General features: G+C 53.8%; 49 protein-coding genes. 30 read left to right on the forward strand and 19 right to left on the reverse strand.

What is annotated here, in order from left to right:
• From NP596_RS05700 to cutA, 5 genes are all read right to left on the reverse strand, one after another.
• The coding region (locus NP596_RS05700; protein WP_504129789.1) for a DUF8684 domain-containing protein at positions 1-144 on the reverse strand (144 nt) is incomplete at its 3' end.
• Complete coding sequence (aroQ, locus tag NP596_RS05705) at positions 134-595, reverse strand: type II 3-dehydroquinate dehydratase (protein ID WP_256614315.1); 462 nt, start codon at positions 593-595, stop codon at positions 134-136. The genes NP596_RS05700 and aroQ, both read right to left, overlap by 11 nt.
• 79 nt (positions 596-674) lie before the next feature.
• Positions 675-1,223 (reverse strand): TlpA family protein disulfide reductase, encoded by a 549-nt coding sequence (locus NP596_RS05710; RefSeq protein ID WP_256614316.1) that lies wholly within the window; start codon positions 1,221-1,223, stop codon positions 675-677.
• On the reverse strand, positions 1,220-3,439 hold the full coding sequence (locus NP596_RS05715; protein ID WP_256614317.1) for a protein-disulfide reductase DsbD: 2,220 nt from the start codon (positions 3,437-3,439) through the stop codon (positions 1,220-1,222). Before NP596_RS05715 ends, NP596_RS05710 begins: the two co-directional genes overlap by 4 nt.
• Positions 3,421-3,738, reverse strand: a complete 318-nt coding sequence (gene cutA / locus NP596_RS05720) for a divalent-cation tolerance protein CutA (RefSeq protein ID WP_256614318.1) — start codon at positions 3,736-3,738, stop codon at positions 3,421-3,423. The genes NP596_RS05715 and cutA overlap by 19 nt, the downstream gene beginning before the upstream one ends.
• A 137-nt stretch (positions 3,739-3,875) precedes the next feature.
• Between cutA and NP596_RS05725 the strand changes: the two genes are divergently transcribed.
• Positions 3,876-4,325, forward strand: coding sequence for an FxsA family protein (locus tag NP596_RS05725; protein ID WP_256614319.1), 450 nt, complete (start codon positions 3,876-3,878; stop codon positions 4,323-4,325).
• A gap of 49 nt (positions 4,326-4,374) precedes the next feature.
• On the opposite strand, the gene NP596_RS05730 is transcribed toward NP596_RS05725, so the two are convergent.
• Positions 4,375-4,650, reverse strand: coding sequence for a YgaP family membrane protein (locus tag NP596_RS05730; protein ID WP_256614320.1), 276 nt, complete (start codon positions 4,648-4,650; stop codon positions 4,375-4,377).
• Positions 4,651-4,755: 105 nt separating this feature from the next.
• Between NP596_RS05730 and uvrD the strand changes: the two genes are divergently transcribed.
• From uvrD to NP596_RS05745, 3 genes are all read left to right on the forward strand, one after another.
• A complete protein-coding gene (gene uvrD / locus NP596_RS05735) occupies positions 4,756-6,924 on the forward strand; it encodes a DNA helicase II (RefSeq protein WP_256614321.1) in 2,169 nt (722 codons plus the stop codon).
• A 582-nt stretch (positions 6,925-7,506) separates the two neighbouring features.
• Entirely contained in the window at positions 7,507-8,220 is a 714-nt protein-coding gene (locus tag NP596_RS05740; protein ID WP_256614322.1) for a DUF5765 domain-containing protein, read from the forward strand.
• Between the two features lie 8 nt (positions 8,221-8,228).
• Positions 8,229-8,708, forward strand: a complete 480-nt coding sequence (locus NP596_RS05745) for a glutathione peroxidase (RefSeq protein ID WP_256614323.1) — start codon at positions 8,229-8,231, stop codon at positions 8,706-8,708.
• Positions 8,709-8,826: 118 nt separating this feature from the next.
• Here the strand turns inward: NP596_RS05745 and NP596_RS05750 are convergent, their stop codons facing one another.
• The 9 genes from NP596_RS05750 to nifH form a co-directional block, all read right to left on the reverse strand.
• Entirely contained in the window at positions 8,827-9,213 is a 387-nt protein-coding gene (locus NP596_RS05750) for a hypothetical protein (protein WP_256614324.1), read from the reverse strand.
• A 221-nt stretch (positions 9,214-9,434) separates the two neighbouring features.
• Positions 9,435-10,397, reverse strand: coding sequence for a hypothetical protein (locus NP596_RS05755; protein WP_256614325.1), 963 nt, complete (start codon positions 10,395-10,397; stop codon positions 9,435-9,437).
• Positions 10,390-11,157, reverse strand: a complete 768-nt coding sequence (locus NP596_RS05760) for a 4Fe4S-binding leucine-rich repeat protein (RefSeq protein WP_256614326.1) — start codon at positions 11,155-11,157, stop codon at positions 10,390-10,392. The genes NP596_RS05755 and NP596_RS05760 overlap by 8 nt, the downstream gene beginning before the upstream one ends.
• Before the next feature lie 8 nt (positions 11,158-11,165).
• Complete coding sequence (locus tag NP596_RS05765) at positions 11,166-11,432, reverse strand: DUF6129 family protein (RefSeq protein WP_256614327.1); 267 nt, start codon at positions 11,430-11,432, stop codon at positions 11,166-11,168.
• A gap of 73 nt (positions 11,433-11,505) precedes the next feature.
• Positions 11,506-11,706 carry a 4Fe-4S binding protein gene (locus NP596_RS05770; protein ID WP_215582520.1) on the reverse strand — a complete coding sequence of 67 codons (201 nt, stop codon included), beginning with the start codon at positions 11,704-11,706 and terminating at the stop codon, positions 11,506-11,508.
• A 5-nt stretch (positions 11,707-11,711) separates the two neighbouring features.
• On the reverse strand, positions 11,712-11,933 hold the full coding sequence (gene nifT, locus NP596_RS05775) for a putative nitrogen fixation protein NifT (protein WP_256614328.1): 222 nt from the start codon (positions 11,931-11,933) through the stop codon (positions 11,712-11,714).
• A gap of 118 nt (positions 11,934-12,051) precedes the next feature.
• A complete protein-coding gene (gene nifK, locus NP596_RS05780) occupies positions 12,052-13,623 on the reverse strand; it encodes a nitrogenase molybdenum-iron protein subunit beta (protein WP_256614329.1) in 1,572 nt (523 codons plus the stop codon).
• A 151-nt stretch (positions 13,624-13,774) separates the two neighbouring features.
• Positions 13,775-15,256, reverse strand: a complete 1,482-nt coding sequence (nifD, locus tag NP596_RS05785) for a nitrogenase molybdenum-iron protein alpha chain (RefSeq protein ID WP_256614330.1) — start codon at positions 15,254-15,256, stop codon at positions 13,775-13,777.
• A gap of 169 nt (positions 15,257-15,425) precedes the next feature.
• On the reverse strand, positions 15,426-16,310 hold the full coding sequence (gene nifH, locus NP596_RS05790) for a nitrogenase iron protein (protein ID WP_256614331.1): 885 nt from the start codon (positions 16,308-16,310) through the stop codon (positions 15,426-15,428).
• Positions 16,311-16,792: 482 nt separating this feature from the next.
• Between nifH and NP596_RS05795 the strand changes: the two genes are divergently transcribed.
• From NP596_RS05795 to NP596_RS05810, 4 genes are all read left to right on the forward strand, one after another.
• A complete protein-coding gene (locus NP596_RS05795; RefSeq protein ID WP_256614332.1) occupies positions 16,793-17,218 on the forward strand; it encodes an REP-associated tyrosine transposase in 426 nt (141 codons plus the stop codon).
• Positions 17,219-17,339: 121 nt separating this feature from the next.
• A complete protein-coding gene (locus NP596_RS05800) occupies positions 17,340-18,125 on the forward strand; it encodes a PhzF family phenazine biosynthesis protein (RefSeq protein ID WP_256614333.1) in 786 nt (261 codons plus the stop codon).
• Between the two features lie 404 nt (positions 18,126-18,529).
• Positions 18,530-18,940, forward strand: a complete 411-nt coding sequence (locus NP596_RS05805) for a DUF805 domain-containing protein (protein ID WP_256614334.1) — start codon at positions 18,530-18,532, stop codon at positions 18,938-18,940.
• Positions 18,941-18,984: 44 nt separating this feature from the next.
• Positions 18,985-19,644 carry a pyridoxamine 5'-phosphate oxidase family protein gene (locus NP596_RS05810; RefSeq protein ID WP_256614335.1) on the forward strand — a complete coding sequence of 220 codons (660 nt, stop codon included), beginning with the start codon at positions 18,985-18,987 and terminating at the stop codon, positions 19,642-19,644.
• 234 nt (positions 19,645-19,878) lie between these two features.
• Here NP596_RS05810 and NP596_RS05815 read toward each other — a convergent pair whose 3' ends face one another.
• Positions 19,879-20,805, reverse strand: coding sequence for a PilZ domain-containing protein (locus NP596_RS05815; protein ID WP_256614336.1), 927 nt, complete (start codon positions 20,803-20,805; stop codon positions 19,879-19,881).
• Positions 20,806-20,966: 161 nt separating this feature from the next.
• Positions 20,967-21,812 (reverse strand): aldo/keto reductase family protein, encoded by an 846-nt coding sequence (locus NP596_RS05820; RefSeq protein WP_256614337.1) that lies wholly within the window; start codon positions 21,810-21,812, stop codon positions 20,967-20,969.
• A 214-nt stretch (positions 21,813-22,026) separates the two neighbouring features.
• Between NP596_RS05820 and nifE the strand changes: the two genes are divergently transcribed.
• From nifE to NP596_RS05880, 12 genes are all read left to right on the forward strand, one after another.
• Complete coding sequence (gene nifE / locus NP596_RS05825) at positions 22,027-23,466, forward strand: nitrogenase iron-molybdenum cofactor biosynthesis protein NifE (RefSeq protein ID WP_256614338.1); 1,440 nt, start codon at positions 22,027-22,029, stop codon at positions 23,464-23,466.
• Between the two features lies 1 nt (position 23,467).
• Complete coding sequence (gene nifN / locus NP596_RS05830) at positions 23,468-24,865, forward strand: nitrogenase iron-molybdenum cofactor biosynthesis protein NifN (RefSeq protein WP_256614339.1); 1,398 nt, start codon at positions 23,468-23,470, stop codon at positions 24,863-24,865.
• A complete protein-coding gene (nifX, locus tag NP596_RS05835; protein ID WP_256614340.1) occupies positions 24,856-25,341 on the forward strand; it encodes a nitrogen fixation protein NifX in 486 nt (161 codons plus the stop codon). The genes nifN and nifX overlap by 10 nt, the downstream gene beginning before the upstream one ends.
• Before the next feature lie 71 nt (positions 25,342-25,412).
• Entirely contained in the window at positions 25,413-25,886 is a 474-nt protein-coding gene (locus NP596_RS05840) for a NifX-associated nitrogen fixation protein (RefSeq protein WP_256614341.1), read from the forward strand.
• 11 nt (positions 25,887-25,897) lie between these two features.
• Positions 25,898-26,113, forward strand: a complete 216-nt coding sequence (locus NP596_RS05845; protein WP_256614342.1) for a CCE_0567 family metalloprotein — start codon at positions 25,898-25,900, stop codon at positions 26,111-26,113.
• 10 nt (positions 26,114-26,123) lie between these two features.
• Positions 26,124-26,441, forward strand: coding sequence for a ferredoxin III, nif-specific (fdxB, locus tag NP596_RS05850; RefSeq protein ID WP_256614343.1), 318 nt, complete (start codon positions 26,124-26,126; stop codon positions 26,439-26,441).
• Between the two features lie 640 nt (positions 26,442-27,081).
• A complete protein-coding gene (locus tag NP596_RS05855; protein WP_256614344.1) occupies positions 27,082-27,405 on the forward strand; it encodes a (2Fe-2S) ferredoxin domain-containing protein in 324 nt (107 codons plus the stop codon).
• A gap of 3 nt (positions 27,406-27,408) precedes the next feature.
• Positions 27,409-27,915 carry a hypothetical protein gene (locus NP596_RS05860; RefSeq protein WP_256614345.1) on the forward strand — a complete coding sequence of 169 codons (507 nt, stop codon included), beginning with the start codon at positions 27,409-27,411 and terminating at the stop codon, positions 27,913-27,915.
• Positions 27,912-28,289, forward strand: a complete 378-nt coding sequence (locus NP596_RS05865) for a hypothetical protein (RefSeq protein ID WP_256614346.1) — start codon at positions 27,912-27,914, stop codon at positions 28,287-28,289. Before NP596_RS05860 ends, NP596_RS05865 begins: the two co-directional genes overlap by 4 nt.
• A gap of 8 nt (positions 28,290-28,297) precedes the next feature.
• Positions 28,298-29,272 (forward strand): DUF364 domain-containing protein, encoded by a 975-nt coding sequence (locus NP596_RS05870; RefSeq protein ID WP_256614347.1) that lies wholly within the window; start codon positions 28,298-28,300, stop codon positions 29,270-29,272.
• Positions 29,273-29,276: 4 nt separating this feature from the next.
• Entirely contained in the window at positions 29,277-29,720 is a 444-nt protein-coding gene (locus NP596_RS05875) for a hypothetical protein (RefSeq protein ID WP_256614348.1), read from the forward strand.
• Between the two features lies 1 nt (position 29,721).
• Positions 29,722-30,984, forward strand: a complete 1,263-nt coding sequence (locus NP596_RS05880) for a (Fe-S)-binding protein (protein ID WP_256614349.1) — start codon at positions 29,722-29,724, stop codon at positions 30,982-30,984.
• A gap of 57 nt (positions 30,985-31,041) precedes the next feature.
• Here NP596_RS05880 and NP596_RS05885 read toward each other — a convergent pair whose 3' ends face one another.
• Entirely contained in the window at positions 31,042-31,338 is a 297-nt protein-coding gene (locus tag NP596_RS05885) for a hypothetical protein (protein ID WP_256614350.1), read from the reverse strand.
• Between the two features lie 502 nt (positions 31,339-31,840).
• Between NP596_RS05885 and NP596_RS05890 the strand changes: the two genes are divergently transcribed.
• From NP596_RS05890 to NP596_RS05905, 4 genes are all read left to right on the forward strand, one after another.
• Positions 31,841-34,246, forward strand: coding sequence for an EAL domain-containing protein (locus tag NP596_RS05890; RefSeq protein ID WP_256614351.1), 2,406 nt, complete (start codon positions 31,841-31,843; stop codon positions 34,244-34,246).
• Between the two features lie 353 nt (positions 34,247-34,599).
• Complete coding sequence (locus NP596_RS05895; protein ID WP_256614352.1) at positions 34,600-37,590, forward strand: bifunctional diguanylate cyclase/phosphodiesterase; 2,991 nt, start codon at positions 34,600-34,602, stop codon at positions 37,588-37,590.
• 39 nt (positions 37,591-37,629) lie between these two features.
• On the forward strand, positions 37,630-38,250 hold the full coding sequence (locus NP596_RS05900; RefSeq protein ID WP_256614353.1) for an HD-GYP domain-containing protein: 621 nt from the start codon (positions 37,630-37,632) through the stop codon (positions 38,248-38,250).
• 150 nt (positions 38,251-38,400) lie between these two features.
• Entirely contained in the window at positions 38,401-39,645 is a 1,245-nt protein-coding gene (locus NP596_RS05905) for a DUF4062 domain-containing protein (RefSeq protein WP_256614354.1), read from the forward strand.
• Positions 39,646-39,842: 197 nt separating this feature from the next.
• Here NP596_RS05905 and NP596_RS05910 read toward each other — a convergent pair whose 3' ends face one another.
• Complete coding sequence (locus tag NP596_RS05910; protein ID WP_256614355.1) at positions 39,843-40,025, reverse strand: hypothetical protein; 183 nt, start codon at positions 40,023-40,025, stop codon at positions 39,843-39,845.
• Between the two features lie 465 nt (positions 40,026-40,490).
• On the opposite strand from NP596_RS05910, the gene hsdR reads away from it, so the two are divergent.
• The 6 genes from hsdR to NP596_RS05940 all read left to right on the forward strand — a co-directional run.
• A complete protein-coding gene (gene hsdR / locus NP596_RS05915; protein ID WP_256614356.1) occupies positions 40,491-43,871 on the forward strand; it encodes a type I restriction-modification system endonuclease in 3,381 nt (1,126 codons plus the stop codon).
• 58 nt (positions 43,872-43,929) lie between these two features.
• Positions 43,930-44,175 carry an AbrB/MazE/SpoVT family DNA-binding domain-containing protein gene (locus NP596_RS05920; RefSeq protein ID WP_256614357.1) on the forward strand — a complete coding sequence of 82 codons (246 nt, stop codon included), beginning with the start codon at positions 43,930-43,932 and terminating at the stop codon, positions 44,173-44,175.
• Positions 44,172-44,606, forward strand: coding sequence for a putative toxin-antitoxin system toxin component, PIN family (locus NP596_RS05925; RefSeq protein ID WP_256614358.1), 435 nt, complete (start codon positions 44,172-44,174; stop codon positions 44,604-44,606). Before NP596_RS05920 ends, NP596_RS05925 begins: the two co-directional genes overlap by 4 nt.
• Positions 44,603-46,039 carry a class I SAM-dependent DNA methyltransferase gene (locus NP596_RS05930; RefSeq protein WP_256614359.1) on the forward strand — a complete coding sequence of 479 codons (1,437 nt, stop codon included), beginning with the start codon at positions 44,603-44,605 and terminating at the stop codon, positions 46,037-46,039. The genes NP596_RS05925 and NP596_RS05930 overlap by 4 nt, the downstream gene beginning before the upstream one ends.
• Positions 46,036-46,509 carry an endonuclease domain-containing protein gene (locus NP596_RS05935; RefSeq protein WP_256614360.1) on the forward strand — a complete coding sequence of 158 codons (474 nt, stop codon included), beginning with the start codon at positions 46,036-46,038 and terminating at the stop codon, positions 46,507-46,509. Before NP596_RS05930 ends, NP596_RS05935 begins: the two co-directional genes overlap by 4 nt.
• Positions 46,506-47,102, forward strand: a 597-nt coding sequence (locus NP596_RS05940; protein ID WP_256614361.1) for a restriction endonuclease subunit S, incomplete at its 3' end; no start/stop codon positions are given. The genes NP596_RS05935 and NP596_RS05940, both read left to right, overlap by 4 nt.

Below are 47,102 nucleotides of genomic sequence, written 5' to 3' on the forward strand. Positions count from 1 at the left end.
GGCGACAGGCGCGGCATATTGAACTGGCGCCGCGGCTGAATAACGGCTGATTCTGACCGACTCCTCTCCCTCGCTAATTTCAATCTCAGCAATATCGGATTCCTCGATAAGATCGATGAGTTTTTTTATTTTTCTAATATCCATTGTTCTGAGTTCTCTCTTGTAATATCTGATGAGCGGCTTGTAAAGCCAGTTCGTAACCGCGGGCTCCCAGGCCACAGATAACGCCTACGGCGATATCCGAGAAATAAGAATGTCGCCTGAAAGCTTCGCGGGCATGCACATTGGACAAATGTACTTCAATGAATGCAATCTTGGTGGCCAGCAGGGCATCGCGTATCGCCACGCTGGTATGCGTAAATGCCGCCGGATTGATAAGGATGAAATCGACACCTCGGCCATAGGCCAAGTGGATTTGCTCGATGATCTCGAACTCGGCATTGCTTTGAAAAAACTCCAAATCATGGCCGAGTGTCGCGGCTAGCTGTTCGAGACTGTTTTGAATATCCCGCAAGGTTTTATTGCCGTATAAACCCGGCTCCCGCACGCCTAACAGATTCAAATTGGGGCCGTTGAGAACGGTAATAGTCGCCATGCAATTATTAAACGGTCAAGAATTTTGAAGGGGGGAATTCTGCCTAATTTGTAGGTTTTTGTCCAGATAAACCCGCATTTTATAGCGATTTATCGGCTATTTGGTTTTCGGCCGCCAACAGCGGCTCCACGGCGCGCAAAAACTGCTCCTTGGTCAGTTCGCCCGGCTGGCGATGCACGATTCGGCCTTGTCGATCGACGATAACGGTAAACGGGACCGCGTTAATAATATTACCCAGTTGATGCGCCAAAGCGCCGCCCTCATCGCCGGCGATCAGGATCGGATAATTGACGGCAATGCGTTGCAAGTATTCGGCAACGGACGCTTGATCGTCCAGGGCGATACCGACAAACTGCAGGTTTTTAGTCCGATACGTATCTTGCCATTGGATAAATTCCGGAATTTCCTTTAAACAAGGCGGGCACCAAGTGGCCCAAAAATTGACGACCAAAATTTTGCCCCGCCATTGGGCCGCGTCTTGCTCCTGCCCATTCGTATCCGGAAAACGGAATTGCAGCGCCGGACTCGCCGCTTCGGCGGCAACCTCCGGTCGAGTTTGCCGGTGCGATAAAATACCGGCGGCCAAACACAGCGCCGCCACCAGCACAATCATTATCGTGGTTTTCATAATTGCTTTAAGGTGTTGACGAAAGTAGCGGCATCCTGATAACCGATCACCCGTTTATTGCCGCGTTCCTGCCCGGCGGGGTCGAAAAACACGATGCCGGGCGGACCGACCAGATTAAAGCGTTGCAGCAAGGCTTTATCGTCGGCGTTGTTTTCGGTGACGTTGGCCTGAATCAGCACGAAATCCTTCAGCTGTTGTTTAACTTGCGCATCGGTGAAAGTATAGGCCTCCATTTCCTTGCAGGACACGCACCAGTCGGCATAAAAATCCAGCATCACCCACTGCTGCTTGGCTTTTGCTTGTTGCAAGGTTTGCTCCAACTCGGCGATGCTGCGTACCCGTTGAAAACGAATACCGGTTTTAGCCGGCGTTTCGCCGCCGACCGCCAAACCCGCCAAGGGCTGCAAGGGGTTGGTGTTGCCCGCGCTCAAACCGATCAACTGCATCGCGCCGAACAGCAACATCATCAAGCCCAGACCTTTCCATAATTTCTTCCAACCGGAAGCCGGCCGCGGCAACGGCTCGACGGCGTTTAAATAAATCGACGGAACGATCAGCAGCATCGCCGACAACAGCATGGTGACGGCCGCAGGCAAAATCCGCGACAGCATCCACACCGCCACTGCCAGCATGATGACGCCGAACACCGCCTTGGTGGCGTTCATCCATTCGCCGGCCCTGGGCAGCAACTTGCCGGCGGAAGCGCCGACCAGCAACAGCGGCAGCCCCATGCCCAGCCCCATGGCGAATAGCGCCGAACCGCCCAACACCACATCGCCGGTCTGGCCGATATAAATCAAGGCCGCCGCCAACGGCGCCGCCACGCAAGGCCCGACGATCAAGGACGATAATGCACCCATGATGCCGGCTCCCCAATAGGAGCCGTCCCGGTGCCGGTCGCTGGAACGATGCAGCTTCGATTGCAACGCCGAAGGCAACTGCAACTCGTAGAAACCGAACATCGACAACGACAGCAACACAAACAGCCCGGCAAAAGTAGCCACCACCCAGGGTTCCTGAAAAGCGGCCTGCAAATTACTGCCGAACAAGGCCGCCAGGATACCGAAGACGGTGTACATCAAAGCCGACGCCAATACAAAACAGGCGGACAGCAGAAAGGCCTTGCGGGTGCCGATTTGGTGGCCGTGGCCGACGATGATGCCCGACAAAATCGGAATCATCGGGAATACGCACGGCGTCAGCGACAATAACAGCCCAAAGCCGAAGAAACTGATCAAGGTCAAGGCCAGACTGTCGCTTTTCAAGGCATCGACGATCCGGTCCTGCTCCGATAGCGTGTCATTCGATTCGGCGATGGAAAGCGGGGCTAATGTTTGAGCGGCCGGCAACTGCAAAACCACTTTGCCGGTCATCGGCGGATAACACACCCCCCTGTCCGCGCAACCTTGAAATTTTGCGGTCAATTCCACGCTTTCCGCCGCCAGCGATTGCCGTTGCAACGGCACATCCAGGCTCAATTCATTGCGATAAATTTCGACTTGGCCGAATTCTTCGTCCAGATGGGTTTCGCCCGCCGGCAACGGCAACTTGGCCAATTGGCTCCGGCTCGGCGCGTCCAGCTGCAGGCCCAGCTTGTGCTTATACAGATAATAGCCGTCCGCGATCAACCAGCTGACATGCACGGTATGCGCGTCCTTAACGGTAGCGAAAAATTGAAACGCCTGCTCGGGCGGCAACAATTCGTCCGTTGACAAGCTGGAAGTGAGTTTTTTCAAACCGCCGAAAAATTGATTGACCGCATTGGCCGGCTCGGCCGCCATGGCGGCCGGCAACGCCACGCCGATGCGTTTCTTTTGCGGCGGATAACACACCCCGATGTCCGCGCAGCCCTGATATTTCACCGACAATTCAACCCTCGGCAGATTATTGGGATTGACGATAGGCACGGTCAGTTTGAGACGGTCGCGGTAAACGCTGGTGTCGCCGAAAACCGCATCGTGTTCCAGGGCGCCTTCCGGCATTTGCAGAGCGCCTATTCGAATCTCCGCTGATTCGGATTCGACTTTGGTCTTGTCGCGGTACAGGTGATAACCCGGCTCGATTTGCCATTCCAGCTCAAGCTGTTGCCGGGACTGTCCAACAGCCGTTAATTTAAAAACCTGGTCGGGCGGTAAAATATCCTCGCTGTTTAACGCCCGGGCCGGCTGGAACACCAGCGATAACAAGCAAAACAAAATCAGTTGGTAGGCAGGCATGAGTCTATCCATTTCAAATACTCGGCGGAGCCGCGTTCAATCGCGACCGCAATGATTTCAGGGAGTTGATAAGGGTGTAGGGTTTTAATGGCGGCTTCGATGGCATCGTAACGGGCCGGTGGACTTTTGATCAGCAGCAAATGTTCCTGCGCGATTTCGATTTGCCCCTGCCATTCGTAAACGGAAAGCACGCCCGGCAAAATATTCACGCAGGCGGCCAATTTTTCGGCGATTAAACGTCCGGCAATGCTTTCGGCGGTTTCCCTGTCCGGACAGGTACAATAAATCAAATGATGCATGTTGCTATTATCCCTCAAAACCCTGGGAATATTTAAGCGAAGCGGCCGGCCCTATCGCTTAACAGGCGTAAACGAAGATGACATGCCTATAAATCGGTTAAACTGTCGGCTTAAGATACCCATTTAGCCATCCATTCATGAAAGCCATACGCATACTGTTTCTGTTTTTTTTGGTCGTTCCCTTCGTGGAAATTTACCTACTTTTGCAAGTTGGCGGCCTGATCGGCGCGTTTCCGACTATTTTCCTGGTGGTATTTACCGCCGCGTTGGGCGCCTGGCTGTTGCGCCGCCAAGGTTTCGCCACCTGGCAGCGTTTTCAGAACAATCTGGCCCAAGGCGCGATTCCCGCGTACGAAATGATAGAAGGCCCGATTTTACTGGTCGGAGGCGCCTTGCTGCTGACGCCGGGATTTTTTACCGACGCGCTGGGCTTTGCCTGCCTGATTCCGGCCCTGCGCCGTAAATTTGCCCAATACGTCATAGAAAATCATTTATTGGTTACCGGAGCCGGCGGCATATTCACGCAACCCGGCCGCCCCGCCGCGGACGTCATTGAAGGGGAATACAGAAAAGAAGATAGCGATTAAAATTCGGCCATCCGGATTGCTCATATAAAAATCCGGACGGCCGAACGGTTTATTGAGCGTCGTTTTCGGATTCGGTCTCGGCCGCCGCTGGGGCCTCGGCCGCTACCTCGCCGGCTTCCAGGCTATTTTTACCGAAGCCGGAATAAGCAGGGCACCAGCCGAAATAACTGGTGGCCACCAACACCAAGCCGACCAGCAGCAATATGACGCTGGCGGTAAATAAAGACACGGCCAACAACGCCACGCCCGCATACAAGCGAATTTTCTTATCTTTTGCGCCGACGTTGTGTTCAAACTTAATCATGCGTTTATAATCGAAACTCATTTCCAACCCTCTCTGTGTACTATTGTTTTTATTATCCTGACTTAAGGCTTTCCTTTATATAGAGCCCGCAAATATACACAGCTGATTGAAATCTGCAAACAAAAAATGGATGTCTCCTCAATTATTGCCCCATTAAACGACGCTCAGCGTCTGGCCGTTTCCGCCCCGGAACAAGCCATGCTGGTGCTGGCCGGGGCCGGCAGCGGCAAGACCCGGGTACTGGTGCACCGCATCGCCTGGCACATTAAAATCAATCATTTATCGCCTCAACATATTCTGGCGGTGACATTCACCAACAAGGCCGCCAACGAAATGCGCGGCCGGGTGGAAGAGTTATTGAATATTTCCGCGCGCTCCATGTGGATAGGCACCTTTCACGGCCTGGCCCACCGCTTGCTGCGCCAGCACGCCAAGCAAGCCAAGCTGCCGGATAACTTTCAGGTCATGGACAGCGACGACCAACTGCGCATCGTCAAACGCTTGTTGAAAGCCATGAACATCGACGACGGCAAATGGCCGCCCAAGCAGGTGCAATGGTTCATCAATGCGCAAAAGGAAGAAGGCATCCGCGCCCGCCACATGGCCGAAAGCGGCGATTTCTATCAGCGGCAAATGCTGGCGGCGTACAAAGCCTACGAAGAACTCTGCGACCGCTCCGGCTTAGTGGATTTTGCCGAACTCCTACTGCGCGCTCATGAATTGCTGCGCGACAACGCCGATTTGCTGAGCTTTTACCGGCAGCGTTTTCAACAAGTGCATGTCGACGAGTTTCAGGACACCAACACCATTCAATACGCTTGGCTGCGGCTGTTGACCGAGGGCAACAACAATCTGTTCGTGGTCGGCGACGACGACCAATCGATTTACGGCTGGCGCGGCGCCAAAATCGAAAATATCTTTGCCTTCCAAAAACATTATCCCGGCCACCAAGTGGTGCGGTTGGAGCAAAATTACCGTTCCACCGGGCATATTTTAAAGGCCGCCAACACCCTGATCGCCAACAACGACGCCCGCATGGGCAAGGAGCTCTGGACCGAGTCCGGCGAAGGCCACATGATTTCTTTGTATTCGGCCTTCAACGAGCAGGACGAAGCCTACTTCGTGGTGGAAAAAATCCGCCAATGGATCAAGGACGGCGGTTTGCGTAGCGACGCGGCGATTTTGTACCGTTCCAACGCCCAGTCCCGCCAATTCGAAGAACGTTTAATGACCACCGGCACCCCGTACCGGGTATACGGCGGCCTGCGTTTTTTCGAACGCATGGAAATCAAAAACGCCCTCGCCTATCTGCGCCTGGCCAGCCATCACGATGACGACGCTTCCTTCGAGCGGGTGGTCAACACCCCGACGCGCGGCATCGGTGCCAAAACACTGGACGACATGCGACTGCTGGCGCGCGAGCAAAGCCTGTCCTTGTGGCAAGCCTCGGAAAAAATGCTGGCGGAAAATCGTTTGCCGCCGCGTGCCGGCACGGCTTTGAATGCTTTCATGCAATTGATCCTGCAACTCGGCGCGGATACGCAGGATTTGGCCTTGTACGAAACCGTCAAACGGGTCGTGGAAAAAAGCGGCCTGATCGAGCTGTATAAAAAGGAAAAACAGGACAAGGGCGAAACCCGGGTGGAAAACCTGGAGGAACTGGTCAACGCTGCCCGTTTATTCGATTACGACAACCAAAACGACGAAAACCTTAGCGAGCTGGATATGTTCCTGACCCACGCCGCGCTGGAAGCCGGCGACATGCAGGCCGATGCGGATGAAGACTGCGTACAGCTGATGACCCTGCATTCGGCCAAGGGCCTGGAATTCAAATTGGTGTTCATGGTGGGCATGGAAGAAGGCTTGTTCCCTTCTCAACAAGCCACCGACGACGCCGGCCGCCTGCAGGAAGAACGCCGCCTGTGTTATGTCGGCATCACCCGCGCCAGGGAACAGCTTTACCTGACCCACGCCGAATCGCGCCGACTGTACGGCAAGGACAACTACCCCAGCCCATCGCGGTTTTTGCGGGAAATTCCGCCGGAAACCCTGCAGGAAATCCGCATGCGCGCCAATATCAGCCGCCCGGTTGCCGGCAGCGGCGCCAGCCTGGGCAGCTTGAATGCAAAATCCGGCAAGTACCGCATGGGGCAATCCGTTCGGCATGAAAAATTCGGCGAAGGCGTGGTACTGCAAACCGAAGGCGACGGCGACCAGGAACGCGTGCAAATCAATTTCCGCAACGCCGGCATCAAATGGCTGATGCTGGCTTATGCAAAGTTGGAGATTGTTTAGAGCTTGCGAGCGCCGACTGGGTTTGACCAATCGGCGCTAGTGAATCCCGCCGCTATGTGCGGGCGGACTCCTTGACAGCGAGGCTTCACCGGCACCGCATTCTTTGGCGCCGGACTACCGGGCGATGGCAAACGTGCGGTGACGTCCGTAAAAGAGGGTACGCAGTGCGTAGCCTACGACTGCCCGGAAACGCTGCCGGCATCAATGGCGTCAATTACCGATCGACAAACCCATTTCCAGCGCTTGCTCCCGGTCGGCGAAAATGGCCACGGTTGTCATGCGCGTAAAACCCCAGCGGGCGGTAACAGGCTTTGCTGCCGGCCGACGCATATAAAATGATTTTTCCGCGCCCTTGGGGAAACGCTATCCATGTGCTAACGATGGCTTTGCCGATAGCCGGCTTAAAATCCCACATTAATCCGCTGCGTTTTGTGCCGGGCCCGCGGATAGTTTGTTAGAATCCCCACTGTAATAAACCGTCGACTCAGGCTGTACCTCGGTTTTTAGAGATTCTGTTCAACCCGGCGGCGCGGTTTTCATCAGGTTTTATCGGCGCGCCGCCATTAGCCATACGGATAAGCTATGTGTTTTAGTGCAAACATGTCCTTGGGACTCGGTATCATCGGCCTTGCCGCTTCCAGCGTCACTTTTCTGGATAAAGACGAAGCATTCTGGGTGCGGGCCGCGCGCGCCTATGCCATTTTTCATTTTTCGTTGATGGAACTGATTCAATATTTTGCCTACCCGGTGGCCGACCAGTGCGGCTACGGCGCCAATTTATTCCTCAGCGAACTCTCCACCTACCATATCGCCCTGCAGGCTTTTGCCATCATGCCGGCGCTGGCTACCTATTCCAGCGACAAATATGCCCTTAAAAAAGCCACTACGCTGGGCATCGGCATGAGTTCGTTTTTTCTGGTTTGTACCTTTCTGCCTAAGGAATGGCAGTTGTTCGGCCTGCGGCCCAATTTTATCGGCGATATGGTGGCCTGCTTGTACATGGGCATTTATCACATCGGCTACGCCATACCCGCCGCCTTCGGCACCCTGGTCACGCACGGTTCGTTATTTGCGCTGGCATTCAGCGGTTTTCTGTGGAAAAACAACCGCAGAATTGCCTCTTACCATTGCTTCATGGCCTTGATGACCTTGTTTATGCCGCAATGGCTGTTGGGCGTTTCCACCGGCGAAGCGGCGGCGATTTACTGTTTTTACTCGATTCCCATTACCGCCAGTTTCATGCCTTACTTCAAGAACTTTTTCCGCACCCCGATCGACGAAGCGCAAACCGCTTAAGGCTTAGTATGGACAGCATATATTCTTTCCAAGCCAGGCTTATCGACGGTGAAAGCATATCCCTGGACACCTTCAAGGGCCAATTATTGTTGATCGTCAATACCGCCAGCCGTTGCGGCTTTACCCCGCAATATCAGGGCTTGGAGAGTTTGTATCAGACATTCAAGGACCAAGATTTTACGGTGCTGGGCTTCCCCTGCAACCAATTCGGCCAGCAGGAACCCGGCGACGGCGCGGAAATCTCGGACTTTTGCGCAACCAACTTCGGCGTCGGCTTTCCGTTGTTCGAAAAAATAGAGGTCAACGGCCAACATGCCCATCCCTTGTTTCAGTATCTAAAAGCCGCCGCGCCCGGCGTGCTGAGCACTAAAGCCGTCAAATGGAATTTCACCAAATTTCTGGTCGGCCGCGACGGCAAAGTGATCAAACGCTATCCGCCCATGGCTACGCCGGAATCGATCCGCAAGGACATACAGCGCTATTTGTGAATGGCGGCAACGGTTTTTATGAGCGAACAGGTTTCGCCGTAGTGATACGGGCTAACTATTTTTCAGTTTAGCGACGCTCGGAATGCCGAAGGTATCGCCCCCGGCATTCCCGGCTATTTCATTTATCCGTCAGCGGCAGTACATTCACCTCGCCTTTAGCCTGATGCCGGTCATAACTATGGATAGCCTGGCCGTAAGCGGTGTCGACATACTCGACATTCCATGGCACAACCGTTTCATTACCGGCATGGGCATAACTATGAATGGCCGGTCCATAAGCCTGACTGACATAGATCAGTTCCGGTTTAACGGACACTTTTCCGGTTATGCTGCTTTCGTAACTGTAAATACTGGGACCGGCCGCCCGGGATTGGTAAATCAGGTTCGCGTTTTGCCCTTGGCTGGTTTTTTCGGCCGCTCCGGCATTAACCGGGGCAAAACCAACAATTATCGCGACCGCGGCAATGGATAAATATGCCGATGTTTTTATGTTTTGCGTGTTCATCGCAACTCTCCTCTTGGTCTTGTTATATGCGCTAATTAAGATTAACCGCATATAATAAAGTTCAAGAAAAAGGCGATATTCGATAGAGGCGCACTGCCGCATGGCGGCGCTCAACTCTGTTGCGCAAATATTTCGGACGGGGACCGATACGCTCCCAGGGCCGGTATGAGCAAGGCTGCCTTGCTGCGCACATGCAAACAAACCGGCTCGGCCGAGTTGGCTTAAACGTTATACGGACTGGCGATCCAGTCCCTTAACACCGCCTCGTCGCGCTGCCCCAAGTAGGCGAAGTCGCCGGCGATATCTCGATAGACCGCTTCGGCGCAATGGGTGGAGACATGCTTGCCTTTGAGCATGTAAAAAAACCAGGCGAAAGGATAACCCGCCTGCCGATCGAAGCGGTTAAGCAAATTGCTGAGCGCACTGCCCTTTTTGCCGGAAAAATCTTCCAGGTGCGGCAAAATGTAATGCTGGGTGTTAATGATTTCCACGTTGACGATCTGCTCGCCGAAGCGGCCGGTATGCTGATAGGGGCGAATGATCCATTCGTCGGACAAGCGTTTTTTCAGGCCGGCGCTGCTTCTGTTCCAGTCGTCCATGAAGCGCTGCACCGGGTGTTCGCCGCGGTGGCGTTCGTTGATGACTTCCATGAACAGTTTGACGTCGGTTTTGCGCCGATAGGTGTAGCGCGAATGGCCGAAGCCGAAACTTTCGATGCAAAACGGCTGCAAGGGGTCGATAAACTCTTCCAAATCTTCCGGCGGCTGCATGGCGTTTACCAGCATGCGATCGGACACTTCGTGGGTTTTGTCGATTTCGATCAAAGTAAACTCTTCCGCCCGATCGCCGGTTTGCACCACGAAATACAGGGTTTTGCCGGTTTGCTTGGTGGCGATCAGTTGTTGTTCGACGGTGTAATCGATCAAGGTTTGCAGATTTTGCCCGCATTCCAGATAGGTGCGCTCCACCCATTCGATCAGATCGTTGGCAATCCGCTTGCCGTCCATACCGACTACCCCGCCCAGGCGATACCATTCTTCGCCGGTCAGGGCCAGTTGGATGGGGTAATCGGGCACCAGGCTTTGCAGTTGGCGCAACAATAAATCTTCGGTTTGGCCGGGAATGATTTTTTTACAGCATTCGGTAATGTCTTGTCCGGCAAGCACTAAACGAGATTCAGTCATGTTCGGAATCCGGGGCGTTGGTTGAATGAAGAAGACGCCGCTGCACCACTTCGCGCACGTCGGGTTCGGGATCGTCGATTAATACGGCGAGGCTTTTGGGATCGACTTTCAAGGCGGCCGTATAGCGCACCACCCAGTCCTTATCGCCAAGCAGCGCCACCGCATCTTCGGGCGGCAAACGCTCGGCGACGATACGCCGGACGTCGGCGGACGGGTCGTCGACCATCAACCCCAAGCTCACCTCCGGCAGACGCCCGGCCACGATTTTGCGCACCTGCACATCGTCGTCCTTGATAAAACGGAACAGCCGCCCCGCCGGCAAGCGCTTGGCCACCATCAGGCGCACTATGTAATCCGGATCGTTGGCCAAGGCTTCCAGGTGTTCCGGATCGATACGGTCGGCCACGGTCATGCGCACTTCCCGGTCCGGATCGTTGATCAAATGCAGCAATTGCGAGGACGGCAGGCGATAGGCTACCGCCCGCCTCACCACTTCGTCTTCGTCGTTAATCAGGGGATGCAAGGCTTTTTGCGGCGCGTAGCGCACGGCGATGGCGCGCCGCTCCCAAAATTTGTCTTGCAAATATAAAACGGCATAGGCCGGGTTGACGCGGAAGAAACGGTCGATTTGACGGCCGCTGGCGACAAACACGCACGTATCTCCGGGCATGCACCGGCCCATCAGCAAGGTTTTATTTCGGAAAGGGCACAGGCTGCAATCGGCCAGCGGCGGCGAAACGGATTCGATGGGCTCAACCATGGACCAACCTAGTCTTCGATGATTTCGGCGATCACAATGCCTGTCGCATGCTCATAGTTGTTGGTCAGGCACAGGCAATGATCCCGGCCGTCGACCAGATAAAGATTAAAACCTTCGCCTTCCAGCACCGGCGCTTGCGTGGGTATGTCGTCTTCCATGCAGTAAGTAAAATGGATACCGGGATATTCGCTCCTGAGCGCCGATACCACCGTTTCGCTCAAGGCCTGGGTACGGATGGCGGAGGCAATGCGTTGCACTTGTTCCGAGCTGATCATGACGATGCGTCCTTAAGACTTGGAGGAGAGAATTGGGCGAAACAGGCGGCGGCCCGTTTCGCGCCGCCGTTAATCAAGCCACCAACGGTAATATGCAATTATCGATGGGGCAAACTTTCACACATTGCGGCACGTCGTAATCGCCGTTGCATTCGGTGCAGGTTTTCTTACTGATCTCGAAAACCACCGCCCCTTCCTTGATCGAGTCGGTCGGGCAAACGGGTTTACAATCGCCGCAGGAAATACATTCTTCGGCAACGATATATAAGGCCATGGCGGTTACCCCTCGGCTAAACGTTTCGCTTGCAGGGTGGTAGGAATCTTGGGCGCGGGCTCCATGGGCTCGAAGTAATACTTGGAACCGTCGCCTAATACCACTTCCCCGCCCCATTTTTCCGGGCTATCGAATTCAATCGTTTCGATGGTTTCTTCCAAATCTTTTTTGGCGACGTAGAACAGCAATTTACCGTCTTCGCGTTTTCTGAGCATGACGCTGGGCATCGGGATTCTCCAGACAAGTGTAGGTCGGGTTAGGCGTTTAGCCGTAACCCGACGCGTAGGCTTTGAAATGTCGGGTTACGCTTCGCTTTTATGCCCGAAGGGTAAACCCGACCTACATTTAACGAATCAAATCGTAGTTGTAGTCGGTGGTTCCCATACCTTTGGTTTCCTTATCCAACTGTTCCAACAAGGCGTTGACTATGGTGGTCAGCATATACATACCGCCTTCGTAACCCAGAGTAGTCATCCGGTGCAGATGGTGACGATCGAAGATGGGGAAACCGATACGGATCAACGGCACTTCGAACTCTTCGCCTTTGTAGAAGGTGTCGCGTTGGATAAATTTGCCGTAGGAGTTGCCGATCATGAAGTCCGGTTTATTGGTGAACATCAAGGAACGGAAGTGCCACAAATCCTTGCCGATATGTACGGTAGCGCTTTGGCCGTAAGGAGAGGCTTTCAACACTTCTTCAACGGCTTTTTTATAACGTTTGTTCGCGTGGTTGACTAACACATCGGTGACTTCCGCGCCCATTTCCAACAGGAATTTAGTCATACCCAAAGCGAAGTCGGCGTCGCCGTACAAGGCAAATTTTTTGCCGTGCAGCCAAGCGTGGGAGTCGGTCATCATGTCGACATAACGGCCGCGTTCGACTTCCAGCGATTTTGGAATAGGTTTGCCGGTCAATTCGGAAATTTTCATCAGGAACTGGTCGGTCCACTCCAGGCCCATCGGAATGTTCAGCTTAGGCGCGTCGTGTTTCCAGGTGTTTTCGACGAATTTTTTGGTTTTTTCCAATTGCCAAGGTTGCAGTAATACGGTGGTAATCGCGTTAGGCGCATCCTTAACTTCATCGATAGTCGTGCCGCCGGCATACATGTTGAAATGACCGTCGGCCGGGGTATCCAGCACTTCGGTAGGATCGCTCAACAAGGTATGTTCGACACCCATTTCGTTCAACATCCGGTGAATAACGCGGAAGTTGCCCAAATAGGTTTCAAAGCCGGGAACCAAGTTGATTTTGCCGTTGGAACCTACTTCCTTGCCTTCCATGTAGTTCAGCGTGAAGTAACGGGCAATACCTTCGAACATATTGTCCCAACCGGTGGTATGGCTACCGACGAAGCTTGGGGTATGCGCGAACGGAACGGGATAATCCTGATCGATATGGCCTTCTTTTTTGGCGTTGTTGATGAACGCGTTCAAGTCGTCGCCGATCACTTCCGCCATACAAGTGGTCGATACCGCGATCATGGTGGGTTTGTACAAGGCTTTGGCGTTTTCCAAACCGGCAAACATGTTTTTCTGTCCGCCGAATACCGCCGCGTCTTCGGTCATGGAATCGGAAACGCAAGAGATAGGCTCTTTAAAATGACGGTTGAAGTAAGTGCGGAAGTAAGCCACGCAACCTTGCGAACCGTGCACGTAAGGCATGGTTTTTTCGAAACCCAGCGCGCAAAGCACCGCGCCCAGAGGTTGGCAGGCTTTAGCGGGATTGACGGTAATCGCTTCGCGTTGAAAGTTCAGTTCTTGGTATTCCTGGGTGGTGGTCCATTGGAATACTTCATCTATGGTTTCTTGCGGATGACGTTCTTCGTATTCCGCACGCTTGTTAGCCAGATTTTCCTTGTACTCGTCGGTTCTGAATAAAGGATAGCTGGGTTGAATATTGTCGACTTGTTGGCTCATGATAATCTCCTAACGCGCCACTAATCTGTGGACCGGCGTTGAATGGATTGTGCCGGGACTGTAATCCCGACCGATATTTGACCCCTGTAGGGTGGGCAAACTTGCCCACCTGTCCGGGAATTAAGGCGGGCAAATTTGCCCGCCCTACGGATTACGCAACCGCTTTAACCGGTTCGCTCTCGGTAGCCTCGGTTTTCCAAGGCGCTTTAAAGCTTTTCCAGCAAGGGTTGTTAATGGTCATGTCCATATCGCGGGCAAAAATGGCAAAGCCGTCATAGCCGTGGTAAGGACCGGAATAATCCCAGGAGTGCATTTGACGGAACGGCACGCCCATTTTTTGGAAAATATATTTTTCCTTAATACCGGAACCGACCAAATCGGGCTGCACTTTTTTGACGAACTCTTCGAATTCGTAGCCGGTGACGTCGTCGTACAGCAGGGTTGCGTTGCCCATTTCCTTGATGGTACGGTCGTAATCGTCGTTGTGACCGAACTCGTAACCGGTACCGACCACTTCCATGCCCAAATCCTCATAGGCACCGATGACGTGGCGCGGACGCAAGCCGCCGATGTACAACATCACGCGTTTGCCTTCCAGGCGGGGCTTGTATTTAGCGATAACCGCATCGTATTCCGCTTTGTAACGGGCGATAACGCGTTCGGCGCCTTCCTTGATGGTGTCGTCGAAATGCTCGGCGATTCTGCGCAACGATTCGGCGATTTTGGTCGGGCCGAAGAAGTTGTATTCGATCCAGGGGATGGAATATTTTTCTTCCATGTGGCGGGCGATGTAGTTCATCGAACGGTAGCAGTGAATCAGGTTCAATTTCACTTTCGGGGTTTTTTCGATCTCGGCAATGGTGCCGTCGCCGGACCATTGGGCGACCACGCGCAAACCCATTTCTTCCAACAAGGTACGCGATGCCCAGGCGTCGCCGCCGATGTTGTAGTCGCCGATCACGGCCACGTCGTAAGGCGTGGTCGGAAAGCTGTCGTCGCCGTCGCGGTTTTCCAATACCCAGTCGCGAATCGCGTCGTTGGCGATATGGTGGCCCAAGGATTGCGATACGCCGCGGAAACCTTCGCAACGCACAGGCACGATGGTTTTACCGTGTTCCTTGTGTTTGACTTTGGAAACCGCTTCGATGTCGTCGCCGATCAAACCGATCGGGCACTCGGATTGAATCGAGATACCTTTGTTCAGCGGGAACAAGGTTTCGATTTCGTCGATGCACTTGGCCAGCTTTTTGTCGCCGCCGAAAACGATGTCTTTCTCGGTAAAATCCGAGGTAAAGTTCATGGTACCGAAGGTGTTGACGCCCGTGGTACCTACATAATAGTTACGGCGGCCGGCGCGGGAATATTGTCCGCAACCGACAGGGCCGTGGGAAATATGGATCATGTCCTTGATAGGACCCCAAACCACCCCTTTGGAACCGGCATACGCACAACCGCGAATGGTCATCACGCCCGGTAGGGATTTACGGTTGGAGGTAATACATTTATTCGATTTTTCCAAACTTTGATCGTTAATGGCCAAGTGTTTGGCGCGATCTTTTTTAGCTTTTTCGGGATAGACTTCCAGCACTTCTTGAATAAGCGCTTCGGTCTCTTCTCTTGTCATGGCAGCCATGATGTCATCCTCCAGCGGCCGTGGGTAATCTCCCAACTGACCTCGATTAGGAACTATAAAATGTAGGTTGGGTTAGGCGCCAGCCGTAACCCAACACGTTGGCTATGCAATGTTGGGTTGGGTTACGCTTCGCTTTTATGCCCGAAGGGTAAACCCAACCCGCACAGTGTTACGCAGTCGCTTCGGCGGCGGCGGTGATACCGACAACGCTTTCGTCGACTTCTTCCATAACGCCGAATTCCATCAACAGGTCTTCCAGTTCGTCCATGGTGATTGGAGTTGGAATCACCAGGTTGGTGTTGTTGATGATTTTGTTGGCCAGATCGCGGTACTCTTGCGCTTGTTTAGCTTCTGGTTCGTACTCGATTACGGTCATACGGCGAATTTCAGCGCGTTGTACAACGTTGTCGCGCGGTACGAAATGAATCATATGAGTGCCCATTTTTCTGGCCAATTCCATGATCAGTTCGTCTTCGCGAGCGGTTTGACGCGAGTTGCAGATCAAACCGGCCAAACGCACGCCGCCTGAGTTGGCATATTTCACGATACCTTTGGCGATGTTGTTGGCTGCGTACATAGCCATCATTTCGCCCGAGCAAACGATATAAATTTCTTGCGCTTTGTTTTCGCGAATCGGCATCGCGAAACCGCCGCATACAACGTCACCCAATACATCGTAGAACACGAAGTCCAGGTTTTCGTCGTAAGCGCCTTCTTCTTCCAGGAAGTTGATGGCAGTAATAACACCACGGCCGGCGCAACCGACTCCAGGCTCAGGACCGCCGGATTCAACGCATTTAATGTCGCGGTAACCCACTTTCAATACGTCTTCCAATTCCAAATCTTCAACGCTACCCGCATCGGCCGCCATTTGCATGATGGAGTTTTGCGCTTTTGCGTGTAGAATTAAACGCGTGGAGTCGGCTTTAGGGTCGCAACCGACGATCATTACTTTTTTGCCCAGCTCAGCCAAGCCGGCAACCAGATTTTGAGTAGTGGTCGATTTACCGATACCACCTTTACCGTAAATAGCACATTGACGTAATTTCGCCATGATCTTCTCCTCTTGTAAGACTTGTAGTGAATGACAACAGGGATATTGCAATGGCCGTGCCAACGCGAAAAATAATTACAAGCTATTGATTTTTTTATATTTAATACAAAACAACCTACAGACCGCCCTAGTGACATAACCAACAAATTGTTTGTCGATGTTATGTAACCAACAGAAAAAATAAGGTTTTGACCCGCAAGAAGAATATCCGGTCAGAAAAATAGCCGGCCTGCTGCATGTGCCGCATATCGGCTTTATTATGGCTAGAAACCGGGTTAACCCAAGCTAAATTGTAGAACTTCCAACTTGAGCAGACACGCCCCAAGGCACCATTGAGATGTCTTACATTGACGTGCGCATAACGATCCATAGGAGACAACCGACAGGGGTTATCCAATGACCGACCGGGGTGAGCCAATTGCCGACAGTAGGATGGGTAGAGCGAAGCGAAACCCATCAATCGAAGCGCCGATAAACCCGATATGACAGAATATCGCCGACATCGCCTCAAAGGCGGTTGTTATTTTTTCACCGTCAATTTGGCGGAACGAAACCGGACTTTGCTGACCGATAGGATTGAACTGCTTAGCGAATCTTTTCGAAACGTAAAAGAACAACACCCGTTTAATATCGACGCGATTGTTGTGTTACCGGAACATCTCCATACCATTTGGACTTTGCCGGAAGGTGACGATGATTTTAGTTGTCGCTGGCGGCTCATTAAGACCCACTTTACTAAACAGGTCGAAAAAGGCGAACGAATTTCCAAAAGTCGTGAACGCAAACAGGAACGCGGTATTTACCCAACGGGCACAAGTGGCAAAGACGGTTTTGGGAGCATCGAATTTGAAACGAGGACGACTTCGTCAAGCATGTCGACTATATTCATTACAATCCATTGTTTTTGATGGGTTTCGGCTAGCGCCTCTACCCATCCTACCAGCTGCTTTACACCCAGAAGCCGACGATGCAGAATGGTTGGCCGAGTTTGAAAACTACCTCGCTAGCCAGTACATCAGGAACTAAACAATGAGACTCAAGCAATATCAGGTTGATGCATTTGCCACACGTGTTTTCGAGGGTAACCCGGCAGCCGTGTGTCCGTTGGACCATTGGCTGGACGATAGCCTGCTCCAGGCGATTGCCAATGAAAATAATCTTTCCGAAACCGCTTTTTTCGTCCCTTCCGAAAATGGTTTTCATCTTCGATGGTTTACACCTATTGCTGAAGTCGACCTCTGCGGGCACGCTACACTAGCCGCAGCGCATGTTCTTTTTGACATTCTTGGTTACACCGGAAAGCAGATTACTTTTCAAACCAAGAGCGGAGAACTGGTTGTCGAGTCAAAAGACGGACTGTTGACGATGGATTTTCCTGCGCGACCACCGGTAATGAAGTCCATTCCCGATGCTTTGGCTGTCGGACTAGGCCGTCCACCTCTCGAAGTCTGGGCAGCAAACGATTACATCGCTGTTTTTGAGGATGAAGACACCTTACACTCTATCAGTCCGGATTTCGCCAAGCTACAGGAGTTGGACCTGCGCGGAGTTATTGTTACCGCGCCGGGCACAGATGTTGATTTTGTAAGCCGTTTCTTCGCACCAAAAATTGGAATACCCGAGGACCCAGTAACGGGTGCTGCCCACTGCGAACTGACACCTTACTGGGCGCAGCGGCTAGGGAAGACTTCCTTCGAGGCGAGACAGGTTTCACCGAGAGGCGGGAGACTCTCATGCAAACTACAGGGCAACCGTGTGATTCTCTCCGGAAAGGCCGTCATTTTCATGATTGGCGAAATCGACTTGGGTGATTAGGACGCGAGGCTAAAATGCCGTAATCCGACAGAGAGCAGTCAGATGTTCTGACGAAACTGAGCGGCTGCTACTGACCAAACCAAGATATTCAAACCCGCAAAATGCGGTGAGGCGTAATCCGGGCGTCAATAGGCGAAGCCGTATTGCGCCGCATATTTGCCTTCGATTATTCGATACACTACGCTATCGCTAATTCACCCGAGGGCTTGTGGCTTAGCCGTTAAATAAGCGGCAAGGAATTGAAGCAATGACGGCCAAAACGCCTAAATCGAAACCATCTTTTGCTCCGGCATCGGGCGAAAAACCGCTCTCCAGGCTGTCGGCGTTTTATGCCGCTTCCGATACGCATGTCGGGCGAGTCAAGCTATTCGGATTCGATTATTATCTACGCGTTGGCACCAACCATGCCGCGCCATAGCCGTTCCAGCTTTTGGGTATTGGGCATTTTAACCGCCGTAAATGCCGCCGGCCTGTTGCTTTACGGCTTGCATCTTTCGACCGGTAGCGGTGGCGGCGGCGAGAGTTCCGTGCCGGTCGTCATCGTGCTGGCGGCCTTGTGTTTTTTGGTATTTCTATATACCGCCGTCAACAGAGGCCGCGATCTGGGCTGGTCCGGCTGGCTCACTGCCGTTGCCCTCGGCATGGGCCCAATCGCCCCGCTGCTGATTATTTATTTGGCCTGCGCCAGGGGCGAACCCGCGGCCAATCGTTATGGCCCACCCCCGCCGCCAGCGTCGGCCGCGCAGTGGTTCCGGACATTATTTTTCATTATCTGTAGCTGGTTCGTGCTGGCCATTACCGCCCGCACGCTCTAGCAAAACGCCATACCAACCCAAAATAACAACATCGCGGAGGCAAAATGAACCCACTTTACGGATCGCAACACAGGCTGCTGCAACAAGAGTTCGAAACCACAGCCTTGGCCGACAGGGTTGAGGAATTGATCGTGTTACCGGAAGTGAGCGCCGAACATAAAGCGTTTATCGAAAGCCGTGACATGTTCTTTCTGACCACCGTCGACCATCGCGGCTACCCCACCTGCTCTTACAAAGGCGGGTCGCCGGGTTTTTTAAAAGTGCTGGACGAGAAAACCCTGGCCTTTCCAAGTTACGACGGCAACGGCATGTTTCTGTCGCTGGGTAATATTCAGGCCAATAACAAAATCGGCATGCTGCTGATCGATTTCGAAACGCCGCACCGGGTCAGAATACACGGCACCGCCGGCATCGATAAACAAGACCCGCTAACCGGCGAATTCCCCGGCGCTTCCTTGATCGTGCGGGTGGCCGTCACGGAAATTTTCGTGAATTGTCCGCGTTATATTCACAAATACCAGCAAGTAGAAACTTCAAAATATACACCGCAAGCCGGCTTCGAAACGCCGTTGACCCCGCAATGGAAACGCATAGACGCCATACAGGACGTGTTGCCCGCGCAAGAACGGGCCCGTGTGCGACAACAGGGGGGCACTATTACGCCGGAACAATACGGCGAACTGGTGATGAAAGGCGAGGCTTAACGGCCAAACTCGAACCTGATTGGCAAGATGCTTCAGCCGGTTCCCCACGCGCCTCTTAAATCGATAGGGGGAGGGAAAGCCGAAATCCAGCTTGCAAGGATAGCTCGAAGCTCGCCATCCATGGCACTGGACGCCCGGTTTCTTGGAGGTAGCCGATGAAGCTTTCTAATCAGGAACTCGAACCGGCCGCTTGCCGATGGCGATTGGGTGAACGGCGGGTGAAAATCCTGTAGTTTACAGCCCGAACGCCAGATAACAGCCGATCACGGTAACGCTTAAACCGATCAGTTTAAGCTTATCCAACCCGCTTTTCTCGCGCCAGTAATAAAGCATGCCGGCTTTTTTGCGCGCCAAAAAGGCCGCCGACTGTTGGCTAAACCGTTTAATGGCGAACCAACTTTGGCGCACCAATAGCAACATCACAACAAACTCTATAGCCTGCTGCACGTAAAAACCGGCAATATCCGTAATCCTTGGCGTGGTATGAAATAAATAAGGTATTAAATGCTTCAGGCCCAAACCCAAATAATCGGAAGCCAGAAACCACAGGTCTAAAATAGCATCGGTCAGATAGTCGCTCAGCTCTATTAAAAGTCCTACCGCCTCTTCCGGCATCAAAAATACCGCCGTTAACAAACTCAGTAATATGCCGTAGCCGATCAATTGGTATTTTCTGCGCTTGGCAACGATGTTATCGAGTAATGCGCGATCCGCCGCCGCTAAATTGACGAACCGGGCGCCGACTAAATGGGGATACTGATCGATTTCATAGGGATTGCTGGGTTTGCAATACACCACTTTGCAGCAGGTCATTACGGCCGTCATGCTGGATAACAGCAATATCCTGATCATCAAATAATCGCCGGCCTTAAGCGGCTCCCGGCAGGTAAAGGCGATACCGCTGGAACTGATATTGACATTGAGCGTGTCGTTTTCCCGGCTTTGCGAACCCGGCAGCGAGTTATCGATAGCCGGATTTTCATCCCCCCGGGTAACGGATTCCGCGGCTTGACTGCCTGAATAATCGGTAAAAAGCGTATCGAAATCGGCTTTGGCCGCATTAACCCGTTGCGTATCTATTTTGCGATAGAAAAGATTTACCTGTTCGTAAATCCGAAAATCAAGCCTACGATTGGTTTTTTTATTGTTTAGCTCAAGCATATATTCAATGAATATTATAAAAAGACACTGCAAACCCGGCTAAGTATGGGCGCGTTGCGTTTTAATGCAAAAAACGAGTTTTAATTTTTTAATACCCTCTGAAAGTTTAGTTTCGCTTACGCTTGTTGCAAGCCAATTTAATGCGGCGCAAGCCGAAAACCCTAGCCCAGCAGACGCTCCACGCCGGCACAGTCATCCTGCGTCAACTCGAACTCGAAAATCGCCAAATCTTCCCGCATATGTTGCGCGGAGGTGGTACCCGTTAAAGGCACTACGCCGACCTGCGTCAAGTAGCGAAACAAGATTTGCGCCGGGGTGCGCCGGTAGCGGTCCGCCAATGCAGCAATCACAGCATTTGCTAATATTCCCGGATTAGCGGTCAATGTCCAGAAGCTTTGATAAATAACGCCATGTGCTCGGCAAAATTTGCGCAACTCGGTATCGTAATGGCTGTCGGCGTAAAAACGGTTTTGCAGCACGGCGGGTTTGACGGTGGCGGTCTCGTACAAGGACTTAAACAGCGCCGGGTCGTAGCAGTTACTGATACCCAGCTGCCGGGCGCCGCCGGACAACACGATATGTTCCATTGCCCGCCAGACCGTCATGAGCTCCTGTTTATCCGCCAGCGGCGAATGCAATACCAAACCGTCCAGATAATCGGTGCGTAAATTGTCCCGCGACTTTTGAAAGGACTGCGACACTTGCCGGTCGAGCGCCGCCCGCGGATCGTAAGGAACTTGCAACGGATCCTGCCCGCTCAAGGGAGTGAATTTGGTTTGCAGATAAATCTGCTCGCGTCCCAGACCCAATTCGAACGCGGCGTGTAAAGCTTCGCCCACGCCGGGCTCGTAATAATGTTTGGGCTGGCAGGCGGTATCGATACCCCGAAAGCCTTGCGCCAAGGCCAGCGCGACCCATTCGGCGGTCCGCTCCTTTTTCCATGCCGTACCGTAAATAAGGCGCGGCATGGCCACGCCGGCCGAACTGATTACTACGTCATCTTGCATAAGACCTCCTAATAATTTGGCCATCATAGTAACCGAGATTAGGTTTGTCGGCGGATTGTCGATTTTTGTGTTCTTAATGTCGTCATTCCAGCCTATGGCAAGGCCTTTGTAGCATTTACTACAAAGCCTTGCTAAAACAAAGCTAATAAAGTCAATACCTTAAACACTGGCATACCCGTTGCTTTGTTATAAACAAAAAGCGAGGTGTGATGCCATGAAATCGACCAAAGACATTGCCGAATTGCTGGACGAACCGGCTTGCGAGCATAACAAGAAGGAAAAGTCCGGCTGCGCCAAACCCAAACCGGGTTCGGCGGCGGGCGGTTGCGCCTTCGACGGCGCGCAAATCGCGCTGTTGCCCATCGCAGACGTGGCGCATATCGTCCACGGCCCGATTGCCTGTGCCGGCAGTTCCTGGGACAACCGCGGCACCCGTTCTTCCGGTTCGGAATTGTACCGAATCGGCATGACCACAGACCTTACCGAACAAGACGTGGTAATGGGCCGCAGCGAAAAGCGCCTGTTTCACGCCATCAAACAAGCCATCGAAACCTATAACCCGCCGGCGGTGTTCATTTACAACACCTGCGTACCGGCCTTGGTGGGCGACGATATCAATGCCACCTGCAAATCCGCCGCCGAACGCTGGGGCGTGCCGGTAGTACCCATCGATTGCGCCGGTTTTTACGGCACCAAGAATCTGGGTAACCGCATCGCCGGCGACGCCATGGTCAATCATGTGATCGGCACCCGCGACCCCGACCCGTTGCCTCTTGGCACAGAGCGACCCGGCATCAAGGTACACGACGTCAATCTGGTCGGCGAATACAACATCGCCGGCGAATTCTGGCACGTGCTGCCGCTGCTGGACGAAATGGGCCTGCGCGTGCTGTGTACCCTGTCAGGCGACGCCCGCTTCCGCGAAGTGCAAACCATGCACAAAGCCGAAGTGAATATGATGGTCTGCTCCAAAGCCATGGTCAACGTGGCCCGCAAGCTGCAACAAAGCTACGGCACCCCCTGGTTCGAAGGCAGTTTCTACGGCATCACCGACACCAGCCAGGCTCTGCGCGATTTCGCCAGGGTGATCAACGACCCTGACTTAATCGAACGCACCGAAGCTATTATTGCCCGCGAGGAAAACCGCATCCGCGAAGCCCTGGCACCCTGGAAAGAGCGGTTGAAAGGCAAGCGCGTGCTGTTGTTTACCGGCGGCGTGAAAAGCTGGTCGGTGATTTCCGCCTTACAGGATTTAGGGATGGTGGTAGTCGCCACCGGCACCAAAAAATCCACCGAGGAAGACAAAGCCCGTATCCGCGAACTGATGGGCGAAGAGACCTTGATGATAGAAGACGGCAGCCCTAAAGCCTTGCTGAAAGTAGTCGCCGATTATAAAGCCGACATTCTGATCGCCGGCGGCCGCAATATGTACACCGCGTTGAAGGCGCGCATTCCGTTCCTGGACATTAACCAAGAGCGTGAGTTCGGTTACGAAGGCTACCAAGGCATGCTGGAGCTGGTTAGGCAATTAGCATTAACATTGGAAAGCCCGGTTTGGGAAGCGGTTCGGGCCACGCCGCCCTGGCGCGTGGGCGGCCTGAAAAAATCGGATACCGCAGTCGAGCAAGAGCCGCTGTCGGCTCGGGCGGCTTGAAATGGCCGAAATCGTCAAACGCAACAAAGCGCTGTCGGTAAACCCGTTAAAAGCCAGCCAACCCACCGGCGGCTCGCTGGCTTGCCTGGGTTTCGACAAGGCTATCCCGATGCTGCACGGCTCGCAAGGCTGTACCGCATTTGCCAAGGTGTTCTTCGTGCGGCATTTTCGCGAGCCGATTCCGCTGCAAACCACGGCGATGGATCAGGCCAGCTCGGTATTGGGCGCCGATGAAAACGTCGTCGAAGGCATCAAGAATATCGCCGAAAAGTCCAATCCGGCGCTGATTGCGGTGTTGACCACCGGGTTGGCGGAAACCCAGGGCTGCGACGTGCACCGCAACGTCCGCGAGTTCCGGGTCAAATATCCCGAATACAACCATGTCGCCGTCGTCGCCGTGAACACCCCGGATTTTACCGGCTGCGTGGAAACCGGCTATGCCGCAACGCTGTACGAAATCGTCAAGGATTTGGTACCGGACGCCGCCAGCGCGGGCACCAAGCCGGGCAACCGCCAGCGGCAGGTCAACGTCCTGGCCAGCCCCATGCTGACGCCGGGCGATCTGGAAGCGCTGCGCGATTTGATCGAACAATTCAATTTACGCCCTGTGCTGGTGCCGGATTTGTCCGACTCCCTGGACGGCAGCCTGACCGACGACGACTTTTCACCGGTGACTATCGGCGGCACGCCGGTTTCGGAATTGGCGACGTTGGGCGAAGCCAGAGCGACACTGGTTGTCGGCGCATCCTTGCGTAAATCCGGCGAGCTGTTGCAGGAAAAAACCGGTGTACCCAGCCACTATTTCGATCATCTGTACGGCTTGCAGGCTAACGACGCATTGATTACGGCCCTGGCCGAAATCAGCGAAATGCCGGTGCCGCAAAAAATCGAGCGGCAACGCGCCCAATTGCAGGACGCCATGCTCGACACCCACTTCATGCTCGGCCAGCTGCGGGTGGCCATCGCCGCCGATCCCGATCAGCTCAATGCGCTGATTCATCTGGTACACGGCATGGGCTGCGAAGTAGTCACCGCCATAGCCGCCGGCAACACGCCTGTGCTGGCGACCGCGCCGGTGGACAGTATCAAGATAGGCGACCTTGAAGATCTGGAAATGATGGCCAAGGAACGCAAGGCGCAATTACTGATCGGCAACTCGCATGCCGTGGCCAGCGCCGAACGTCTGGGCATACCGATTTTACGCATCGGTTTTCCGCTCTACGACGTCATCGGCGGTTATCAAAAAACCTGGATCGGTTATCGCGGCACCCGTCAGACCCTGTTCGATCTGGCCAATCTGGTGATCAATTTCGCCCACGAGGAAATCGAGCCGTATTACTCGCCTTATGCGCAAAAACCCGAATCCGAACGTCAAGCCTGCTCGCCGTCATGTCATTAACCCGCCGCATGCAGGTCGTGCATCAATCCGAACAGGAGATCCCGATGGAAACCGCCATCAAAGTCGCATTCGCCACCACCGACATGGTGCATGTCAATCAGCATTTCGGTTCCGCCAAATCGTTTGCGGTGTACGCCGTCAATCCCGAGCAAGCCGAGTTGATGGAAGCCGCTCAGTTCGGCCAACTGGCGCAGGATGGTAACGAAGACAAATTGTCGGTGAAGCTGCAATTGCTGGACGGCTGTTCGGCAGTGTATTGCCAGGCTGTCGGCGCCTCGGCGATCAAGCAAATCCTCGCCCAGGGCATACAACCGATCAAGGTCCACGAAGGCAGCACTATCAAGGATCTACTGAGCGATTTACAGGCTGAAATGAAAGCCGGACCTTCCAGTTGGCTGGCCAAAGCCATCAACCAGCATAAAGGCCCGGACCCGCAGCGTTTCGACGAAATGGAGCAGGAAGGCTGGGATGAATAACCGCCAACCGGCACTTAATTGACGTTGCGGCAGCAATACAAACCACCGAATTTTACAAACAGGAGAACACCATGTCCCAAGCAGCTCTAGCCATAGAAACCGGCGACCCTTTCATGACGTCCGCTGTCGTCCTCGAAATGCTCAAGCAACTGCGCGCGCTCGACACCTACGACACTTACGAAGGCTGGTCGGACGAAAAAATCATTGACCCGCTGGTAATGACCAAGGAGCGCAAGCGCGAAATCCCCATCATCGGCGACCCGGACGAAATCACCCTGGCCCGCGTCAAGGCCTATTACAACAGCATCGCCTCGTTGATCGAAAAACGCTCCGGAAAGATGGCCGTTCCGGTGATCAACATCACCCATGAAGGCTTCGGCCGTGCGTTTGTGCTGGTCGGCAAGTTGATCGTGGTCGATAAAACCCTGCGCGACGTGCACCGTTTCGGTTTTCCCAGTCTGGAAGAGATGTCTACCAAAACCGAAGCCGTTATCGAAAAAGCCGTTGCGTTGATCGAACAATACAAAGAAGTAGCGGAAGCCTGAGGAGACATCTCATGACTGACGAAGAACTGAAAAAACTGGAAAAAGAGGTCAAAAAGACCAAGCGGCTGGCCGGCGAGGCCGCCATGGAACTGCACGACCTGATAGAGGACAGGCTGCCGGACGCCTACGGCGAACTGATGGCGGTGGCCCAAAACACTTACGAGGCCTGTAAGGCCTGGGACGAGGCCAACCGGAAGTTTCTGGCCGCCTCCGCGGAAACCGCTTGAGGACACGAACATGAGCGAATTTGTAACCGGTACCACCTTCGGCGGCGCGATCTGGACACCGTCATACGTGAGCAATATCAACCAACGTAACTGCATAGGCTGCGGCCGCTGCTTCAAGGTTTGCCCGCGCGATGTGTTCGATCTGGTGGAAAAGGACGAAGTGCTGTCGGCCGAGGATTTCGGCGACGACTACGGCGATTTTGAAGACGATGACGACAACAGCATGGTCATGAGCATTAAAAACGGCGCCGATTGCATCGGCTGCGAGGCCTGCTCCAAGGTTTGCCCGAAGGATTGTTTTACGCATCAGCATAAAGCGGCGGCTTGATTTTCTGTCGCTATCGCGACGGATTGTTTTAATGCCGGTTCCCGCACCGGCGGGCGGGATACTTTTCTTTGCTTGTCCAAAGAAAAGTATCCAAAAGAAACGACACCCCGATGCCGCTTGTTTCCTGTGCTCCTCGTTTTTGTCAGGGGTTGCTTGAAGGGGCTTCCCTGCCCCTACAAGCAACGTGCGGCATCCTTGCCGCCCCCCTTTGGGCTAACCCTGACAAAAACTCCGGTGCTCGGCGCGGCATAAGGGGTGAGGAAGTCGGCCCATATGTTTGCGGTTATATCAATTAGCAAAACACGAATGGGATAACTTTACCTAAATGAAAAAGCGTTAATTGTGGGGAGTTTTCTTCCCCTGTTGCTGCGCCGAGTACCGGAGACTTTGAATGGAACAGCCGTCAGGGCGATACAAGGATGTATCGCGTTTTCCGCGGGGCTGGGAAGCCCCTTCGGAAAACCCCATTCAAAGTCTCCGGCACGCAGGGTTAACGCAGCATTGGGGTCGCCTTTTCTTTGGATACTTTCTTTTGGCGACGCAAAAGAAAGTATCGCGGTCGTCGGTCCGCGAACCGACTCCTAAATAACCGTCGCGATAGCGACACCTAACCGTTCAGAAACTAAAGAGGAAAGCTATCATGCCACGCCCAGAAAAACACGTCTTCGTCTGTACTCAAAACCGTCCCGAAGGCCACCCGCGCGGTTCCTGCGCGGCCAGCGGCTGCGCGGAAGTCATGAATGAATTCATGAATGAAATTCAAAGCCGTAATTTGTTCGAGAAAATCGCCTTGACCAATACCGGTTGCATGGGCCCCTGCATGATGGGTCCCAGCGTGTTGGTCTATCCGGAAGGCGTCATGTACGGCAAGGTCGGCAAGGGCGACGTCAAGACCATCGTCGAACAGCATTTGCTGGGCGGTGCACCGGTTGCGTCCCTGGTTGTACCCACCGAGGTTTGGTAAGCCATGACTCAAAGATTACTCTTTGAAGAACGGGTGCTGTTCAGCCCCAACCTGCCCGAGGCAGTGAATCAATTGCTGCAGCAGGCGGTGGCGGCCAGCCACGCCGAAAAACCGCTGGCGGAAAAACTGTTCAAACAGGCACAACAACTCGACCCCGGCTGCCTGCAAACCTATTTTGCCTTGTATAAATTTTATTTTTACCAAGGCCGTTTACAGGAAGCCGAACGCGAAGTGCTGGCCGGTTTGAATCAAGCCGCGCGGCAAGGCAATTTTCCGGCCGATTTCCGCCAACTCGCCGGCCAAGCCGGCGAATGGGATATGTATGCCAGCGACACCGCGCTGTTTTACCTGTATACCTTGAAGGCTTTGGCGTTTATTAAATTGCGCCAGGATCTGGCCGACGAAGCCCGGGCCGTTTTGGCGGCGATGGAAATACTCGATCCGCAAGATAAGTCCGGCGCGTCGGTGATCATGCAATTGTCCGCCGCTTTGGAGCCGGAGGCCGCATGACGGCAGCCCTCGAACAACTTATCGCCGCCAAGCGCGACTTCGGCAAGTTGGTTTGCCGGCGCATCGGCGAGAACATCGCCAAGCTGGGTTTTTCAATGCAAACCAACATCAACCCGCCGGACTTCGACGCCGCCGAATTCAGCCTGGTGACCGATCCTTACACGCAAAGCCAGGACTTGGTCGGTTATTGGTACAACCCCGACAAACAACGCATAGGACAAATCAAATTTCATGGTGACGGCAGTTTTTATGCCGAATACGACGTGGTCCGGCCTCACCCCAGCAAAACACAATTTTTTGTGGAAGCGATCAACGCCTGGGGGCAGCAAGACAACATCAAAACCGAAGCCAAATTGCTCGACATTCCCCAATAGGTAGCGTCATGGCCAATCCCAAGCACGTGTATGAACTGTTACTGGATCACTGCAGCAGCGAAGCGGTGGTGGACAATCTGCTGATAGGCTTGGTGTGGACGCTGTGCAAGACCCAGGACCAAAACGGTATCGGCCTGGCCATGAGCCCCGGCCACGCGACCCGCACCCTGTCCTGGTCCGGCAGCCTGAACGGCAAGCCGATTACCGATCTGGCGGCCTGGATTCTGGACTGGAACCCGTATCAGGCGGCGGTGGCCATGGCCGCGATCAACAGCTGCATCAACAGCCGGCCGTTGCCGGAATCGGTGGTTTTGCAGCCCGTGGCCGATCATGCCAATCTGGCTGTTTTCGACTACTTTCTACCGCAACTGCATCATAAAAAAGTGGTGGTGATCGGCCGCTACCCCGGCATCGAGCGCTATCAGGATTTGATGCAACTGAGCATCCTGGAAAAACAGCCTGCCGCCGACGACCTGCCGGATTCGGCCTGCGAATTTTTATTGCCGAATGCCGACTGGGTGTTTCTGACCGCCAGCTCCATTCCCAATAAAACCTTCCCGCGCTTGGCCGAACTGGCTTGGCACGCTAAAACCGTGCTGATGGGCCCCACCGTGCCCTGGTTGCCGCAATTGCACGAATTCGGCGTCGACTATCTGGCCGGAGTGGAAATCACCGACCCCGCCGCCTTGTACCACACGGCGGCCCAAGGCGGCGGGGTAAAAATCTTCAGCCAGGGTTTGCGTTACCGGATCGCCGAACTGACGCCGTCAACCAGCCTGAACTGGTTAAAGCAACAGATTGCCGATTGCGCTTCGGAAAGAACACAACTGAAACAGCAAATGGAAAACTGGTATGCCGGCGGTCAAAGCCAGCGCTTCGCCAAAACCAAATTACTGGAGAGGGTCGACGCCCGTCTGTCCCGCCTGGATAGCAGCTATAAAGTCTTGTGGGACCAATACGGCAAGCAAACGGGTATCAATTGAGTTTATGACCGACCCTACCGCCTTTGACCGGCATCGCTTGCTGCTGATGTATAAAGGCGACATCAGCGCCCTGGTCATGTTCGCCCAGCAAGCCAACGGCAGCGTCTGCTTTCCGGACGCCCTGCCGGCCTTGTCCAGCCCGCTGGAGGAAGAAGAGTTTTCGGAAACCAAAATCAGCATCCACCCTTCCGCGCTGGTCAATCGAATCAATGACCTATTGCAATTGGACAACGACTTGCTGCGCGCCGAAGCGGGTTTTTGCGAACAGATCGATACCCCAGGCGGCATCGTCACGGTGCACATGGCCCGCTTTATTTTATTGGACCCGCCCCATCAACTAATGCAAGACCGCAATTGCCGGATGCGCACGCTGCCGGAACTGCGCGGCAGGCCGCCGGCGGAAATGGAATTGCTGCGGCGGGCCTACACTAAAATGATGGAGGGCTGAGATGTTCGATTTCATGGATATGGATTTCAACAGCGGCGGCGAAACCGGGGAGCCCAGCGGCAGCGGCCCGTATATTCCGGATGCCGGCGAATGCATGCGTTGCGGCATGTGCGTCGGCAGTTGCCCGACCTTTCGGCTGTTTCAAGTCGACGAAGAAACCCCGCGCCGGCGCATACGCACTATCGGCAAGCTATTGGTCGAAAACCAGCCCGTCAGCGACGCGGAACTGCAACATCTGAACAATTGCCTGCAATGCCGGGCCTGCGAACCGGCCTGCCCCAGCCGCATGGCCTATGGCGAATTATTCGACCGGGCCCGGGCAGCCTTAGCCTCGCAAGCTCCGATAGATTGGCTGGCGAAACTGGCTTTTCGCGTCATAGAACAAAAACGCTGGCGCAACCGGTTGATGCCGCTGATGGATCTTTATCTGAAAACCGGCCTGCGCACACCGTTACGCAAATCCGGCCTGTTGAAAAAACTACGGCTGGCCGAAGCGGAAGCGCTGCTGACGCCGCCCGCCTTGACGGCTTTGAAACCCCTTTACCCTGCTACCGCAAACCGCCGAGGCAACGTGGCCTTGTTTACCGGTTGCGTTGCCGAGCCATTCGACCGCGAGACCTTGCTGGCCGCCATCAAACTATTGAACGCCATCGGCTTCGACGTCAGCGTACCGCCGCAACAAGGCTGCTGCGGCGCCATTCATCAGCACAACGGCCAATCCGCCGCCGGCTTGATTGCCAATAATCTGCGGGTATTCAATGCCTTACCTGTCGACGCCGTCATTCATACGGCTTCGGGATGCGGCGCCATGCTAAGCGAATACAGAGCGGACGATGACGCGGCCGTGCAACTGTTCGGCAGCCGTTTAGCCGATATTAACGAGTTTTTGTTGCAACACTGGCCGGAAGATTTGTTGTTAAAGCCGGTCGATGGCACCGCGGCCGTGCACGAACCCTGCAGCCAGCGCAATGTGCTGAAAAATCAACAGGCGGTTTACGCCCTGCTGGCAAAAATCCCCGGTTTGGCGGTGGCGCCGCTGGCGGACAATCGAATTTGCTGCGGTGCCGGCGGCAGCTATATGCTGACCCACCCGGATAATGCCGAAGCCCTGAGAACTTTAAAAACCCAAGCGGTTGCGGCAGCCGCCGCATCGACAGTGGTAAGCGGCAATTTCGGCTGCATGTGTTTCTTAAATGCCGACCCGGCCTTGAACGGACAAAAAATCGTGCATCCTATTAGGCTGCTGGCCGGCGCCTTGCCCTGAACCTTGAATCCCAAACGATTTGCGGGCATCCCTACCCGCAAAACCGCTTGCCCGGAATTATTCGGCCATTAACGCCAACCGGTTTTGCAGCTCGGAAGCCACCAGGGCATCGTAATGCCGGCGCAATACCGAGTCGGTCGGGCGCGGAAACAGCTCGGCCTCCACTTCGTTTTTTAAATGCATTAAAAACGTGTAGTTTTCCCCGAGTTTGCCGGACTGGGCGGTTGAAACGTCCGGAGTACCGCCTTGGCGGGATTCGGACCAGGTAAAATACCGGACACAATTGGCTAACGGGGTATACAAGCAGGCCGCAAACAATAACAGCAGCATGGACAACACAATGATTTCAAACATATCAACACCTCGCGACGAGAAAAATTTGCCGAACCGGCCTGCGGGTTTTCAGCAAGGCTTCACGATCCGGCACTTGCCTAAAAGCAATTAAAATGCCAATTAGTATGTTTGCAAGACATTGATATTAAATAGAATATTATTACAACCATTTTTTTACCGGGGGTTTTCGGCCATTTTGTAGCAAACCCGCCAAGCCACGGACAATTCCAAACAGAATGTTATAAAACAGGAGACGCGGAAATCCGCGTTTTGACTTAATTTCCGGCTTAGGCCGGCCATTTCCTCGCAACGTAGCGGGAAAACCGGCCGAGCGGCCTCGGTCCGGCCGGGGCCCGCCGACGGCGTTTTACAAATTTCCATAAGGATTTAAGCACCAAGTGTTGGTATCTTGGCTGGTCAATTTTAACTGTACATTTCCAGGCTAGTGCTTTATATCATCCGCAACCGTCAGACCGATAAAACCATCGATATCCACAGCGTCGCACCCGGGGACCAATAAGCCATGGAAGATCATTTTCACGCCGATTTTTATGGCTTTGTGATAGATAGCGAGCAAGGGCTCTCTTTTGCCGGCAAGCCCGTCAACTTGCACCCTAAGGAATTTAAAATGCTGCTTGAGCTGGTCAAACAGGCAGGCAAACGGGTGTCCAAGGAAGATTTAATCGCCAGCGTCTGGAACAATACCCCCACATCCGACGAAAGCATCTCCCGCTGCCTGTCGATTTTAAAATCGACGCTACGCCAGACTAGCCCCGGCACCGAGTTATTGATAAAAACCGAATACGGCCAAGGTTACCGTTTTATCGGTCAAATCGGCAAACCGGCCACATTCGTCAATGAAGAGAACTTCTTTTTATTGATTAATACCACCCGAAACTTGGTGATTTTGAAAGATGGCCAAAGCCGCTGGCAAATTGCCAACAACGCCTGTTTGGAATTATACGGCTTGATCGGCAAAGCCTGGCAAGGCAAAACCTGCGCCGAACTGGCCGCTCTTTGCGACGAGCAATGCCGCCACCATTTCGAAATCAGCATGCAAAACGATGAACAGGCCTGGCAAACCGGACAACCGGCCGAGTTGTTCCTGACTCTGCCGTCCAAGGAAAACAGCCTAAACCACGGCCGCGTTTTCGAAATCGTTAAAACGCCTATCTATGAAACCAACGGCAGCCGCAAGGCCCTGATTACGCTGGGGCAGGAAATTACCGACCGGCTGGAAAACGAACGCCAGGGGCGCTTGATGAGTAAAGTGCTGTCGAATAGCGACGAGGCCGTGCTGATCAGCGACCAACAGAACAACATCGTCTATGTCAACGACGCCTTCACGCAAATAACCGGCCACACCTTAAGCGAAGTGGCCGGTCAAAATCCCCGCATTCTCTCGTCCGGCAAGCATGACCAGACGTTTTACCAGGACATGTGGCAACACATCCTCACCGAAGGCAACTGGCACGGCGAGATTTGGGACAAACGCAAGAACGGCGAAATCTATCCCAAATGGCTGAACATCAGCACCGTGCACGATAGCGACGGCACCTTATGCAATTACGTGGCCATTTTCAGCGATATTTCCAAACGCAAGGCCGACGAGGCCATGCTCACGTTTCTAGCCTATCACGACCCGCTGACGAAGTTGCCGAACCGCCTGCTGCTGCGCGACCGTTTCGACCAGGCGGTGGGCATCACCCATAGGCACGACGCCGGTAGCGTGGCGCTGTTATATCTGGATTTGGATCAGTTTAAAAACATCAACGATACGCTGGGGCATGAAATAGGCGACCGCCTGCTGATCGCCGCGGCCAAGCGCCTGGAAGCCAATGTGCGGGAAATCGATACCGTCTGCCGCCTGGGCGGCGATGAGTTTGTCATCGTGCTGACGGACATGCCGGACTCTCATTCCATATCGATGGTCGCGCAGAATATCCTCAACCATCTCGGCGAAGTCTTTGAAATCGAGCAATACCGGCTGACGTCGACGGCCAGCATAGGCATTGCCCTGTATTCCATCGACGGCGACGATTTCGAAACCCTGTTAAAACTTGCCGATGCGGCGATGTATCACGCCAAGGACAGCGGCCGCAATACTTATCGGTTTTATACCGACAAGATGAATATCGATGCAATGGAACGCCTGCGCATGCGCAATGAATTGGCGGAAGCCCTGCTCAAGCAACAGTTTGTTTTGTATTACCAGCCCCAATTCGATCTGCACAGTTCCGAACTGGTCGGTATCGAGGCCCTGATTCGCTGGAACCACCCGGAAAAAGGCTTGGTGCTGCCGGACAGGTTTGTCCCGATTGCCGAACAAACCGGACAGATCGTCCCGATTGGCGAATGGGTGATCAGCGAAGCCTGCAGACAGGCCAAGGCTTGGCAACAGCAGGGCTATGCGCCGGTTAGAGTCGCCGTGAACCTGTCGTCGCTGCATTTCAAGCGCGGCGATGTCATCAAGATGATTACCGGCTTGACCGAAGAACACCATCTCGACCCTCAATATATAGAACTGGAGCTCACCGAAGCCATCATGCTGCAGGATGTCGACTATATTCTGGATATCGTGAAAAAATTCAAGACCCTGCATTTCACCTTGTCCATTGACGACTTCGGCACGGGCTATTCCAGTCTGGCGTTTCTAAAGCGGTTTCGGGTCGATAAACTGAAAATCGACGGCTCGTTTATCCGTAATTTAGAAGTCGACAGCCACGATCTTGCCATCATTCGCTCGATTATTCAGTTGGCAAATGGGTTTAATATGCGGACCATCGCGGAAGGTTTGGAAACCCAGGGCCAGCTCGAAATTCTGCGGCGGGAAGGTTGTCAGGAAGGCCAAGGCTATTTTTTCTGTTACCCGCTGCCGGCCGGCCAAGCCGCCAAGCATCTGCATGCCGCCGCCCCGGACCCCGGCTGACAACCCCGTCACGGTCCGCCTCTAATATTCCGAAATTTAGCCACGCATCATGAACGCTTGGCGGGGTGGGCCCGGAAGCGGTTTTCGACAAGCCCGCGGATAGAACGCACGCACCGCTTCCGCCTGGATACAAGTCCGGCCTTGAACGGCATAAAAGCTAAACGCCGCCATCAAATCGGTTTAGGCATTCATAAAGCGCCGCCCGCATTGCCCGCCGTAACGCCTAACACCTTGTATATGCCGGTAAAATGCAAGCGTTCCGGCAGTTCGCTTCATTCAAGCAAAAAGCTTGCACCCAATTACCTTAGCCCAGATAATGTAATGATTTCGTAAGGTTTTCATTGCGGAACGCGATGCCCTGCCTTATTGAGTTCAATCTGCCAAGAGATGATTTTTTGAGCCTTACCCTGCCTTCTCGGATAGCTAATTTATCGCGGCCAGCCGGATTAGTCCTGCTTTATTCTGTCTGCGCCTACTTGATGAATGTCTTGTCCGTCGTCCATCACGACAGCACGGTTTTTTGGATGCCGAACGGCATTGCGCTGGCAATCATGCTAGCGCGGGGCGGCCCCATCTGGCCCGGCATAATCCTCGGCTCGGCGGCGGCCGGCTTCTTGTTCGGCCAGCCGCTACCGGTCGTTGCTGCCATGGCCGCCGGCAATACCGTCGAAGTGTATTCTGCGTTCGTTTTAATAAACCTGTTCGGCGGCTATTTCGATAGCGATTTTTCGCGGCCGCGCGATTTTATCCGCATCCTGCCGGCGGCAATTTTATCGGCCTGGATTAGCGCGGTATCCGGCAGCTTTGCCCTCCTGCACGCGGGACTGGCCGCTACCGCCGATTTAGCGGGTAACGTGTTTCATTGGTGGCAAGCCAATGCCATGGGCATGGTTATCGGCACGCCTTTTGCGCTGGTCTGGCGGCGGTTGCCGCAGGGATGGTTCGGCCACGCCAAGCGCGGATTGGAAACGCATGGTTATATTCTGCTGTCGTTGATAGCGCCAACCACACTATTCATGGATTTCTTTCGGGACATGTTCGGCGGGATTTCACCGGAATATTGGCTGTTTCTGCTGATTTTATGGGGTGCATTCCGGTTCGGCCGCCACGGGGTATTACTGCTTTTGCTGATAGTCGCCAGCATCGGCTATCTTGGCATAGACCGGGGCGCCGCCGATTTTGCCAACCATCGGCAAACCGGCGCGCAAAACTTTTGGCATTACCTGCTGGTGGTGGCCGTTGCCGGCATTTTGATGGCGCTGATTTTGCATACCCGCGAGCGGGCGGAAGAAGCGCTACGCTTAAAAACGGCGGAACTGGACGCCTATTTCAATAATGCCCTGGATTTGTTCGGTATTGCCGATATGCAGGGGCGTTTCCGTAAAATGAATGCGCGCTGGCAACAAATACTGGGTTACAGCATAGCCGAACTTACCGGCAAACCCTTTTTGGAATTCGTGCATCCCGACGATATTCATGCCACCCAAGAAGCCATGGCGAGGCTATCGGCATCAACGTCCGTTAATAATTTCATCAACCGGTACCGGCACCAGGACGGCTCTTGGCGCTGGATTCAATGGAACTCCACCGCCAAGGACGGGCTTATCTACGCGGCGGCCCGCGATATCACCGAGCAAAAAGCCGCGGAAGACGAACTGCGGCTGGCTGCCTTGGTATACCAAAACAGCAGCGAAGCCATGATGATCACCGATGAAAACGATCGCATCATCTCCATTAATCAAGCCTTTACCGCCTGCACCGGTTACACCTTGGCGGACGTACTCGGCAAAAACCCGCGAATTCTGAATTCCGGCAGACAGTCGCCCGCGTTTTATCAAGCCATGTGGCAAGCGTTAAACAGCTCCGGCCGCTGGCAAGGCGAAATCTATAACCGGCGTAAAAATTCCGATATTTATGTGGAATGGGTGGTCATCAATACCGTTTTCAATCCGGACGGTACCGTGCATCGGCGGGTGGCGCTGTTTTCCGATATTACCGAAAAGAAAAAATCCGAGGAATTGATTTGGTTTCAGGCCAATTACGACCCCCTTACCCGCTTGCCGAACCGTCGCCTGTTTATCGACCGCCTGCAACAGGAAGTCGTCAAAGCCGAGCGGGATCGGCAAGCGCTAGGCTTGCTTTTCGTCGACCTCGACCGCTTTAAAGAGGTCAACGATGGGCTAGGCCACAGCATGGGAGACGAATTACTGGTCCAGGTCGCCAAACGTCTTTGCGCTTGCGTCAGGAAATCCGACACGGTGGCCCGCCTGGGCGGGGACGAGTTTACGGTGATTATCTCCGAATTAAACGACAAGATTTACGTGGAAACGATCGCGCAAAACATTCTGAACGCATTGAGCCAACCCTTTACGCTGGGCAGCAGCCTGGCATACGTCTCGGCCAGTATCGGCATCACCTTTTCGCCAACCGACGCCAGCCATGTCGAAGATCTGATCCGTTTTGCCGACCAAGCCATGTACGCGGCCAAGAACAAAGGCCGCAACATGTACTGTTACTTCACGCCGGCCATGCAAAAAGAGGTGGAAAACCATGTCCATATCGCCAGGGACCTGCATGCCGCGCTGGCCGATAACCAATTTGCCGTGTATTACCAGCCCATCGTGGAATTGGCCATGCAAGACCGGGTTGTTAAAGCCGAAGCCCTGATACGCTGGATTCACCCGGCACAGGGCATGATTATGCCTATCGAGTTCATTGCCATAGCGGAAGAAACCGGCGTCATCAACGATATTGGCGACTGGATATTTAGAGAGGCCGCCCAACAGGCCAAGCGGTGGCAACAGAATTACCTTAGCCATTTTCAAATCAGCGTCAATAAATCGCCCATCCAATTTCATACCCAAGACCTTGTACATAGCGGCTGGACCGACTATCTGCAACGGCTGGACATGCCGCGCGACAGCATAGTCGTTGAAATTACCGAAGGACTGTTGCTGGACGACAGCCACAATGTGGCAAAAAAATTATTGCATTTCAAGGAATACGGCATTCAAGTGGCCATTGACGATTTCGGCACCGGTTATTCGGCACTCTCTTATCTGAAAAAATTTCATATCGAATATTTGAAAATCGATCAATCCTTTACGCGGAACCTGGCGCCGGGCTCCAGCGATTTGGCCCTATGCGAAGCGATTATCGTGATGGCGCACAAACTGGGCATCAAAGTCATCGCCGAAGGCATAGAAACCCAACAGCAACGCGACTTTCTGACCAGGGCCGGCTGCGACTACGGGCAAGGTTATCTGTTCGCCAAACCCATGCCCGCCGACGAGTTCGAACTACTGCTCAAAGCCCAGCAAAACCCGGCGGACACTCATGATTGATTCGTCACGCCCCAATACCGCAACGCTTCGGACCCGCTAGTGCAGGATCAAACCAGCGAGTTGCTCAAACTGCAGGCGGAAATTCTCGAACGCCTGGGCATTGCGGCCGAATTCAAGGATACCGACACCCGCTTCCACACCCAGCGGGTGGGGCAGTTTGCCGGCTGTCTGGCCAGGGAAACCGGCTTCAGCGCCGATGAAGCCCATGAAATCACCGTCACCGCGCAACTGCACGATATCGGCAAAGTCGGGGTGCCCGACCGCGTTCTGCTCAAACCCGGTAAGTTGAATAGCGAGGAATGGGAAATCATGAAACAGCACACGCTGCATGGGCAACGTATTCTCAAAGGCTCAGACAGCCACCTATTGAAATCCGCCGAAGTAATAGCGCTGACCCACCACGAACGCTGGGACGGCCGCGGTTATCCGCAAGGACTGAAAGGCGTCGAAACCCACATCTACGGGCGGATTACCGCCATTGCCGACGTTTACGACGCCTTGACCATGCATCGCCCCTATAAATCGGCTTGGTCCCACGAACGGGCGGCGGCCTACATCATAGCCGGCAGCGGCAGCCAATTCGATCCGGACTTGGCGAACGTGTTTGCAAGCATCCAGGACCAATTCGCCGCACTCTCCGAACAGTGGTCCGAAACCTAAACCTATCGGCTAAGCATAAGGCTTTTAAAATGCGTTTATGCCACAATTGCCCTTCCTAAACGGCTGCCTCATGCGTTAGGGTGGCGATTGGTTGCAAAGCCAACCTCTGTCTGGTCGGCCCGGACTACACATTAAGCCTTGGGAAAACGCGTGCCTCAAATTCGCCTCTTCTTGTCCGCCGTTAGCGCGGAATTTTGCAGTTACCGCGACGCCTTGCGCCGCAACTTGGACCGGCCCAACGTGACGGTGAAGATACAGGAAGACTTTATCGCCACCGGCAGCGAGACCCTGGATAAACTGAACGAATATATCCGCCAGTGCGATGCGGTGATTCATCTGGTCGGCGACCTGACCGGCGCCTTGGCGCAAGCGCCTTCCTTGCAGCTAATCCGCAAACGTTACCCCGACATGGCCGAACGTCTGCCGCCTTTAAAGCCCTGTCTGGAGCCGAACGGGCCGGCGCTGTCCTATACCCAGTGGGAAGCCTGGCTGGCGTTGTATCACGGTAAAATACTGATCATCGCCGCACCCGAACCCACTGCACCGAGAGACGAGCAATACCAATTACTGGCGGAACAACAAACTCAACAGCAACAACACCTGGCGCGTCTGGCTAGCTTCGAACGTTACCCGGAAATCAGCTTCGCCAATGCCGACCGTTTGTCGGTAGCGATATTGCGATCCAAATTACACGACCTGCTGGCCCGCGCCGGGGCATTGCACAAGCCGGCCAATTTGCCAGCCGCCAGCCTCGGCGAACTATTTAAAGGCCGCAATGCCATGTTAGAGCAACTAAGCCGCTGCCTTGGCCCGGTGCCGGACAGCACGAATCAAGCAGTCCACGCGCGGGTACTGAGCGGACTGGGCGGAGTCGGTAAAACCCGGCTGGCGCTGGAATACGCCTGGCGGCAGGCCGATAATTATGCGGCCAGCTTGTTTCTCGGCGCCGACAGCCCGGAAGTATTACAACGGAATTTGGCGGCGTTATGCCGGCCCGGCCTGCTGAATCTGCCCGAGCAAACCGACACCGACGAAGCCAGACAACGCGACGCCGTCCTGGCTTGGTTGCGACAACATCCGGGCTGGCTGCTGATCCTGGATAACGCCGATACCGAAACGGCGGCAGAGGCGGTGGAAGCCTTGCTGCCGCGGCTAAGCGGCGGCCATCTGCTGATCACCAGCCGCTTGAGCAACTGGAGCGGCAACCTGACGGTAATGCAGCTGGATACGCTGGCCCGAGCCGATGCCGCCGAATTCCTGTTGGCCCGCACCGCGCACAAACGCCGCAAACGAGACGACGACAGCGCGCAAGCCGAAATTCTCGCCGAGGAATTGGGCGATCTGGCGCTGGCCCTGGAACAGGCCGGCGCCTATATCGCCCAACGCCGCCTTTGAACTGGCGATATAGGGTACAAAACTGGCTATAGGCATAGCCTGCAGCCCCGTGTTCGGCGCGGTATTCGTGCCATAACAGTTGTAGCCTCACACCTTTGCGCTTCAGTTCCTGATGGATGGTCGCGTAATCGGGTGTTACATAGCGGTCGGATGCCGTCGTCGGCTGATCGATGCCGCCCAGCAAACGGTGGAGCGCATCATCGGTGAGATCGGCCGGCAAAGGCCAGGATAATCCGGCTTGTTCGGCGGCCTTTACATATTTTCGCCACCGCGCCCAACGATAGCTTGGATGCGCTGGCAATGGTTCGTAGCGGCAGACTGGCCGCTTTCAGTCGAATGACTTCTTTGATCTTGTGCATGGAAACCTTCGGTGTCGGCATGTTCGCTCCAAAATCGGCGGAGCATGCCAAATTGACGATGAATTTCCAGTGCTTCTATTCTTGTTATGCGTAGCGTGAACAGCCTTTACGCGATCGTGAACGGGGTTTACGCAAACCGCGTGTTTTTGTTCACGATCAATCGTAATCCGTGTTCACGATCCGGCGTAATCGGTGTTCACCTTCGCCCGGAATCCGCAATCTTCATGATTGGGGGACTTTTCTGTCGTCACAGGCTTTACTGGAAAGAAGGCATTCCGATTCGATTGAGTTAAACAGCTCATTACTTTCTGAAACTCCGCTTAGAAGCTATACTCCTGCCATGAACGGACTCTAGGACACAAAAAATTGAATACGCAGGGACACGAATGAAACTGAAATTACAATTTCTTTCCAATTTAAATGCCAGAATGGAATGGACTCAGACTGTTTCAGGCTATTGGTTAACCTGATCTTGGCTGAATACCCGTGAGCAATCGGACGCAGACCAATTTCGCCGTTTTACAACAACAAGACCCTCAGCTCTTGCATTTGGGCATGTTGGCGGAAAAATACTTTGCCGATGATCCCAACACCTGCCTGCTCAAGCTGCGCCAGTTAGCTGAACTGTTAGCGCAATTGCTCGCCGCCCGAACCGGTCAGTACACCTCATCCGAAGAAAAACAATACGACTTACTCCGTCGTCTCCAAGATAGCGGCGTGCTGCCGAGAGAAGTATTTCAACTATTCGACGAAATCAGACGAGCCGGCAACGCTGCCAATCATGCCTTGTCCGGTGATCATCGTTCCGCACTCAGTACGCTCAAACTGACTTGGCAATTGGGATTGTGGTTTCATCGGTCATTCAAAGACCCTAATTACAAATCCGGCCCATTTCTGCCACCGCAGCCACCGACCGACGAAAGCGCCGAACTTCGGGCAGAGCTGGAACGATTGAACCAAGCGGTAACCGAGTTCCAAGCCGCCCATCAGGATGTCGCGCAACAATTGGAAGCCGCCCAGTCGCAACTACGGGAAGCCAAAGACGAGCGATCATTTTGGGAGCAACTGGCTGCCGAAGCCGAGCAAGCCAAAGCTTCACTGGAACAACGCTTGGCCGATCAACAGACCATCGCTGCCGCGCAACCTAAAGGCACCGTCACCCAATTCATCACTGCCGCCAACGACGCAGCCAAAGCGGTGCAACTGGATGAAGCGGACACCCGCAAGATTATCGATCAGCAATTACGCCAAGCCGGTTGGGAAGCCGATTCGGAGACCCTCAAATTCAATCAAGGCGCTCGCCCGGAAAGAAACCGCAACCGTGCGATTGCCGAATGGCCTACCGAGAGTGGCCCCGCCGACTATGTGTTATTCATTGGTTTGACGCCGGTTGCCGTGGTGGAGGCCAAACGTAAAAACGTCGATGTCTCAGGCGCCTTGCAACAAGCCAAACGCTACAGCAGAACCTTCAAACCCAGCGCAGAAACCACTCTGCCGGAACAAAACTGGGGCAATGACAACAGCTACCGCGTGCCGTTCGCCTTTTCCGCCAATGGCCGTCCCTACCTGAGACAACTGGCCACCAAAAGTGGCGTGTGGTTCTGCGACTTGCGCTGTACAGATAATCTCAGTCACGCGCTGGACGGTTGGTATACGCCTGATGGTTTGAAAGAACTGATCAAACGCGACGAAGCCAAGGCCCACGAAAAACTGGCGAATACGCCGTTTAACTACGGTTTTGAATTACGCTACTACCAACAAGATGCCATTCTCGCCACCGAACAGGCCATCGCTACCGGTCAACGCGAAATGCTGCTGGCCATGGCGACCGGTACCGGCAAAACCAAAACCTGCATCGCCTTGATCTATCGCTTGCTCAAAGCGCAACGGTTCAAACGCATACTGTTCTTGGTAGACCGCTCGGCATTAGGTGAACAGGCTGCCAACGCCTTCAAAGACACCCGCATGGAAAATCTACAGACCTTTGCGGATACCTTTGGCATCAAGGAATTGGAAGAGCAAATCCCGGACAGCGATACCGCCGTGCATATCGCCACGATACAGGGCATGGTGCAACGCTTGTTGTTCGCTGCCGAGAACGTCACACCGCCAGCTGTCGATCAATACGACTGTATCGTGGTCGATGAATGTCATCGCGGCTACTTACTGGACCGTGAACTGTCCGATACCGAAATGACCTTCCGTGGCTACGATGATTACATTTCCAAATACCGTCGCGTGTTGGATTATTTCGATGCCTACAAAATCGGCCTAACCGCCACCCCTGCCTTGCATACCTCGCAAATCTTCGGGGCACCGATTTATACCTATAGCTACCGGGAAGCAGTGATCGACGGTTATCTGGTCGATTACGAACCACCCATCCAAATCCATACCGAGCTGTCTACCAACGGCATTGCCTGGAAAGTGGGCGAAGAACTCAAAGTCTACGATCCACGTCGTAACCAGATTGATTTATTCCAAGCACCGGATGAAATAAAAATCGACGTTGAAGACTTCAACCGTAAGGTGATTACCGAATCATTCAATCACGTCGTTTGCGGCTATTTGGCCAAAGAACTCGACCCGGCCTCCCGCCAGAAAACATTAGTCTTCTGTGTCAACGATGCCCACGCCGATCTGGTGGTCGATCTATTGAAAAAAGCCTTTGCGGCGGAATATGGCAGTGTCGAGGACGATGCGGTCATCAAAATCACCGGTGCTGCCGACAAACCCTTGCAACAAATCCGCCGCTACAAAAACGAACGCCAACCCAATGTCGCCGTCACCGTGGATTTACTCACCACCGGTGTCGATGTGCCGGAAATCTGCAATCTAGTATTCCTGCGTCGGGTCAACAGCCGTATCTTGTTCGATCAAATGCTGGGTCGTGCGACGCGGCTTTGCGATGCCATCGGCAAAGACTCCTTCCGCGTCTTCGATGCGGTACAAATCTTCGCTGCTATCCAAAACATGACCGCGATGCGTCCGGTGGTGGTCGATCCCAAGATCAGCTTCAGCCAATTGGCCGAAGAATTGGTGGCCGTTACCGATGATGAAGCACGCAGCTTGGTGCGTGATCAGTTCATTGCCAAACTGCAACGTAAAAAACGCCATCTTTCGGAACAATCCGCACAAGACTTTGAAACCCGCGCCGGTATGAAACCTGATGCTTTCATCCAAAAACTGCGCGCCATGCCCTTGGCTGATGTTGCCGCCTGGTTTACCCAAAACCCTGATCTGGGTGAAATACTGGATCGTAAAAGCGCAGGTTCCGCACCACCAATCTTCGTCTCCGATCATGAAGACAAATTCGTAAAGGTCGAACGCGGTTATGGCAACGCCCAAAAACCGGAAGATTATCTGAATGAATTTCGCGCCTTTATCCAAAGCCACAGCAACGACATTCCGGCGTTGACCACCGTCTTGACCCGCCCGCGCGAACTCACCCGCAAGCAACTGCGTGAGCTGTTACTGAAACTGGATAAAGCCGGATTCAGCGAAACCCATCTGGATACCGCCTGGCGAGAAATGACCAATCAAGACATTGCCGCGCGCATCGTCGGCTACATTCGCCAAGCGGCTATCGGTGATGCCTTATTACCGTATAGCGAACGTGTCGATCATGCTTTGCAAGCCATCCTGGCCCAAAAATCCTGGAGTACCCCACAACGCGACTGGTTAAAACGCATTGCCGCCCAAACCAAAGCCAATCTGCTGGTAGACCGCGAGGCGCTGGACGATCCCGATCTGGTGTTCAAACGCGAAGGCGGTGGTTTCAATCGTTTGGATAAACTGTTCAATGGCGAACTGCAGCAAGTGCTGGAAGCATTCAACGATACACTCTGGCAAACGGGCACTGCTTGAAGTTTTTCATGCAAAAGCATAAAGTAAGATTTCCTTACTTTCAGATTCGGTGATTGCCATGCTTGCCAAAATGACATCGAAAAACCAGCTCACCCTGCCGAAAAGCATCACTGCCGCCATCGGTGCCGCAGAATACTTTGACGTAGAAACCCGCAACGGCCAGATCATTCTCACCCCGGTGCGCATTCAACGTGGCGATGCCGTGCGCGCTAAACTGGCAGAATTGAATCTTCAGGAATCCGACATCAACGATGCTGTGGCCTGGGCGAGACAAAGCGATTTGTCAACTAATAACGACCAATGAGCAAGCAATCAGACGCGCCGCGCGTCGTCATCGACACCAATCTGGTGTTATCGGCATTGGTATTTGCCCAAGGTCGCGTCACGCCACTACGACTGGCCTGGCAGAACCAGCAGATTCAACCTTTGCTCTCCAAAACCACGGCAGCGGAATTGATCCGGGTATTGCAATATCCCAAATTCAAACTCAGTGCGGAAGATCAGCAAGAACTGCTTGCCGATTACTTGCCGTATTGCCAGACCATCGTTATTCCGGAGCCGCCGCCCGTCACACCGGAGTGCCGCGATCCATTTGACGTGCCATTCCTGCAGTTAGCATTAGCAGGCAATGCCCAAGCCTTGATTACCGGCGACCAGGATTTACTCTGCCTGGTAGCCAGCTTTAATTGCCCCATTTTGACCGCCGAACAATTCTTACAAACACTTACTTCATGACAACCAACGACATCGTCGGCAAACTCTGGAACCTCTGCAACATCCTCAAGGATGACGGCGTGACTTATCATCAATACGTCACCGAACTGACCTATCTGCTGTTTCTAAAAATGGCGATGGAAACCGGCAGCGAAGAGCAACTGCCAGAAGGCTACCGCTGGGCGGATTTGGAAAGCCGCGCGGCACCGGACCGGCTGGAATTTTACAAAATCCTGCTGATTCACCTGGGTACCCATGGCTCGAATCTGGTGCAAGAAATTTTCGCCAACGCCAGCAGCTTCATCAAAAAACCGGCCACCTTATCTTCGTTGGTCGCGGAAATCGACAAACTGGATTGGTACAGCGTGCATCGTGAAGACCTAGGCGACTTATACGAAGGTTTGCTGGAAAAAAACGCCAACGAGAAAAAGTCCGGTGCCGGTCAATACTTTACGCCGCGCGCCTTGATCAACAGCATGGTGCGGGTGATGCAACCCACACTCGCCGACACCATTCAAGACCCTGCTGCCGGCACCGGCGGTTTCTTGATTGCCGCCAATCATTATTTGCGTACTCATAACGACTTTGATGCACTCACTGACAGCCAGCAACGCAAATACCGCAACAGCACCTTTTTCGGTATGGAGCATGTGCAGGACACCCACCGTTTAGCGTTGATGAACTTGATGTTGCATGGCATCGACGGTGGCATTCGTTATGGCGATACCCTCAGCCCGGAAGGTCAAGCCTTACCCACAGCGTCGCTGATTTTGACCAATCCACCCTTTGGCACCAAGAAAGGTGGCGGTTTGCCCAGTCGTGACGATTTCACCTATCCGACCAGCAACAAGCAATTCTGCTTCTTGCAGCATATCTATCGCGGTTTGCAGCCGGGTGGCCGCGCTGCCGTGGTATTGCCGGATAACGTGCTGTTCGAATCCAACGTCGGCACCGACATCCGCCGCGACCTAATGGACAAATGCTACCTGCACACCATCCTGCGTTTGCCCACCGGCATCTTTTACGCCCAGGGCGTGAAAACCAACGTGCTGTTTTTCACCCGCGGCGACAGCGACAAAGGCAATACGAAAGAAGTCTGGGTGTACGACCTGCGCGCCAACATGCCGCAATTCGGCAAGCGCACTCAACTGACCGAACAGCATTTTGCCGAGTTTGAAGAAGCATTTGGCAATGATCCGTTAGCGACGTCCACCAGCTTGGCCAAACGTATCGACCAAGGCGAATCCGGACGTTTCCGCAAATTTACCCGCGAACAAATTGCCGAACGCGGTGACAGTTTGGACATCAGCTGGCTGAAAGATGACAGTGCCACCGAAGCCCAAGATTTACCGGAACCCGCCGAATTGGCCCAGGAAGCGATGAACGAACTGGATGCAGCGATGGAGGAATTGCGGGGGATTTTGGAGGAATTGGGCATGGAGGAAGCGGTTTGATATTACCCTACGACAAACGCCTGAAAACCAATGCCCGCCAATTGCGCGGCGATATGACCGATGCTGAACAAAAACTTTGGTACCGTCTGCGCCGCAAGCAGATCAACGGCTGGCAGTTTTACCGACAAAAGCCGATAGGTCCTTACATCGTCGATTTTTATTGCCCTGCCGCGAACTTGGTGATCGAAATTGACGGTAGTCAGCATTTTGAAGCCGAGCATCAGTTGGCGGACCAAAAACGCGACGAGTATATTAATCAACTGGGCTTGCAGGTATTGCGGTTTGATAATCGGCAGGTGTTGTTGGAAACGGATGCGGTGGTGGAGGTGATTCGTAAATCCCCCCCTAACCCCCCTTTTTCAAAGGGGGGAGTCCCCCAATCCCCAGTAGCCTCGATACCCCCCTTTGAAAAAGGGGGGCCAGGGGGGATTCGTCCGAATAACACCGGCAACGGCAAGGAGCCATCATGAGCAAATTGCCGGATGGCTGGTGCCTTGTGGAGATTGGTCAAATCACGACTGACGCAAATCAAACCATTCCAGAACCAGGGGAGCATTTTCGCTACATCGACATCGGTTCGGTAAACCGGGTAAAAAAGTGCATCGAAACTCCTGAAATCTTGACAGGAGAAAATGCGCCCAGTCGAGCCAGAAAACGATTACGGGCCAATGATGTATTGGTATCGATGACTCGGCCAAATCTGAATGCGGTTGCTATGGTTAACGACGATTTGGACAATCAAATTGCATCTACCGGTTTCGATGTATTGCGAGCTGTCGAAGTTGATCCTCGTTGGCTGTTCAACGTGGTGAGAACCGAAGCATTCGTTGAAAAAATGAGTGCCTTGGTTCAAGGCGCGTTATATCCGGCGATTAGAGCAAAAGATATACGGAGTTTCCCCGTTCCACTTCCTCCCCTCAACGAACAAAAACGCATCGCCGACAAACTCGATGCCGTGCTGGCTCGGGTAGATGCCTGCCGCGACCGCCTCAACAGCATTCCCGTCATCCTCAAACGTTTTCGGCAATCGGTGCTTTCAGCAGCTACTTCAGGAGCATTAACT

Source organism: Methylomonas rivi (assembly GCF_024505165.1).
Taxonomy (GTDB): Bacteria; Pseudomonadota; Gammaproteobacteria; order Methylococcales; family Methylomonadaceae; genus Methylomonas; species Methylomonas rivi.

What these genes read in the sequence shown, in the direction of transcription:
- aroQ (WP_256614315.1), bottom strand. Translation starts at nt 595, where the DNA reads ATGGCGACTATTACCGTTCTCAACGGCCCCAATTTGAATCTGTTAGGC.
- NP596_RS05710 (WP_256614316.1), bottom strand. Translation starts at nt 1,223, where the DNA reads ATGAAAACCACGATAATGATTGTGCTGGTGGCGGCGCTGTGTTTGGCC.
- NP596_RS05715 (WP_256614317.1), bottom strand. Translation starts at nt 3,439, where the DNA reads ATGCCTGCCTACCAACTGATTTTGTTTTGCTTGTTATCGCTGGTGTTC.
- cutA (WP_256614318.1), bottom strand. Translation starts at nt 3,738, where the DNA reads ATGCATCATTTGATTTATTGTACCTGTCCGGACAGGGAAACCGCCGAA.
- NP596_RS05725 (WP_256614319.1), top strand. Translation starts at nt 3,876, where the DNA reads ATGAAAGCCATACGCATACTGTTTCTGTTTTTTTTGGTCGTTCCCTTC.
- NP596_RS05730 (WP_256614320.1), bottom strand. Translation starts at nt 4,650, where the DNA reads ATGAGTTTCGATTATAAACGCATGATTAAGTTTGAACACAACGTCGGC.
- uvrD (WP_256614321.1), top strand. Translation starts at nt 4,756, where the DNA reads ATGGATGTCTCCTCAATTATTGCCCCATTAAACGACGCTCAGCGTCTG.
- NP596_RS05740 (WP_256614322.1), top strand. Translation starts at nt 7,507, where the DNA reads ATGTGTTTTAGTGCAAACATGTCCTTGGGACTCGGTATCATCGGCCTT.
- NP596_RS05745 (WP_256614323.1), top strand. Translation starts at nt 8,229, where the DNA reads ATGGACAGCATATATTCTTTCCAAGCCAGGCTTATCGACGGTGAAAGC.
- NP596_RS05750 (WP_256614324.1), bottom strand. Translation starts at nt 9,213, where the DNA reads ATGAACACGCAAAACATAAAAACATCGGCATATTTATCCATTGCCGCG.
- NP596_RS05755 (WP_256614325.1), bottom strand. Translation starts at nt 10,397, where the DNA reads ATGACTGAATCTCGTTTAGTGCTTGCCGGACAAGACATTACCGAATGC.
- NP596_RS05760 (WP_256614326.1), bottom strand. Translation starts at nt 11,157, where the DNA reads ATGGTTGAGCCCATCGAATCCGTTTCGCCGCCGCTGGCCGATTGCAGC.
- NP596_RS05765 (WP_256614327.1), bottom strand. Translation starts at nt 11,432, where the DNA reads ATGATCAGCTCGGAACAAGTGCAACGCATTGCCTCCGCCATCCGTACC.
- NP596_RS05770 (WP_215582520.1), bottom strand. Translation starts at nt 11,706, where the DNA reads ATGGCCTTATATATCGTTGCCGAAGAATGTATTTCCTGCGGCGATTGT.
- nifT (WP_256614328.1), bottom strand. Translation starts at nt 11,933, where the DNA reads ATGCCCAGCGTCATGCTCAGAAAACGCGAAGACGGTAAATTGCTGTTC.
- nifK (WP_256614329.1), bottom strand. Translation starts at nt 13,623, where the DNA reads ATGAGCCAACAAGTCGACAATATTCAACCCAGCTATCCTTTATTCAGA.
- nifD (WP_256614330.1), bottom strand. Translation starts at nt 15,256, where the DNA reads ATGGCTGCCATGACAAGAGAAGAGACCGAAGCGCTTATTCAAGAAGTG.
- nifH (WP_256614331.1), bottom strand. Translation starts at nt 16,310, where the DNA reads ATGGCGAAATTACGTCAATGTGCTATTTACGGTAAAGGTGGTATCGGT.
- NP596_RS05795 (WP_256614332.1), top strand. Translation starts at nt 16,793, where the DNA reads ATGACAGAATATCGCCGACATCGCCTCAAAGGCGGTTGTTATTTTTTC.
- NP596_RS05800 (WP_256614333.1), top strand. Translation starts at nt 17,340, where the DNA reads ATGAGACTCAAGCAATATCAGGTTGATGCATTTGCCACACGTGTTTTC.
- NP596_RS05805 (WP_256614334.1), top strand. Translation starts at nt 18,530, where the DNA reads ATGCCGCGCCATAGCCGTTCCAGCTTTTGGGTATTGGGCATTTTAACC.
- NP596_RS05810 (WP_256614335.1), top strand. Translation starts at nt 18,985, where the DNA reads ATGAACCCACTTTACGGATCGCAACACAGGCTGCTGCAACAAGAGTTC.
- NP596_RS05815 (WP_256614336.1), bottom strand. Translation starts at nt 20,805, where the DNA reads ATGCTTGAGCTAAACAATAAAAAAACCAATCGTAGGCTTGATTTTCGG.
- NP596_RS05820 (WP_256614337.1), bottom strand. Translation starts at nt 21,812, where the DNA reads ATGCAAGATGACGTAGTAATCAGTTCGGCCGGCGTGGCCATGCCGCGC.
- nifE (WP_256614338.1), top strand. Translation starts at nt 22,027, where the DNA reads ATGAAATCGACCAAAGACATTGCCGAATTGCTGGACGAACCGGCTTGC.
- nifN (WP_256614339.1), top strand. Translation starts at nt 23,468, where the DNA reads ATGGCCGAAATCGTCAAACGCAACAAAGCGCTGTCGGTAAACCCGTTA.
- nifX (WP_256614340.1), top strand. Translation starts at nt 24,856, where the DNA reads ATGTCATTAACCCGCCGCATGCAGGTCGTGCATCAATCCGAACAGGAG.
- NP596_RS05840 (WP_256614341.1), top strand. Translation starts at nt 25,413, where the DNA reads ATGTCCCAAGCAGCTCTAGCCATAGAAACCGGCGACCCTTTCATGACG.
- NP596_RS05845 (WP_256614342.1), top strand. Translation starts at nt 25,898, where the DNA reads ATGACTGACGAAGAACTGAAAAAACTGGAAAAAGAGGTCAAAAAGACC.
- fdxB (WP_256614343.1), top strand. Translation starts at nt 26,124, where the DNA reads ATGAGCGAATTTGTAACCGGTACCACCTTCGGCGGCGCGATCTGGACA.
- NP596_RS05855 (WP_256614344.1), top strand. Translation starts at nt 27,082, where the DNA reads ATGCCACGCCCAGAAAAACACGTCTTCGTCTGTACTCAAAACCGTCCC.
- NP596_RS05860 (WP_256614345.1), top strand. Translation starts at nt 27,409, where the DNA reads ATGACTCAAAGATTACTCTTTGAAGAACGGGTGCTGTTCAGCCCCAAC.
- NP596_RS05865 (WP_256614346.1), top strand. Translation starts at nt 27,912, where the DNA reads ATGACGGCAGCCCTCGAACAACTTATCGCCGCCAAGCGCGACTTCGGC.
- NP596_RS05870 (WP_256614347.1), top strand. Translation starts at nt 28,298, where the DNA reads ATGGCCAATCCCAAGCACGTGTATGAACTGTTACTGGATCACTGCAGC.
- NP596_RS05875 (WP_256614348.1), top strand. Translation starts at nt 29,277, where the DNA reads ATGACCGACCCTACCGCCTTTGACCGGCATCGCTTGCTGCTGATGTAT.
- NP596_RS05880 (WP_256614349.1), top strand. Translation starts at nt 29,722, where the DNA reads ATGTTCGATTTCATGGATATGGATTTCAACAGCGGCGGCGAAACCGGG.
- NP596_RS05885 (WP_256614350.1), bottom strand. Translation starts at nt 31,338, where the DNA reads ATGTTTGAAATCATTGTGTTGTCCATGCTGCTGTTATTGTTTGCGGCC.
- NP596_RS05890 (WP_256614351.1), top strand. Translation starts at nt 31,841, where the DNA reads ATGGAAGATCATTTTCACGCCGATTTTTATGGCTTTGTGATAGATAGC.
- NP596_RS05895 (WP_256614352.1), top strand. Translation starts at nt 34,600, where the DNA reads ATGCCCTGCCTTATTGAGTTCAATCTGCCAAGAGATGATTTTTTGAGC.
- NP596_RS05910 (WP_256614355.1), bottom strand. Translation starts at nt 40,025, where the DNA reads ATGCCGACACCGAAGGTTTCCATGCACAAGATCAAAGAAGTCATTCGA.
- NP596_RS05920 (WP_256614357.1), top strand. Translation starts at nt 43,930, where the DNA reads ATGCTTGCCAAAATGACATCGAAAAACCAGCTCACCCTGCCGAAAAGC.
- NP596_RS05925 (WP_256614358.1), top strand. Translation starts at nt 44,172, where the DNA reads ATGAGCAAGCAATCAGACGCGCCGCGCGTCGTCATCGACACCAATCTG.
- NP596_RS05930 (WP_256614359.1), top strand. Translation starts at nt 44,603, where the DNA reads ATGACAACCAACGACATCGTCGGCAAACTCTGGAACCTCTGCAACATC.